This window comes from Micromonospora sp. RTGN7, assembly GCF_033804645.1.
In the GTDB taxonomy this organism is placed as follows: domain Bacteria; phylum Actinomycetota; class Actinomycetes; order Mycobacteriales; family Micromonosporaceae; genus Micromonospora.
The window spans coordinates 57672-115342 of record NZ_JAPZLF010000017.1; the positions used below are offsets into that span (position 1 = coordinate 57672).

48 protein-coding genes, 6 pseudogenes and 1 riboswitch (2 of these 55 cut by a window edge) are annotated in these 57671 nt (G+C 72.4%); of the genes and pseudogenes, 33 read left to right on the forward strand and 21 right to left on the reverse strand.

Annotation, left to right across the window (positions count from 1 at the left end):
- On the reverse strand, positions 1-657 hold the 5' portion of the coding sequence (locus SNR22_RS22400) for a hypothetical protein (RefSeq protein ID WP_320068604.1). It extends 600 nt beyond the left edge of the window; only the first 657 of its 1257 coding nucleotides appear in the window; it begins with the start codon at positions 655-657; its stop codon lies off the left edge, out of view.
- 221 nt (positions 658-878) lie between these two features.
- Here SNR22_RS22400 and SNR22_RS29440 point away from each other — a divergent pair.
- The 4 genes and pseudogenes from SNR22_RS29440 to SNR22_RS22410 form a co-directional block, all read left to right on the forward strand.
- Positions 879-2339 (forward strand): annotated as a pseudogene (locus SNR22_RS29440) (ATP-binding protein); the annotation flags it as partial.
- A pseudogene (locus tag SNR22_RS29445) lies at positions 2313-2768 on the forward strand (Hint domain-containing protein); the annotation flags it as partial. The pseudogenes SNR22_RS29440 and SNR22_RS29445, both read left to right, overlap by 27 nt.
- Before the next feature lie 6 nt (positions 2769-2774).
- Positions 2775-3413: pseudogene (locus SNR22_RS29450) on the forward strand (toprim domain-containing protein); the annotation flags it as partial.
- Between the two features lie 80 nt (positions 3414-3493).
- Positions 3494-5983: a DNA topoisomerase (ATP-hydrolyzing) gene (locus tag SNR22_RS22410; RefSeq protein ID WP_320068606.1), complete on the forward strand. Its 2490-nt coding sequence runs from the start codon at positions 3494-3496 to the stop codon at positions 5981-5983.
- 93 nt (positions 5984-6076) lie between these two features.
- On the opposite strand, the gene SNR22_RS22415 is transcribed toward SNR22_RS22410, so the two are convergent.
- The 3 genes from SNR22_RS22415 to SNR22_RS22425 form a co-directional block, all read right to left on the reverse strand.
- Positions 6077-6712, reverse strand: a complete 636-nt coding sequence (locus tag SNR22_RS22415) for an alpha-ketoglutarate-dependent dioxygenase AlkB (protein WP_320068607.1) — start codon at positions 6710-6712, stop codon at positions 6077-6079.
- Positions 6713-6828: 116 nt separating this feature from the next.
- Positions 6829-7884, reverse strand: coding sequence for a spore coat protein (locus SNR22_RS22420; RefSeq protein ID WP_320068655.1), 1056 nt, complete (start codon positions 7882-7884; stop codon positions 6829-6831).
- A gap of 185 nt (positions 7885-8069) precedes the next feature.
- Entirely contained in the window at positions 8070-9395 is a 1326-nt protein-coding gene (locus SNR22_RS22425) for a polysaccharide pyruvyl transferase family protein (protein WP_320068608.1), read from the reverse strand.
- 308 nt (positions 9396-9703) lie between these two features.
- On the opposite strand from SNR22_RS22425, the gene SNR22_RS22430 reads away from it, so the two are divergent.
- From SNR22_RS22430 to SNR22_RS22445, 4 genes are all read left to right on the forward strand, one after another.
- Complete coding sequence (locus SNR22_RS22430) at positions 9704-10915, forward strand: acyltransferase (protein ID WP_320068609.1); 1212 nt, start codon at positions 9704-9706, stop codon at positions 10913-10915.
- Between the two features lie 206 nt (positions 10916-11121).
- Positions 11122-11526: a hypothetical protein gene (locus SNR22_RS22435; protein ID WP_320068610.1), complete on the forward strand. Its 405-nt coding sequence runs from the start codon at positions 11122-11124 to the stop codon at positions 11524-11526.
- Positions 11527-11668: 142 nt separating this feature from the next.
- Positions 11669-12433, forward strand: coding sequence for a hypothetical protein (locus SNR22_RS22440; RefSeq protein ID WP_320068611.1), 765 nt, complete (start codon positions 11669-11671; stop codon positions 12431-12433).
- Between the two features lie 360 nt (positions 12434-12793).
- A riboswitch (cyclic di-AMP (ydaO/yuaA leader) is annotated at positions 12794-12935 on the forward strand.
- A 222-nt stretch (positions 12936-13157) separates the two neighbouring features.
- Positions 13158-14021 (forward strand): C39 family peptidase, encoded by an 864-nt coding sequence (locus SNR22_RS22445; protein ID WP_320068656.1) that lies wholly within the window; start codon positions 13158-13160, stop codon positions 14019-14021.
- Between the two features lie 108 nt (positions 14022-14129).
- Here the strand turns inward: SNR22_RS22445 and SNR22_RS22450 are convergent, their stop codons facing one another.
- The 4 genes from SNR22_RS22450 to SNR22_RS22465 are packed head-to-tail and all read right to left on the reverse strand — an operon-like array spanning position 14130 to position 19127.
- Positions 14130-15827 carry a CDP-glycerol glycerophosphotransferase family protein gene (locus tag SNR22_RS22450; protein ID WP_320068612.1) on the reverse strand — a complete coding sequence of 566 codons (1698 nt, stop codon included), beginning with the start codon at positions 15825-15827 and terminating at the stop codon, positions 14130-14132.
- A gap of 43 nt (positions 15828-15870) precedes the next feature.
- Positions 15871-17370, reverse strand: coding sequence for a bifunctional cytidylyltransferase/SDR family oxidoreductase (locus SNR22_RS22455; RefSeq protein ID WP_320068613.1), 1500 nt, complete (start codon positions 17368-17370; stop codon positions 15871-15873).
- 49 nt (positions 17371-17419) lie between these two features.
- Positions 17420-18238, reverse strand: a complete 819-nt coding sequence (locus tag SNR22_RS22460; protein ID WP_320068614.1) for an ABC transporter ATP-binding protein — start codon at positions 18236-18238, stop codon at positions 17420-17422.
- The gene (locus tag SNR22_RS22465; RefSeq protein ID WP_320068615.1) at positions 18231-19127 is read right to left on the reverse strand and encodes an ABC transporter permease; all 897 of its coding nucleotides are present in this window, start codon (positions 19125-19127) and stop codon (positions 18231-18233) included. Before SNR22_RS22465 ends, SNR22_RS22460 begins: the two co-directional genes overlap by 8 nt.
- Positions 19128-19402: 275 nt before the next feature.
- Between SNR22_RS22465 and SNR22_RS22470 the strand changes: the two genes are divergently transcribed.
- Positions 19403-20011, forward strand: a complete 609-nt coding sequence (locus tag SNR22_RS22470) for a TetR/AcrR family transcriptional regulator (protein WP_320068657.1) — start codon at positions 19403-19405, stop codon at positions 20009-20011.
- A 126-nt stretch (positions 20012-20137) separates the two neighbouring features.
- Here the strand turns inward: SNR22_RS22470 and lhgO are convergent, their stop codons facing one another.
- Positions 20138-21334: an L-2-hydroxyglutarate oxidase gene (lhgO, locus tag SNR22_RS22475; RefSeq protein ID WP_320068616.1), complete on the reverse strand. Its 1197-nt coding sequence runs from the start codon at positions 21332-21334 to the stop codon at positions 20138-20140.
- 120 nt (positions 21335-21454) lie between these two features.
- Between lhgO and SNR22_RS22480 the strand changes: the two genes are divergently transcribed.
- From SNR22_RS22480 to SNR22_RS22520, 9 genes are all read left to right on the forward strand, one after another.
- Complete coding sequence (locus SNR22_RS22480; protein WP_320068617.1) at positions 21455-22594, forward strand: DegT/DnrJ/EryC1/StrS family aminotransferase; 1140 nt, start codon at positions 21455-21457, stop codon at positions 22592-22594.
- Between the two features lie 25 nt (positions 22595-22619).
- Positions 22620-23552 carry an NAD-dependent epimerase/dehydratase family protein gene (locus SNR22_RS22485; protein ID WP_320068618.1) on the forward strand — a complete coding sequence of 311 codons (933 nt, stop codon included), beginning with the start codon at positions 22620-22622 and terminating at the stop codon, positions 23550-23552.
- Between the two features lie 318 nt (positions 23553-23870).
- A complete protein-coding gene (locus SNR22_RS22490) occupies positions 23871-25061 on the forward strand; it encodes a glycosyltransferase family 4 protein (protein ID WP_320068619.1) in 1191 nt (396 codons plus the stop codon).
- A gap of 2 nt (positions 25062-25063) precedes the next feature.
- Positions 25064-25690, forward strand: coding sequence for an acyltransferase (locus SNR22_RS22495; RefSeq protein ID WP_320068658.1), 627 nt, complete (start codon positions 25064-25066; stop codon positions 25688-25690).
- Positions 25691-25727: 37 nt separating this feature from the next.
- Positions 25728-25967 (forward strand): acyl carrier protein, encoded by a 240-nt coding sequence (locus SNR22_RS22500; RefSeq protein ID WP_320068620.1) that lies wholly within the window; start codon positions 25728-25730, stop codon positions 25965-25967.
- A complete protein-coding gene (locus tag SNR22_RS22505) occupies positions 25960-26715 on the forward strand; it encodes an SDR family NAD(P)-dependent oxidoreductase (RefSeq protein ID WP_320068621.1) in 756 nt (251 codons plus the stop codon). The genes SNR22_RS22500 and SNR22_RS22505 overlap by 8 nt, the downstream gene beginning before the upstream one ends.
- Entirely contained in the window at positions 26712-28133 is a 1422-nt protein-coding gene (locus SNR22_RS22510) for an AMP-binding protein (RefSeq protein ID WP_320068622.1), read from the forward strand. Before SNR22_RS22505 ends, SNR22_RS22510 begins: the two co-directional genes overlap by 4 nt.
- Positions 28130-29176 carry an acyl-protein synthetase gene (locus SNR22_RS22515; RefSeq protein WP_320068623.1) on the forward strand — a complete coding sequence of 349 codons (1047 nt, stop codon included), beginning with the start codon at positions 28130-28132 and terminating at the stop codon, positions 29174-29176. Before SNR22_RS22510 ends, SNR22_RS22515 begins: the two co-directional genes overlap by 4 nt.
- Positions 29173-30411 (forward strand): acyl-CoA reductase, encoded by a 1239-nt coding sequence (locus SNR22_RS22520; RefSeq protein ID WP_320068624.1) that lies wholly within the window; start codon positions 29173-29175, stop codon positions 30409-30411. Before SNR22_RS22515 ends, SNR22_RS22520 begins: the two co-directional genes overlap by 4 nt.
- Before the next feature lie 68 nt (positions 30412-30479).
- Here SNR22_RS22520 and SNR22_RS22525 read toward each other — a convergent pair whose 3' ends face one another.
- Positions 30480-31538, reverse strand: a complete 1059-nt coding sequence (locus SNR22_RS22525; protein ID WP_320068625.1) for a lysylphosphatidylglycerol synthase domain-containing protein — start codon at positions 31536-31538, stop codon at positions 30480-30482.
- 201 nt (positions 31539-31739) lie between these two features.
- On the opposite strand from SNR22_RS22525, the gene SNR22_RS22530 reads away from it, so the two are divergent.
- Together SNR22_RS22530 and SNR22_RS22535 are read left to right on the forward strand one after the other, a co-directional pair.
- Positions 31740-32840, forward strand: a complete 1101-nt coding sequence (locus SNR22_RS22530; protein ID WP_320068626.1) for a DegT/DnrJ/EryC1/StrS family aminotransferase — start codon at positions 31740-31742, stop codon at positions 32838-32840.
- Complete coding sequence (locus SNR22_RS22535; RefSeq protein ID WP_320068627.1) at positions 32837-33802, forward strand: Gfo/Idh/MocA family oxidoreductase; 966 nt, start codon at positions 32837-32839, stop codon at positions 33800-33802. The genes SNR22_RS22530 and SNR22_RS22535 overlap by 4 nt, the downstream gene beginning before the upstream one ends.
- Before the next feature lie 61 nt (positions 33803-33863).
- Here SNR22_RS22535 and SNR22_RS22540 read toward each other — a convergent pair whose 3' ends face one another.
- Positions 33864-35894 carry a DUF6541 family protein gene (locus SNR22_RS22540; RefSeq protein WP_320068628.1) on the reverse strand — a complete coding sequence of 677 codons (2031 nt, stop codon included), beginning with the start codon at positions 35892-35894 and terminating at the stop codon, positions 33864-33866.
- A 510-nt stretch (positions 35895-36404) separates the two neighbouring features.
- Here SNR22_RS22540 and SNR22_RS22545 point away from each other — a divergent pair.
- The gene (locus SNR22_RS22545; protein ID WP_320068629.1) at positions 36405-38162 is read left to right on the forward strand and encodes a CDP-glycerol glycerophosphotransferase family protein; all 1758 of its coding nucleotides are present in this window, start codon (positions 36405-36407) and stop codon (positions 38160-38162) included.
- A 64-nt stretch (positions 38163-38226) separates the two neighbouring features.
- On the opposite strand, the gene SNR22_RS22550 is transcribed toward SNR22_RS22545, so the two are convergent.
- Positions 38227-38766, reverse strand: coding sequence for an acyltransferase (locus SNR22_RS22550; RefSeq protein WP_320068630.1), 540 nt, complete (start codon positions 38764-38766; stop codon positions 38227-38229).
- A gap of 330 nt (positions 38767-39096) precedes the next feature.
- Here SNR22_RS22550 and SNR22_RS22555 point away from each other — a divergent pair, with 330 nt between their 5' ends.
- Positions 39097-39753: a response regulator transcription factor gene (locus SNR22_RS22555; protein ID WP_320068631.1), complete on the forward strand. Its 657-nt coding sequence runs from the start codon at positions 39097-39099 to the stop codon at positions 39751-39753.
- A 6-nt stretch (positions 39754-39759) separates the two neighbouring features.
- On the forward strand, positions 39760-41169 hold the full coding sequence (locus tag SNR22_RS22560) for a sensor histidine kinase (RefSeq protein ID WP_320068632.1): 1410 nt from the start codon (positions 39760-39762) through the stop codon (positions 41167-41169).
- Between the two features lie 4 nt (positions 41170-41173).
- On the opposite strand, the gene SNR22_RS22565 is transcribed toward SNR22_RS22560, so the two are convergent.
- Complete coding sequence (locus tag SNR22_RS22565) at positions 41174-42130, reverse strand: TAXI family TRAP transporter solute-binding subunit (protein WP_413775687.1); 957 nt, start codon at positions 42128-42130, stop codon at positions 41174-41176.
- 17 nt (positions 42131-42147) lie between these two features.
- On the opposite strand from SNR22_RS22565, the gene SNR22_RS22570 reads away from it, so the two are divergent.
- Entirely contained in the window at positions 42148-42276 is a 129-nt protein-coding gene (locus SNR22_RS22570; RefSeq protein ID WP_320068633.1) for a hypothetical protein, read from the forward strand.
- Between the two features lie 19 nt (positions 42277-42295).
- Here the strand turns inward: SNR22_RS22570 and SNR22_RS22575 are convergent, their stop codons facing one another.
- The 3 genes from SNR22_RS22575 to SNR22_RS22585 all read right to left on the reverse strand — a co-directional run bounded on the left by SNR22_RS22575 (position 42296) and on the right by SNR22_RS22585 (position 45606).
- Entirely contained in the window at positions 42296-42988 is a 693-nt protein-coding gene (locus SNR22_RS22575) for a hypothetical protein (RefSeq protein WP_320068634.1), read from the reverse strand.
- A 130-nt stretch (positions 42989-43118) separates the two neighbouring features.
- Positions 43119-43916 carry a peroxide stress protein YaaA gene (gene yaaA, locus SNR22_RS22580; RefSeq protein ID WP_320068635.1) on the reverse strand — a complete coding sequence of 266 codons (798 nt, stop codon included), beginning with the start codon at positions 43914-43916 and terminating at the stop codon, positions 43119-43121.
- A gap of 67 nt (positions 43917-43983) precedes the next feature.
- Positions 43984-45606, reverse strand: a complete 1623-nt coding sequence (locus SNR22_RS22585; RefSeq protein WP_320068636.1) for a hypothetical protein — start codon at positions 45604-45606, stop codon at positions 43984-43986.
- A gap of 124 nt (positions 45607-45730) precedes the next feature.
- Between SNR22_RS22585 and SNR22_RS22590 the strand changes: the two genes are divergently transcribed.
- Positions 45731-46771 carry an App1 family protein gene (locus SNR22_RS22590; protein WP_320068637.1) on the forward strand — a complete coding sequence of 347 codons (1041 nt, stop codon included), beginning with the start codon at positions 45731-45733 and terminating at the stop codon, positions 46769-46771.
- A gap of 35 nt (positions 46772-46806) precedes the next feature.
- Complete coding sequence (locus SNR22_RS22595) at positions 46807-47442, forward strand: DUF6518 family protein (protein ID WP_320068638.1); 636 nt, start codon at positions 46807-46809, stop codon at positions 47440-47442.
- Positions 47443-47497: 55 nt separating this feature from the next.
- On the opposite strand, the gene SNR22_RS22600 is transcribed toward SNR22_RS22595, so the two are convergent.
- Both SNR22_RS22600 and SNR22_RS22605 read right to left on the reverse strand, forming a co-directional pair.
- Positions 47498-48505 carry an aminoglycoside phosphotransferase family protein gene (locus SNR22_RS22600; protein WP_320068660.1) on the reverse strand — a complete coding sequence of 336 codons (1008 nt, stop codon included), beginning with the start codon at positions 48503-48505 and terminating at the stop codon, positions 47498-47500.
- Positions 48502-49788 carry a helix-turn-helix transcriptional regulator gene (locus tag SNR22_RS22605; protein ID WP_320068639.1) on the reverse strand — a complete coding sequence of 429 codons (1287 nt, stop codon included), beginning with the start codon at positions 49786-49788 and terminating at the stop codon, positions 48502-48504. The genes SNR22_RS22600 and SNR22_RS22605 overlap by 4 nt, the downstream gene beginning before the upstream one ends.
- 420 nt (positions 49789-50208) lie before the next feature.
- Between SNR22_RS22605 and SNR22_RS22610 the strand changes: the two genes are divergently transcribed.
- Complete coding sequence (locus SNR22_RS22610; protein WP_320068640.1) at positions 50209-52233, forward strand: family 10 glycosylhydrolase; 2025 nt, start codon at positions 50209-50211, stop codon at positions 52231-52233.
- Positions 52234-52315: 82 nt separating this feature from the next.
- Here the strand turns inward: SNR22_RS22610 and SNR22_RS22615 are convergent, their stop codons facing one another.
- Together SNR22_RS22615 and SNR22_RS22620 are read right to left on the reverse strand one after the other, a co-directional pair.
- Positions 52316-52537: a hypothetical protein gene (locus SNR22_RS22615; protein WP_320068641.1), complete on the reverse strand. Its 222-nt coding sequence runs from the start codon at positions 52535-52537 to the stop codon at positions 52316-52318.
- A gap of 205 nt (positions 52538-52742) precedes the next feature.
- Positions 52743-53219: pseudogene (locus tag SNR22_RS22620) on the reverse strand (DUF6069 family protein).
- Between the two features lie 132 nt (positions 53220-53351).
- On the opposite strand from SNR22_RS22620, the gene SNR22_RS22625 reads away from it, so the two are divergent.
- From SNR22_RS22625 to SNR22_RS29455, 4 genes and pseudogenes are all read left to right on the forward strand, one after another.
- Entirely contained in the window at positions 53352-53762 is a 411-nt protein-coding gene (locus tag SNR22_RS22625) for a hypothetical protein (RefSeq protein ID WP_320068642.1), read from the forward strand.
- Positions 53681-54520, forward strand: coding sequence for a sensor histidine kinase (locus SNR22_RS22630; RefSeq protein ID WP_320068643.1), 840 nt, complete (start codon positions 53681-53683; stop codon positions 54518-54520). Before SNR22_RS22625 ends, SNR22_RS22630 begins: the two co-directional genes overlap by 82 nt.
- On the forward strand, positions 54508-55173 hold the full coding sequence (locus SNR22_RS22635; protein WP_320068644.1) for a response regulator transcription factor: 666 nt from the start codon (positions 54508-54510) through the stop codon (positions 55171-55173). Before SNR22_RS22630 ends, SNR22_RS22635 begins: the two co-directional genes overlap by 13 nt.
- A 153-nt stretch (positions 55174-55326) precedes the next feature.
- A pseudogene (locus SNR22_RS29455) lies at positions 55327-55794 on the forward strand (DUF6346 domain-containing protein); the annotation flags it as partial.
- A gap of 161 nt (positions 55795-55955) precedes the next feature.
- On the opposite strand, the pseudogene SNR22_RS29460 reads toward SNR22_RS29455, so the two are convergent.
- Positions 55956-56132: pseudogene (locus tag SNR22_RS29460) on the reverse strand (alpha amylase C-terminal domain-containing protein); the annotation flags it as partial.
- Between the two features lie 366 nt (positions 56133-56498).
- Between SNR22_RS29460 and SNR22_RS22645 the strand changes: the two are divergent.
- On the forward strand, positions 56499-57356 hold the full coding sequence (locus SNR22_RS22645; RefSeq protein ID WP_320068646.1) for a hypothetical protein: 858 nt from the start codon (positions 56499-56501) through the stop codon (positions 57354-57356).
- A gap of 33 nt (positions 57357-57389) precedes the next feature.
- Positions 57390-57671, forward strand: partial view of a hypothetical protein gene (locus SNR22_RS22650; protein ID WP_320068647.1) — the 5' portion only. Its footprint extends 108 nt past the window's final position; 282 of the gene's 390 nt are visible here — the first part of the coding sequence; the start codon lies at positions 57390-57392; its stop codon lies off the right edge, out of view.

A 57671-nucleotide genomic window follows, 5' to 3' on the forward strand; every position in this document is an offset into this window, starting at 1 on the left:
GGTGAGGATCTGGCGTACGGCCGCAGTGGTCTCCGCGGTGGCGGCGCTGAACTGCGCCGCGGTGGCCAGGTCGGCGTCGGAGCACGGTTCCTGCGGCACCGGCCCACCCAGGTACGCCCAGAACTCCCACCATCCGGTCCACGCGTCGGCGATGAACCGGTTGGCGCACTTCTCCGCCACGCTGCCGAAGGTGAACGAGCTGTTGTTCGAGCCCAGGCCCACGAGCACCACGTCGATGTCGTGGGTCTGCCCGACCGCGCGGAGCTGGTCGAGCTGGGAGGCGACCGAGCGACCCTTGGTCCGGTTGGCCGAGGCGTTGGCGATGTCCTGCGGCTGCCCGCCCGAGCAGGCCAGGTTGAACCGGGCCTGGATGCCCGGAAGGTTGGCCTGGAACAGCGAGGCGTTGGGGGAGCGGTGGCAGAAGTAGGCGTTGCCGTTCGCTGCACTCCAGCCGGGGAAGCCCTGGCTGACGCCGTTGTTGTCGACGACCGGGGAATACGAACCCGCCCCCTCGCCGCTGATGAAGCTGTCACCGAGGGCCACGGCAGCGGTGGGGAGAGCGGCTACCGCCGGGGCTGGCAGCGCGACGGCGGTCGACAGCGCCGCCGCCGCGATGGTCAGCGCTGCCGCGAGCGTGGTACGACGGAACACGGACATGCGCGTCCTCCAGAAATCCATAAATGCGAAAGTCTTTTTGAGATGGTGATCACATCACGGGTGAGTGATGGGCGTCAACGTCCCGACCCGATTCGGGGTTCGGGTAGGGAAGCAGCAGCCGCAGCAGCGGCGGCGGCACCGCCCGTACTGCGGGGTGCCGACGTCCTGTCCCACCTCCCGGTTAGGCTCCCTGCGGCGCGCCGCGCGAGGTGATCGAGCCGGTGAGCGGCACCACCACCGCCGAGACCTGGGAGTACGACCAGTTGACCGCACAGCCTGAGACGCTCTACGGGGCCGACGACCTGACGCACCTCGAGGGCCTGGACGCCGTCCGCAAGCGCCCCGGCATGTACATCGGCTCGACCGACAGCCGTGGCGTGGGTCACCTCGTCAACGAGATCCTCGACAACTCCACCGACGAGGGTGTCGCGGGTCATGCCACCCGGGTCGCGGTGATCCTGCACGCCGACGGCTCCGTGCAGGTCGACGACGACGGCCGGGGCATCCCGACCGACGTGCACGCCAAGTCCGGCATCTCGGGCGTCGAGCTGGTGCTCACCCGGCTGCACGCCGGCGGCAAGTTCGGCGGCTCGGGCTACAAGACCTCCGGCGGCCTGCACGGCGTCGGCGCCTCCGCCGTCAACGCCCTGTCCCAGCGCTTCGACGTCACCGTCCGGCGCAGCGGCAAGGTGCACGCCATGTCGTTCCGGCACGGCGTGCCCGGCGTCTTCGACGGCCCCGGCCCCGAGGACCCCTTCACCCCCGGCCCCGGCCTCCAGATCGTCGGGGCGATGAAGCGCGGTGAGCACACCGGCACCTCGATCCGCTACTGGCACGACGCCCGATACTTCGAGACCGGTGCCGTCCTGGACGCCGACGCCGTCCGCCTCAAGCTGCGCAACACCGCGTTCCTCGTCCCCGGCGTGAGCTACCTGCTGCGCGATGCCACCGGCGAGGAGCCGGTCGAGGAGACCTTCCACTTCCCCGACGGCCTCACCGACATGGTGGAGTTCCTCGCCCCGAGCGGCGACCGGCCGGTCTCCGGCACCCTGCTGGTCACCGGCGAGGGCACTTACCGGGAGAACGCCGCCGACGCCAACGGCGTCATGCAGTCCAACGTGCAGCGACGCGCCGAGGTCGAGGTGGCGTTCCGCTGGGGCACCGGATACGAGCGCACCGTCGAGTGCTTCACCAACACCATCCGCAACGCCCATGGCGGCACCCACCGCAAGGGCTTCGAGCGCGCCATGGCCCGCACCCTGGCCGAGGCCGCCCGTAACGCCCGGGGCCTGCTGCGGCCCAAGGAGGACGCCCCCACCCTGGACGACGTCCTGGAGGGCATGACCGCCGTGGTGCACGTGCGGATCCCCGAGCCGCAGTTCACCTCCCAGACCAAGGACGAGCTCTCCACCGCCGGGATCACCAAGGTGCTCCAGGGGCTGATCGAGGCGCACCTCAAGGCGTGGCTGGAGGATCGCCGCACCAAGGCCGAGGCCCGTACGGTGCTCCAGAAGATCGTCGACGCGGCCCGGGTCCGGCTGACCCAGAAGCAGCAGAAGGACGCCGCCCGGCGCAAGACCGCCCTGGAGGGCGCGTCCATGCCGCCCAAACTGGTCGACTGTCGCGCGACCGGGGTGGAGCGTAGTGAGCTGTTCATCGTCGAGGGGGACAGCGCACTCGGCTGCTTCACCGGCGACACGATGGTCGCGCTGGCGTCCGGTCGGAGCCGGTCGTTCGCCGATCTGGCCATCGACTGGGAGCAGGGCGTCAGCCACGTCGGCTACACGACCGACACGGCCGGCGGGGTGCTCGTCGCTCCGCTGGTGCAGCCGCGGCTCACCAGGCGCGACGCCCCGCTGGTGCGGGTCACCATCGACGGCGGTGAGTCGGTGCGCTGCACTCCCGACCATCTGTTCCGGCTGGGCGACGGCTCCTACCGGCGTGCCGACGCGCTGCTGCCCGGCGACTCCCTGATGTCTCGCGTGCGCGAGGAGGCCTTCGCGGTGAACCACCGGGTGGTGTCGGTCGAGCCTCTCGACGAGACGGCGGACGTCTACGATCTGACGGTCGAGGGCCACCACAACTTCGCTCTCGAAGCCGGGGTGTTCGTCCACAACAGCGCCCGGGTGGCACGGACAGCCGAGTATCAGGCGCTGCTGCCGATTCGCGGCAAGATCCTCAACGTGCAGAAGGCCAACCTCCAGCAGGTGCTGGACAATGTCGAGTGCGCCGCGATCGTCCAGGTGCTCGGTGCCGGCTCCGGCCGCACCTTCGACCTCTCGGCGCTGCGGTACGGCCGGGTGCTGATCATGGCCGACGCCGACGTGGACGGCGCGCACATCCGTACCCTGCTGATCACCCTCTTCGCCCGGTACATGCGCCCGCTGATCGAGGCCGGCCGGCTCTACGCCGCGATGCCGCCCCTACACAAGATCACCACGAAGGGGCGCAGCCCGAAGACCACCTACACCTACACCCAGGCGGAGATGGAGGCGACGGTCCGCAAGCTGGAGAAGTCCGGCAAGCAGATCGTCACCCCGATCCCCCGGTTCAAGGGTCTCGGCGAGATGGACGCCGACGAGCTGTGGGACACCACGATGAACCCGGCCACCCGGGCGGTCCGCCGGATCACCCTCGACGACGTCGACGCCGCCGAGCGGATCCTGGAGCTGCTGATGGGGGAGAAGGTCGAGCCGCGCCGCAACTGGCTGATCGACTCCGCCGGCCGGGTCGACCGCGGCGCGATCGACGCATGAGGTCCGCCCGCCGACACCCGACCGCCGCCCGCCGGGGAGAGGGCCGCCCGACCGTGGCCCGCCGAGGAGAGAGCTGAACCATGGCACGCCGTAAGAACACCGGTCCCCGGGCGGACCTGGCCGCCTTCGACCAGGCAGGCGCGCGGGTCTACGACAACCCGCTGGTCACCGAGGTCTCGGACTCCTACCTGGAGTACGCCTTCTCGGTCATCCACTCCCGCGCCCTGCCGGACGCCCGGGACGGCCTCAAGCCGGTGCACCGGCGCATCCTCTACTCGATGCACGAGGCGGGACACCGTCCCGACCGGGCGCACGTGAAGTCGGCCCGGGTGGTCGGCGACGTGATGGGCCGGTACCACCCGCACGGCGACACCGCGATCTACGACGCGATGGTCCGGCTGGCCCAGGACTTCTCGCTCAACGCCCCACTCATCGACGGGCATGGAAACTTCGGCAGCCCGGACGACGGCCCGGCCGCCGCGCGCTACACCGAAGCCCGGATGTCCCGGGAGGCGATGCTGCTCGTCGGTGAGCTGGGCGAGGACACCGTCGACGTCGAGCCCAACTACGACGGCTCGCTGACCCAGCCCACCGTGCTGCCGGCCGCGTTCCCCAACCTGCTCGTCAACGGCGCCTCCGGGATCGCCGTCGGGATGGCGACCAACATGATCCCGCACAACCTGGGCGAGGTCGTCTCCGCCGCCCGGTGGCTGATCAACCACCCGGACGCCGATCTCGACAAGCTGATGGAGTTCATCCCGGGGCCGGACCTGCCGACCGGCGGCGTGCTGCTCGGCCTGGACGAGGTGCGCCGGGCGTACGAGACCGGGCGCGGGGTGGTCCGGATGCGTGGCCGGATCGAGATCGGCCCGCTGGAGGGCAGCCGGGGCCGGCAGGCGATCACCGTCGTCGAGCTGCCCTATGGCGTGGGCGCGGAGAAGGTCATCGCCGCGATCACCAACGAGGTCAACAAGACCAAACGGCTCACCGGTATCGCCGACGTCAAGGACCTCACCGACCGGGAGAACGGCACCCGACTGGTCGTCGAGTGCAAGGTCGGGGTCAACCCGCAGGCATTGCTGGCCGACCTCTACCGGCTCACCCCGCTGGAGCAGTCCTTCGGTGTGAACAATCTGGTGCTGGTCGACGGGCAGCCGCGGACGCTCGGGCTGAAGGCGCTGCTGGAGGTCTTCCTGCGGCACCGCTACGAGGTGGTGACCCGGCGCAGCGCGTACCGCCGGCGCCGGCGGGAGGAGCGGCTGCACCTGGTCGACGGCCTGCTGATCGCCCTGCTCGACATCGACAAGGTGGTCCGGCTGATCCGGGGCAGCGACGACGCCCAGGCCGCGAAGGACGGCCTGATGCGCCAGTTCGCGCTCTCGGAGATCCAGGCCAGCTACATCCTGGACACTCCGCTGCGCCGGCTGACGAGGTTCGACCGGATCGAGCTGGAGGCCGAGCAGGAGCAGCTCCGTAAGGAGATCGCCGAGCTCTCTACCATCCTGGACGACGAGAAGGTGCTGCGGAAGCTCGTCTCCGACGAGCTGGCCGTCGTGGTGAAGCAGTTCGGCGCCGAGCGGCGCACCACCCTGGTCGACGGTGACCTCAAGGAGGTCCTGGCCGCGTCCGCGCCGGCCGGCCCCCTCGAGGTGGCCGACGACCCGTGCCAGGTGATCCTCTCCGCCAGCGGCCTGGTCGCCCGGACCGCAGCCGAGTCGGAGGAAGCCTCCGAGGGGCGTCGTCGCAGCGGCCGGGTCAAGCACGACGCGGTACGCGCCGTCGCGCACTCCACGGCCCGGGGGCGGGTGCTGCTGGTGACCAGCGCGGGCCGGGCGTTCAAGATCGACGTGCTGCCGCTGCCGGTGCTGCCCGAGCAGGCGGGCACGGTGTCGCTGCGTGGTGGCATGTCCGCCACCGAGTTGGCGCCGTTGGAGCCCGGCGAGACGGTGGTCGGCCTGGCCCCGCTCGGCCCGGCGGCCGACGGTTCGCCGGGGCTGGCCCTGGGCACCCGGCAGGGCGTGGTGAAGGTGTGCGCCCCGGACTGGCCGGTCCGCTCCGACGAGTTCGAGGTGATCGGCCTGCGCGAGGGGGACGAGGTGGTCGGGGCGAGCTGGCTCACCGACGGCAGTGAGACCCTCGCGTTCGTCTCGTCCGAGGCGTCGCTGCTGCGCTTCTCCGCGTCGCTGGTGCGCCCGCAGGGGCCGAAGGGCGGCGGCATGGCCGGCATCAGCCTGCCGGCCGGATCGCGGGTGGTCTTCTTCGGGGCGATCCGCACCGACGACCCGGGGCACGGCGAGCCGATGGTGGTCACCTCCAGCGGTGCGACGGTGAAGGTGACGCCGTTCGAGGCGTACCCGCCGAAGGGCCGGGCGACCGGCGGGGTGCGTGCGCAGCGGTTCCTCAAGGGCGAAACGGACCTGGTGGTGGCCTGGATCGGTTCGCGCCCGGTGGGCGCGACGGGAACCGGCGACCCGGTGGAGTTGCCGCCGGCAGACCCCCGCCGGGACGGCAGCGGTTTCGCCGTCATGCTCGGCCCGTCGGTCATCGGCCACCAGATCGAACGCGACTGATCCACAGGCGGGCGGGGCCCGGCGATCTCAGGCCGCCGGGTTCCGCCCGTTTCCGGGCCCGCCGCCGGTGCGCGCCGACGCGCCGCAGGGCCCTCAGGCGACGCCGACGGGACGGAACTGGACGCTGACCCGGGGCCCGACCGGCCGGGCGGTCTTCGGGATCGCGTGCTCCCAGGTGCGCTGGCAGGAGCCGCCCATCACCACCAGGTCGCCGTGCCCGAGGGGGAAGCGTAGGCTCGCCCCGCCCCCGCGGGGGCGCAGCACCAGCGGTCGGGGCGAGCCGAACGAGACGATGGCCACCATGGTGTCGGTGTGTGCCGAGCGGCCCCGGGTGTCGCCGTGCCAGGCGACGCTGTCCCGCCCATCCCGGTAGAGGCACATTCCGGCCGTCACGAACGGCTCGCCCAGCTCCGGCGCGTAGTGCGCGGTGAGGGCCGCCCGCGCCGCGGCGAGCACCGGGTGGGGCAGCGGCCGGTCAGCGGCGTACCAGCAGAGCAGCCGGGGCACGGCGATCTCGGCGTCGTACATCGTGCGGCGTTCGGCCCGCCACGGCACCTCGGCGAGCAGGGTGTCGAGCACCCGGTCGGAGCCGAGGACCCAGCCGGGCAGGTGGTCCACCCAGGCGCCCCGGTCGAGGGAGCGCCGGCGCAGCCGCCCGGCCAGCGGCCCCAGCGAGGGCCCGTCGGGGGCGAGGTCGAGCATCGACGGCTGGTAGGCGGCACCGGACATGGGCCCATCCTAACCGGCTTTCGTACACCCGTACGAGTGGGCGGGTCGGGTGGCCCGGCCGCCGTGGGGGACCATCGCGGGCCGCTCGCCCCCGCCCCGACCAACCGCGGGCGGGATCACCCCGGAGACGCCGCGCCGACCAGCGCGAGCACCGCGTCGGCCACCCGTACCCGACCCTTGCCATCCACCGTGGACCAGGCGCGGGCGGCGAGCACGGCCCGGCGCTCGGGGGCGGTCAGCAGGGCGCGCAGCGTCCGGGTGGCGTGCGCCCGGGCCGTCCGCCCGGGCAGGCCGGCGGCGGTCAGCGGGGGCAGCTCGCCCAGGCCGGCCACGATCCGGTCGGCCACCACCCGGTGGTACGACTCGCGCTGGTTGTCGACCACGCAGACCAGGGCCGCGGGCGCACCCAGGCAACACAGCTCCCAGGTCGATGTGCCCGCCGCGCTGACCACCAGGTCGGCGGCGGTGACCAGGGCGGGCAGGTCGTCGGTGGGCGGGACGGGGCGCAGCGCCTGCCCCCGTCCCGGGGTCAGCGCCGCCAGCTCCGCCTCGACGTCGGCCCGGCCGACGACCACCGTCAGGTCCATCGGGTTGCCGGTGCCGAGCAGCACCCGGGCCAGCACCGGCGCGGCGCCGAACGCGTCGGTGCCGCCGAAGAAGGCGAGCACCCGGGGCCGGCCGGCCGGCGTCGGCGGGCGCGGCGCCACCGGCCGCGCGGCCACCACGCAGTCGCGCAGCAGGGAGTACGCCGTCCCGGCGAGCAGCCGGCCGGGCAGCGGCCCGTACGCGGCGTCCAGGTTCTGGTCCAGGTACACGTCGGCGTCCTGCCCCCGGGTGTCACCGTCGACGACGGCGAGGGTGATCACCCCCGCCGCCCGCAGCGCCCCCGCCCCGGCCGGATCCAGCTCGTACGAGTCGAGCACCATCACGTCCAGGCCGTGCCGGCGGGCCGCCGCGACAAGATCGTCGGGGCGTTCCGGCCCGGGGTGCAGCGCGACGCCCCGGTCGGCGAGCTGCCGGGCCGCCCAGCCGACCCCGCCGACGGTGCCGAAGAACTCCACCCGCACGCCCCGGGCGAGGAACTCCTCGGCCAGGGCGAGGCAGCGCACCAGGTGCCCGACCCCGCGGGTCGGGCCGGCGTCGCAGCGTACCCCGACGCGTACCGTGCTCAGGACTCCTCCAGCCGCTTCCGCTGTGCCCGGGCGTTGGGGGCGCGCAGCGCCGCCGAACAGCTCCGGGGTGGGTGTACGCATCCGAGGTTACGCCGCGCCCGGTGGCGCCCGGGGCGATCCGGCACAGCGTGGTAGGCGTGGATGGCGTGTCGGGCGGGGGATCGCTCAGCAGCCCGGACGGGGCGTCAACGGTTGAGTATCTTCCGCATCCGTCCGCCCACCGCCGCCCGGACCCGGGTCCGCAGCCGCTGGGTGTGGAGTTCCTCGACCTTCTCCCCGAGTTCCTGGTTACGGTCGCGCAGCCACTGGATCCGGGCGATCAACTCGGCCGGATCGGTGGCCGTCTGGGCGCGGACCGCCGGGGGGTACGTCGTCTCGGCGACCTGCCGGTCGAACCGGGCGGTGCTGTCGCCGTCGGCGAAGGCGTGCCCGAGGTCGTGCTTGGCCAGGAACGCCATGAACGTGTCGAACCGGGCCTGGTGCCCGTTGTTGAGCGCGGTGTAGTCGGCCTCGTCGTAGAGCGCGATGGCGTCCACGTCGGCCGGGACGTCCTTCATGATCCGGTGCGGGATGTCGAAGTACCGGGCCAGCTCCAGGGTGCGGGAGTCGTGCGCGAAGAGGTAGCCCGGCGTCCCGGCGACCAGCGCGGTGATGGTGCCGTGGATGCGGGTGCCGAAGTTGAAGTCGAACCCGGACAGGTAGTCCATCCAGGTCCACGGGTCGACGAACATCCGCACCTTGTCCTCGACGAAGAGCGGGTGCGAGGTGTGGATCGGGATGGCGGCCTTCTTGCCGCGCTCCTCGGGCAGGTCGCCGTAGAGCAGGGTGCCGAGGGTCTTGAGGTCCTGTGGGAGGTAGCGCAGGTTCGGGTAACGCTGGTGGTGCGAGGTGATCACCTTCGCCATCGACTTGACGTACGGGGAGACGGTCAGCGCCACCCGGTCCTCGACGGTGAGCGTCGCCTTGCGCTTCTCCACCCGCAGGCCGTCGCCGTGCAGGAACATCGACGGGCAGCCGATCACGTCGACCGCGGAGAAGCCGAGGCTGCGCAGGTAACCCTCGGTGATCTCGCCGCGTACGCCGATGCTGTGCGACCGGTCGAGCACCGCCTTCACGAATGCCTTCACGGCGTCGTCGATCGGCCGCAGGTACTCCCGGTCGCCCTTGACGTCGGTCTGCGCGCCGACACCCAGCACCACCACCGGGATCTTCAGCCGCTCGATGAGCTGGGTCAGGTGGCCCAGCCGTTGGGCGTAGCTGCGCCGGAACGCGTTTGCCAGCGGCACCACGAAGACGTCGTACCGCTCGTTGATCTCGTCCGCGTCGCGCGGGTTGGCCCGGAACTCCGACGAGGTGATCTGCGCCGTCGAGGTCCGCAGGATCTTGTGCGCCGCGTGGCTGAACACGAGGTTGCCGGTGTTGTCGCCGATCCAGTTGCGCTCGAACGTCTCCTCCGGGGAGTAGACGTCGAACGGCCCCTTCTTGGCCCGCAGCAGGATCCGCTGGTGCATCGGTATTTCCCTCTCGTCGTGTCCGCCCGGTGCCGGTGGGCCGGCGGGGCGTCGACCGGACGCGGCCCGACCGAGGTCGGAGCGGGCGTGCCCGTTGGCTGGAGACCGCGATATTAAGCCATCGGGCGTCCGCGGTCCGCACGCATGTCGCCGCACGGCCGGCCCGGGGGCCCGGGAGGGCACAGCAGGTAGGGTGCCCGGCGGACGACACCAGCCGGCCCCGTCACCCCGCGGCGGCGGCGGCCGTCCGGCACGACGAGACGAGGAGGCGCGGTGCTGGTTACCCTGCGGACGGACGGGCCGCCGGCATGACCAACCCACCGACCGTGGTACGACCTGGGCAGCCGGCCCACCGGGCGAGTCGCCTGCCCTCGCTGACCGGGCTGCGCTGGATCGCCGCACTGCTGGTTTTCGGCTACCACGTCGGCACCATGCGGATCGTCGCCGAGCCCGACTACCAGGCCGTCATCGACTGGTTGTTCACCCTCGGACTCTCCGGGGTGGAGTTCTTCTTCATCCTCAGTGGATTCGTGCTGGTCTGGTCGGCCCGCGACGGGGAGCGCCGCCGCGACTTCTGGCGCCGGCGGCTCGCCAAGATCTACCCCAACCACCTGCTGATGTGGGCCGTGGTGCTGCTGACCGGTGTCTGGGTCTTCGCCGACCCGGTCAACGTCCGCGCCGCGGTGGAGAACCTGTTCCTGCTCCAGGCCTGGGACCCGACGCCCGGCTACTTCTACAGCGTCAACTCGGTGAGCTGGTCGCTCTCCTGCGAACTGTTCTTCTACCTCTGCCTGCCGCTCGCGCTGCCGCTGGTCCGCCGGGCGCGGCCCGCGGTGCTGTGGGCGGTGGTGGCCGCCGTGCCGCTGCTGATCGTGGCGCTCTGGCCCGGGCAGCGCCTGGTGCCGCAGGAGAGCAACTGGTGGTTCACCCAGGTCTTCCCGGTCGTGCGGTCGCTGGAGTTCTGGATGGGCGTGGCCGCGGCCGAACTGCTGCGTCGGGGACGCTGGCGGGGCCCCGGCCTCACCGCCGCCAGCATCATCTTCGCGCTAACCTGGATCGCCGCCGCGCAGTGGATCCGCGCCGAGCTGTGGGCGGCTCTGCTCGCCGCGGCGTACCTGCTGGTCATCGTCGCCGCAGCCGACGCGGACGTGCGCGGCGTGCGGACGCCGTGGCGGTCCCGGCCGATGGTCTGGCTCGGCGAGGTCTCCTTCGCCTTCTACCTGGTGCACGTCTTCGTCATGGTCACCGTCCTGCGGCTGTCTGACCGGCTCGGGGTGGGGCTGCCCGGCTGGTGGGGGCCGCTGGCCGTGGTCGGCTTCCTGGCGGTGAACCTTGGGCTGGCCGCGCTGTTGCACCGGTGGGTCGAGATGCCGCTGACCCGCCGGCTCGGGGCGTCCCGCCGCCCCCGACCCCCGGCCGCCGAGACCGGTGCCGGCGCAACACCCTCTGCCGGTGACCCACCGGCGGTCCCCGTGCCGGAGCCCACCGGCGAGTACGTCACCCTCTCCGAACGACGCTGACGCCCCCGCGTCCCTCCCCGATGGCCTCCCGGCCCCCTCCCGGTGGCTTCTGGCCGCCCGCGACCGGGTGCCGTCCGGCCCGGAGGGCGGCCATCCCGGGCGTTCCGGGCGGTCGGCCCACCTTTCCGGTGAAGACCGGGCGATCGGGACGTCACGACACGCCCGGCGGTGGTGCGTCGTGCGGTCGGTTTCGGTAGCGTGACCGTGTGCTGCCCGTCGCGCTGACCTGTCCCCTCTGGTGGGTCGCGCGCTGGACCGCCCGGATGCTGACCAGCCTTGCCGTCGCGGTCGCCTTCTCGCTGGGTGCCGGGCCGCTGCCCATCGATGCGGCGCTGCCCGTCGGCGCCGCCCCCGACGCCGCAGCCCCGGCCTGGTCTCCCGCCGGCGCACTTCCCGCCAGCGGGGTGCCCACGGTCGGCTCCGCCCCGGCCGTCAGAGTGTTCCCGCTCGGCTCCGGCCGGGCCGCCGCCGCCCCGGCCGGCTGGATCCCCGTCGGCGCGGTCCCGGTCGGCCCGGCGGGTCGGCCCGTGCTCCGCCCGGCCACGCCACGGCGGGCGCCGGCCGGCCTCGCCCCGGCCACCGTCGGCTCCCGCGCGCCACCGCGCGGCTGACCCGCCCGCGGGCCGCGCCCGCGACGCCGTCGTCTCCGCACCTCACCACCGCACCGATCCGCCCGGCCCCGGCGGCGCCCCGCGCCCCCACTCCGCGGCGTGCGGTCCCGCCTTCCGCAGCCTCTTTCCGTAGGTGCCGACCATGGACATCGTTCTCTACCAGTTCCTCGTCGAGGTGCCGCTGGCCGCCGCCATCTGGTCGGTGCTGCTCGTGGTGGCGCTCACCGTGCTCACCGTCCTGGTCGCCCGCCCGGAGCGGGACCGGCCGACGGACGAGCCCGCCCCGCCCGCCGTCGATCTGGCCGCGCAGGAGGCCGTCGACCTGCGCCGGTACGCCGAGGAGGTGGCGGTGGCCGCCGCCGGGGCGGCCCAGACGGCCCGGCGACGCCGCGACGCGTGGCTCGCGGCCCAGGACACGGTCGAGCGGGCCTGGCAGGCGTACGACGAGGCGGAGGCCGCCGCCCGGCGTCTCCGTGGCGCGCATGCCCTGCCGCCGCCGCGCACCCCGCGTACCCCCGCCGAGTACGCCGCCCGCGAGCGCTGGCTGCACCACGCCGCCACCGCCGCCCACCTGCGCGGCGAGCTGTCCATCCGAGAGCTCTGCGACGTCTTCGCGCACCGGGGCGGCTGGGATCCCCGGCTGCACCCGGTGGAACAGGAGGTCGTGCTGGCCCGTGCGGTGCGGGACGGAAAGCAGTCCGGGTACCGGGCGGCGGCGGCCCGGGAGCGAACGGCGTGGCGGGACGCCGACCTGGCCGCCGAGGCCGCTGTGGCGCTCTCCGCCGAGGCGTACGCCGCCGCGCAGCGGGCCCGCCCGGTCGTGGCGCCCGCCGCGCGGGCGGCCACGGCGCCAGCCCGACCGGCCGTTCCGGCCGCCGCCCGCTGGCGTCCGGCCCGCATCGGCTGACCCCACCGCCCCGGCCCTCGGTCGTGCCGGCCCTCGCCCCGGTTGCCCGGTTTTTGGTCGTGCCCGGCCCCGCCTGTGTGCCCTGATCCCGTGAGCCCGGTCACATCGACGCGGAAACGGGCACCGGCGCCGTGCCGGCCCAAAGCCGACGCAATTCGCCGACGATCACGACCGGTTGTCCGATTGTTCGCCCTCCGCGCCGGATAGGGCCCTCATCCTATTGAGCCGCGTCAGTTCATCTGTCCACCGAAAGAAAGCTGAATGGCGCATGTTTAAGCAGGTGGCGGTGGGTTGGCAGGCTTCCGGCCGGCCAGTAATGTCGGGCCGTCTGGTGCGGTAACCGATCGCAAGAGGCGACGCCGCGCCGACCCGCTCAATCGTGAAATTTACGAACCGGGGAACCAGTGCACGTTGGGGTGAATCCGCGGGCTTCGGCCCATGGTAGGGCGATCTTCCCGCCCGAATCCGTCAGCTAACCCGGTAGGCGGTCTCGGAAGGAGTGCCATCCTCGTGCAGCACGATTCCACCCCTCGGTTGTTCCTCCCACACGGTGCCGTGGTGCCCGCGTCCGTCGCCCCAGGGCTGACGAGCTGACCGTCGCATCCGCCCCGCGCCCGCCTGACCGGGCGTCTGTTCAGAGCGGTCCCCACCGGCCTACGGGCGTGTCGTCCGCGCCGTCATACGGCGACGTACGCCCGGGTGCCTCCGCTCTCCACCCCCGTCCCTGGAGGAACACGTGAACGATCACCTCAAGCGGCAGTTGCGGCGGCTCGCCGGCGAGCGCCCGTACCAGGTCGTCGCCGGTTCGGCCGTGGCGCTGGTGCTGGCCTCCGGCACCAGCGCGCTGCTGGCCGGCTCCGATGACGCCCCCGCCCCCCGACACACCACGGCGGCCGCAGCCGAGATCGCGCCCCGCCTCGACGGCACCGTCAGCCGCGCCCAGGCCCGGGCCACCGCGAGTGCGTCGCCGAGCGCCACGCCGTCGCCGAGCGCCACCTCGGCGACCCCGGATCCCGATCTGACCACCAAGGCCGCCCCGCGCAAGACCACGGCGAAGCCGGCCGCCTCGAAGTCGCCGTCGTCGAAGGTCCTCGACTACGACTACGCGGCCCAGACCACCTACTACTACTGCGGCCCCGCGGCGGTGCGTAACGCGCTCTCCGCCACTGGCGTCAAGAGCACCCAGGACGCGCTGGCAGCCGACCTCGGCACCACCGAGATGGGCACGAACTCGGCCGCTGACACCACCCGGGTGCTCAATGAGATGGTCGAGGGCGACAACCCGTACCGCACCCGGATGATCTCGGGTGGCTCCGCTACCTCGGCCCAGATCGACCGGCTCCAGGCCGACGTGGTGAAGGCGGTCGCCGCCGGCCGGGGGGTCGTGGCGAACATCGCCGGGGACGCCACCGACGTCAACGGCGGCTGGCACTCCTTCCCCGGTGGTCACTACATCGCCGTCGTCGGCTACCGCAACGACGGCCGCACCGTACGCATCGCCGACTCGGCTGACCCGTCCCTCCCGTCGTACTGGGTCAGCACCATCACCCTGGCCCACTGGACGGCCACCAGAGGCTACTCGGCCTAACACCCACCCCACCCCGGTATCGGCCCGGGCCAGGACAGCCTGGCCCGGGCCGATCCCTGCCTTGGCCCCGGCCCGGTCCGGGCCGGCCTTGTCCGGGCCGGACCGCGGTCAGGGGGTGGGGGTGAGGGGGGAGCGGGGGGCGCGGGGAAGCGGTGGGGTTGCGGTGGGGGTCAGTTCCTGGCGGGCCGCTGACAGGAACGCCTCGGCATACTCCTGCGCAGGGAAGTCGCCCAGGTAGCGGGCGCGGGTGGTCCAGCGAGTCGCCGCCCGGGAGTCGCTGTCCAGCAGGTCGACCAGCACCTCGTCGAGGTTGGCCGCGTCGCGCCGCAGCACGTAGCCCGAGCCGGCCAGCGGGAACCGCTCGACGAACCGGTCGCCGTCGCCGCCCATGTCCGTCACCGCGTACGGCTTGCCGGAGTAGAGGTAGTCGGAGATGACCCCGGATACGTCCGACACCAGCGCGTCGGAGCGGTTCACGCACTCGACCAGGGACAGCTCCCGGCTGGCCGCCGCGCCCCAGACGTGCTGCCGCCCGGTGCGGGCCCGGTCCGCGGCCAGCAGCTCCGTGAGCCGGGCGAGCTGCCGCGCCGACGCCGGGTTCTGCGCGGTGTACGGGTGGGCGCGAAGGATCACCGTCGCGCCCCGGGCCAGCAGCCCGCGCAGGATCGTCCCGGCTACCGGCAGGGAGCAGTAGTTCGCGTCGGCGTGGTGCCCGGTCCAGGTCGGGGTGTAGAGCACCGTCGGGTTGCCCAGGCCGGTGACCGGCTCCCGGCGTACCTCGATCGACTCGACCTGCGGGCGGCCGACCACGACGAACTTCTCCGCCGGGATGTCCACCCCGGCGCGGGCGTACCGGTCGATCGCGGCCGGACCGGCCACGAAGATCCGGTCGAAGATCGCCGAGACCGGGTTGGCGCTGGGCGCCTTGTCGCTGTCGCCGTGGTGGATCTGCACGTGGGTGAGCTGGGGGAACCGGATGCAGTGGCTGTTCTTCGCCCCGTGGTTGACGTAGAACGCCACCCTCAGGCTCGGCACCAGCGCCTCGTCCATCGTCTTCAGGGTGGGGCAGTAGACCACCGGCGCGGTGGTGGCCGCGGCGATCGGGGCGAGGAACTCCGGCTCCCGCACCATCACGAGGAACGGCCGGCCGATCCGCTCCAGGTACGGCAGCCACATGGTGACCTGGTACTCCGATCCCGGCGGGGCGGAGAAGTGCAGCAGGAACTCCGGCTGGTGCGCCCGCAGCGCGCGGGTCACCGCCCCGCCCCCGGCCCCGGGCCGCAAGCGCCGACGGGCCAGGTCCAGGGCCACCGCCGCGGCGCCCGCACCGGCCACCAGGGCCAGCAGCAGGGCGACCGGCGCCGGCAGCACCAGGGCGGCGGCCGCTGCCACTGCGGCGAGTAGCACCAGCAGGGCATCGCCCAGCCGGGCGGCCACCAGCGGGGTCCACGACCGGACCGGGAGGTTGGCGGCCCGGATCTCCAGGTCGCCCGCCTGGCGCAGCGGCCCCACCAGCAGCACCAGCCCCAGCAGGACCAGGGCTGTGGCGGCCAGCGCCGGGTCGAAGCCGGCGTCGAGCCGGCGCGCGTACCCGACCAGGATGCCGGCCGCGAGCAGTACCGACTCGGCGGTGCTGTCGGCGGCCGGCCGCACCCGGCGCTCCCAGGCGGCGGCGGCCAGCGCCGTCACCGCGAGCGCCAGGCCCCAGCCGGTCGCCCCGGTCAGGGCGAGGACGAGGAACGCCAGCACCGCCAGACCGGTGGTCGCCGCTCGGGCGGTCAGCTTCCTGACCAGGTCACCACGCATGTCGCTTCCGCTTCTCCCGCCCCGTCGCGGTGGCCGTCGTCGCTCAGCCGGCCGCGGCCGGGGCGGTCGCCGGGCCGCCCTGGGCGGGAACGTTCGTGGTGGGTGCCTCGCCCGGCGCCCGCCGGACGTCGATGACCTGCCCGGTCAGGTCGGAGATCAGCACGTCCAGCGAGGACTGGGCGACGGCCTCCGCGGCGAGCAGGGTGTGCTCCGGCTCCTCGCCGAACGCCTTGGTGCGCATCGGGGTGGCGGTGCGCTCCGGGTTGATGCAGTTGACCCGTACGCCGAACTCGGCCCACTCGTCGGAGAGCGCCTGGGTCAGGTTGACCAGCGCGGCCTTGGTGGCCGAGTAGAGCGCGTAGCGGGCCCGGCCCCGGGTGTACGAGCTGGAGGTGTAGAGCAGCAGCTGGCCCTTGGTCTGCTGCAGGTACGGCAGGGACTGTCGGGCGATGGTGACCGGGCCGACGAAGTTGACCTGCAGGACCCGGTCCATGGTCTCCTGGTCCATCTCCGCCAGCTCGCCCTTCTCCAGGATGCCGGCGGTGACGACCACGTGGTCGATCCGGCCGGTGGCCTCGAAGGCGGTCTTCAGCGCGGCCTCGACGTCGGCGGCGCGCTCGACGTGGGTGCCGGTGGTGGAGCGGCTGAACGGGAAGACCTGCGCGCCGTGGCTGCGGGCCAGCTCGGTCAGCTCGTGGCCGATGCCGTAGCTGCCGCCGAACACGACGATGGTCCGGCCGGTCAGCTCCTCGGCGTAGCCGTGGCCGGTGAGCCGGGGCGCCTGCGCGGCGGCGAGCTGGAAGAGCTTGTCCGCGAGGTGCACGTCGACCGGGTGGGTGACCTTGATGTTGTCGTCCGAGCCGTCGATCACCTTGATCGGGGTGTCGGGCAGGTAGCGCAGCACGACGCCGCAGTCGTCGGTGGCGGCGAAGTTCGGGTCGCCCTCGGCGATCCGGTACGCCTCACGGATGGTGCCGGAGCGGAACGCCTGCGGGGTCTGGCCCCGGCGCAGGGTGGCGCGGACCGGGATGTCGGTGATGCAGTCGTCGGAGTCGACCTGGATGATCGTGTCGGCCGAGGGGATGGCCACGTCGACCGCCGAGTAGGTCCAGAGCGCGTTCACGCACTCCCGGACGATCCGGCCGCTGAGCAGCGGGCGTACCGCGTCGTGGAAGAGGATGTTGACGTCGCCCTCGCCGACGGCGTCCAGGGCGATCCGGGTGGTCGCGTTGCGGGTGACGCCACCGGCGATGACCTTGCTGACCTTCCGGAAGCCGGCCTTGTCGACGATCTGCTGGGCGTCGGGGACGTGCCCGACGGCCATCAGCACGATGATCTCGTCGATCTCGGGGGCCGCCTCGAAGACCGCCAGGGTGTGCTCGATGATCGGCTTGCCGGCGATCTTCAGCAGCTGCTTCGGGATGCCCAGGCCCAGTCGGGTCCCGGTACCACCGGCCAGTACCACCGCCACCGTCCGCGAGGGCCGCCACGGCACCGGGGTCTCCGGTGCGGCGTCCGGGCCAGTGGTGTGGTCCTGCGTCATTGCCGATCCTCACTCTCAGGGAATGTCACAACGATGGGATGCCGGAACTCTACTTGCCGTTGGAGAAGTCCTCGTATGCGCGCAGCACCTCGTCGGTCGGCCCGTCCATCCGCAGCTCGCCCGATTCCAGCCAGATCGTCCGTTCGCACGTGTCCCGGACCGAGGAGAGCTGGTGGCTGACCAGGAACACCGTGCCGGCGCCCTCCCGCAGCTCACGGACCCGCTGCTCGCTGCGCTTGCGGAAGCCCTTGTCGCCGGTCGCGAGCGCCTCGTCGATCAGCAGCACGTCGTGCTTCTTCGCCGCGGCGATGGAGAAGCGCAACCGGGCCGCCATGCCGGAGGAGTACGTCCGCATCGGCAGCGAGGCGAAGTCGCCACGCTGGTTGATCCCGGAGAACTCGATGATCTCGGGGGCCAACCGCTGCACGTCGTCCGGGTGCATGCCCATGGCCAGGCAGCCCAGGGTCACGTTGCGCTCCCCGGAGAGGTCGTTGAGCAGGGCGGCGTTGACGCCCAGCAGGGACGGCTGACCCTGGGTGTAGACCGCGCCCCGGTTGACCGGCAGCAGGCCGGCGATGGCCCGCAGCAGGGTGGACTTGCCGGAGCCGTTGCTGCCGATCAGGCCGATCGCCTCGCCCCGGTACGCGGTGAAGCTGACCCCCTTGACGGCGTGCACCTCCCGGACGTTCGGCGCGGAGGTGCGGGACACGATCCGCTTCAGCGCGGCCACCGGGCTGGTGCCGCCCGCGGCGCCCTTGTGCACCCGGTAGATCACGTGCGCGTCGTCGACCACCACGGTCGGGATGCGCTCGATGATCCTGGGCAGTGTCACGGTGACGTCGTTGGACGTCTCGATGTGCTCAACCACGGCCGTACTCCTGTTCGCCCCGCCAGAAGTAGATGAAACCACCCACGCCCATCACGACCGCCCAGCCCACCGCGTACAGCCAGAGCTGCAGCAGCGAGGTGTTGAGCAGCGGAGCCTGCTCCAGCAGCGCGTGCCGGGCCAGCTCGATGAAGACCAGCATCGGGTTCGCCTCGACCAGCTTGGTCGCCCAACCCGGCAGCTCCTCCTCGAACAGCGCCACGCTGTAGAGCACACCGGAGCCGTACATCCAGGTGCGCAGCAGGAACGGCATCACCTGCTTGAGGTCGGCGATCTTCGCACCCGCCCGGGCCACCGCCAGGGTGAGCCCGGCGTTGAAGACCGCCTGGAGCAGCACCGCCGGCACCAGCATCAGCCACTCCGCGGTGAGCGGCTCGCCGGTGACCAGAACGATGCCGGCGAGCACCACCAGGGAGGCCATCAGCTGCTGGAACTGGGTGAGCATGACGGCCAGCGGCAGACAGGCCCGGGGGAAGTGCAGCGCCCGGATCAGCCCCAGGTTGCTGGTGATCGACTGGGTGCCGTTCTGCACCGTGGTCTGGGTGAAGTTGAAGATGAACAGCCCGGCGGTGAGGTACGCGATGAAGTTCGGAATGCTGTCCTGCTTCAGCACCAGGCCGAAGATCAGGTAGTAGACCGCCGCGTTGGTCAGCGGGGTGAGCACCTGCCAGAGCTGCCCGAGCCGGGCGTTGCTGAACGAGGCGACCAGCTTGGCGTTGGAGTACGCGGCAATGAAGTGCCGGTACGTCCACAGGCGGCGGGTGTAGTGCGCCAGGGACGGCCGCTCGCCGGCGACCCGCAGCCCGTGCCGGGCGGCCAGTTGCGCCTGGGTCAGGCCGGCGTCGGGGTCGGCCAGCGCGGTGTTGGCCATGGGATGGGCGCTCCGATCTTTCGTACCAACGAGATGCGCGCGACGACGGTTCTTTCGTACCAACGAGATGCGCGCGACGACGGTGTAGAGCGTGGCCGGTGCCGGGAGCGCGGCCTCGTCGCTGCGTGGAAAGGTAGTCCATCAACACGTCGGGACGCAACCGTACCGTCGTTGCGGTACATTGTCCCACGTGACAGCCGAGAAGATCCTTCCGTGACACCCGTAAAAGGCCTGCCGTGACCACCGCGAAGAGGCGGGCGCCGGCCGGCGCGGCGGTGCTCCGGGGCGAGATCACCACGGCCATCCGGCGCGCGCTCATGCAGGAGCTCGCCGCGGTCGGCTACGGCAGGCTCTCCATCGAGGCGGTCGCCCGGCGGGCCGGGGTCAGCAAGACCGCGATCTACCGGCGGTGGAGCTCGAAGCTGGAGCTGGTCCTGGAGATCGTCGTCGCGGCGGCCGGCAGCAAGCTGCCCTCGCTGGACACCGGCACCCTGCGCGGCGACCTCACCCTGCTGTGCCAGCTGGTGGCGCACGCCCTGAGCCACCCGCTGGCCTCGCAGATCATCCCGGACCTGCTGGCCGAGGCGGCCCGCAACCCCGAGATCGACGAGGCGCTCCAGGCGGTGCTGCGCGCCAAGCAGCAGGAGATCGGGGGGTCGCTGGTCGCCCGGGCCGTCCAACGTGGGGAGCTGTCCCCCGGCCCCGATGCCGGCACCGCCGTGGACCTGATCGTCGGGCCGCTCTACTGGCGGCTGGCGATCGCCCGCGCCGCCCCCACCGAGGCGTACCTCGACGTGCTCGTCGAGGCCGTGGCGACCGGCCTCGGTGCGGCCCCGGCCGTGCCCCGGCAACGGGACGCGGCCCTGCCGGCCACACCCGTCTGAACCACCCCGCCCCGCCGCCGTCTCGTCCGCCACCACCCCGCCCACCGTCGGTCCGCCCGGTGCTACCCCGTCCGGCGTCGGCCCGTCCGGCGTCGGGCGGCGCCGGCCTCGGCCGCCCGGGTGCCGTCAGCGGCCGGCGTCGACCGGGAGCCGGGACACGATGTGCCGGGCGATCTCCAGCGAGCTGGTCGCGGCGGGGGAGGGGGCGTTGAGCACGTGCACCTGACGGTCCGCCTCGACGATCAGGAAGTCGTCGACGAGGCCGCCGTCGGGCAGGATCGCCTGGGCGCGCACCCCGGCGCCGGCCCGGACGATGTCCGCCGGGGTCAGCTCCGGCACCAGCCGGGCCAGGCTCGCGGCGAACTTCTTCTTCGACAGCGACCGGGCCGCCTCGGTCAGGCCGTACCGGTAGTGCCGGCGGGCCAGCGCCCACAGCCCGCGGTAGGAGAGCTCGTCCCAGACGTCGCGCGGGCTGACCCGGCCCCACGAGTAGCCCTCCCGGGCGGTGGCCAGCACGGCGTTCGGCCCGGCGTGCACGCTGCCGTCGATCATCTTGGTCAGGTGCACCCCGAGGAACGGGAACTGCGGGTCCGGCACCGGGTAGATCAGCCCCCGCACCAGGTCGCGCCGCTGCGGGGTCAGCTCGTAGTACTCGCCCCGGAACGGCACGATCCGTACGGGCGTGGGCACCCCGGCCAGCCGGGAGATCCGATCGGCGTGCAGCCCGGCACAGTTGATCAGCACGTCGCCGATCACCTCGCCGTTGGTGGTGGTGATCACCACGCCGTCGGGCCGGTTGGCCACCCCGGTCACCTCGGTGCGGGTGCGCAGGTCCGCCCCGGCGGCGGCGAGCAGCTCGGCCAGCTTGCGGCAGACCGCGCCGAAGTCGACGATGCCGGTCGAGGAGACGTGCAGCGCGGCGACGGCCGCCACGTGCGGCTCGTACTCGGCGGCCTCGGCCGCCTCGATCAGCCGCGCCGGCAGGCCGTTGGCGCTTGCCCGCGCGTGCAGGGCGCGCAGCCGGGGCAGCTCCGCCGGGTCGGTGGCGACGATCAGCTTGCCGCAGATGTCGTACGACAGCCCGTGCTCGTCGCAGAACTCGACCATGGACGCGCTGCCGGCCTTGCACATGGTGGCCTTCATGCTGCCCGGCTTGTAGTAGACCCCGGCGTGGATGACCCCCGAGTTGTGCCCGGTCTGGTGCGCCGCCCAGCCGGCTTCCTTCTCCAGCACGGTCACCGAGTCGCCGGGGCGGTCGGTCACCAGCCGGTGCGCCACCGCCAGGCCGACGATGCCGCCACCCACGACCACGAACCTAGTCATCTCATCTCCCCTGCCCGGCGCTGGCCACAGATGGTAACGAAGTCGCCCGGCGCGTCCGATTCGCGTCCGACCCGCACAGGTGGCCTAGACTGCTGCGGGTCCAATTTCTCGGGGAGTCACATGTCTGAGGTCATCGCGCTCGGTCAACCTACGGTCGGCGAGGCCGAACTCGCCGCCATCGCGGAGGTCTTCGCCTCCGGCTGGCTCGCGGGCTCCGGCCCCACCAGCCGTCGGTTCGAGGAGCGCTTCGCCGCCGCCGTCGGCACCCGGCACGCGCTCACCACCAGCAACTGCGGTTCGGCGCTGCACCTGGCGCTGCTCACCCTCGGGGTCAAGCCCGGCGACGAGGTGATCGTCGGCGACTACACCTTCCCCGCCACCGGCCACTCGGTGATGTGGGCCGGCGCGAAGCCGGTCTTCGCCGACGTCCGGCCCGACATCTGGACGGTCGATCCGGCCGCGGTCGAGGCGGCGATCACCCCGCGCACCGTCGGGATCATCGCCGTCGACGCGTTCGGTCAGCCCGCCGACTACGACGAGCTGCGCGCCATCGCCGACCGGCACGGGCTGTTCCTGGTCGAGGACGCCGCCTGCTCGGCCGGGGCCACCTACAAGGGTCGCCCCGCGGGCAGCCTGGCCGACGTGGCCACCTTCAGCTTCCACGGCCGCAAGGGCATCACCGCCGGCGAGGGCGGCGCGTACGTCACCGATCGCGAGGACCTCGCCGCGCACGCCCGCAAGCTGCACACCTACGGTGTGGAGGGCGCGCTCACCCGCGCCGAGCTGTCCCACCTGCCGATCCCGACCTTCACCGAGCTCGGCTACAACTACCGGCTCTCCGACGTGGCCGCGGCGATCATGATCGCCCAGCTCGACCGGCTGCCGGACCTGCTCGCCGCGAAGCGGCGCACCGCCGCCCGCTACGGTGAGCTGCTCAAGGACCACGACCTGATCACCACGCCGTTCGAGGCCCCGGACCGCGAGCACCCGTGGCAGTCCTACGTGGTCACCCTCGACCCCGCGGTGAACCGGGGCGCGGTCGCCCTCCAGCTGCGTCAGCGTGGCGTGCAGTGCACCTTCGGCACGTACGCCTCACACACCCAGCCGCTCTACGGCCAGACCGCGCCGTGCCCCGTGTCGGCGGACCTGTTCGCCCGGCACCTGGCGATCCCGATGCACGCCAACCTCACCGACACCCAGGTAGAGACCGTCGCCGCCAGCCTGGTCGACGTCGTCACCACCACGGCCTCCGGCCGCTGATCCCCCAGGAAGGACACTGTCCGCCATGTCGAAGCAGACCGTCTTCATCACCGGAGGTGCGGGCTTCATCGGCCTGCACGTGGTGCCGTTGTTGTTGGAGAAGGGCTACCGGGTCCGCCTCTTCGACAACATGTTCCGGGGGGACCGGGACCGCGTCGCGGAGCTGGTGGCCACCGGCGACGTCGAGCTGATCGACCAGGACGTCCGCTACGGCGGCGCCGTACACGCGGCCATGAAGGGCTGCGACTACGTCATCCACCTGGCCGCGGTTTCGATCAACAAGAGCCAGGCCGACCCGTACGAGTCGATCGACATCAACATGGTCGGCAACCACAACGTCTTCGCCGCCGCTGCCGACCACGGCGTGAAGCGGCTCGTGTTCGCCTCCTCCGCCTCGGTGTACGGCGACCCGCAGAAGTTGCCGATGCACGAGGACGACCGGCTCGACCCGCTCACCCCGTACTGCATCTCCAAGCGGGCCGGCGAGGACCTGCTCGGCTTCTACCAGCGCAGCAAGGGCCTCAACTGGATCGCCCTGCGCTTCTTCAACGTGTACGGCCCCGGCCAGAAGCCGACCGCGTACTACACCTCGGTGATCAACCACTTCGTCAAGCGGCTCAAGAACGGCGCGCCGCCGGTCATCGACGGCAAGGGTGAGCAGTCGATGGACTTCATCCACGTCCACGACATCGCCCGCTCGGTGGTCGCCGCGATGGAGGCTGAGCAGGGCAACGTGCCGGTCAACATCGGCACCGGCATCGACACCTCCGTCGCCACCCTCGCCGAGATCCTGATCAAGGCGGTCGGCGTGGACGTGGAGCCGCAGTTCAACCCGCGTGAGGTGCTGGTCAGCCGCCGGGCGGCGGACATCACCCGGGCCCGTGAGGTGCTCGGCTGGGAGCCGACCATCGCCGTGGGCGACGGCATGACCGACCTGATCAAGACCGAGGTGGCGTGACTTAACCGCCGTCCGCCGGGGGCCCGTCGTCGCACGGGCTCCCGGCCCACCCGTTTCGCGGCGGCGTTCGACGCCCGTGAGATCGGCGCGTCCACGGGGCACGTGTCGACCGCCGGGCCGGCCTGGGGCGCACGCCGTACCCGCGCCGCCGCCGTGTCCCATGTCGATCAACCGCGGCCGGAGCCCGTCGCCGATCCCTGTAGCGCTGCGGTAGCGTAGGCCGGCGTCGCCTCCCGGCAGACCCCCCGGCCCGCCCGTACCATCCACCCGGTGGGCCCGGTCCCCGCCCCCACACCGTCCTCGACAGGAGTTACCGCTGTGCGGATCGCGGTCGTCAACAACTTCTTCCCCCCGCGACCGGGCGGGAGTTCCCATCTCGCCGCGGCGCTGGCACAACGCTACGCCGCCGCCGGGCACGAGGTGCTCGTCCTGACGGCCGCCTACCGGGACGCGCCAGCCGAGGAGGTGCGCGACGGCTACCGGGTCGTCCGGCTGCCGGCGAGGGCGATGCCGAAGCTTGGTCTGTCCATCGACTTCGACATGGCCTTCGCCCTGGCCCGTCCCGGCAACCTGCGCCGGGTGTCCCGCCTGCTGGCCGAGTTCAAGCCGGACGTGATCCACCAGCACGGGCAGTTCTTCGACCTGAGCTGGATCTCCGGCCGGTACGCGCGCCGCCACCGGGTGCCGGTGCTGTTGTCGATCCACACCCGCCTGGAGAGCCCGGACCCGAAGTACGCGGCGCTGTTCCGGATGCTGGACCGGTTCCTGGTCAAGCCGATCATCCGCCGCTTCCAGCCCCGCTACGTCATCATGGACGAGTTGGCCGCCCGCTACTGTGCGGAGCGTTACGGCGCGACCACGGCTGACTTCGACTACATCCCGGTCGCGGTGGAGCCGAGCCGCTTCGACACCAGCCAGGAGACCGACGTACGGGCCCGGCACGGCGTCGGCGACGTGCCGCTGATCGTCTCGTTGGGGCACGTGATTCCGCTGCGGGACCGGCTGGCCCTGGTGGAGGCGCTGCCGGCCGTCCTGGCGAAGCACCCGGACACCAAGGTCATGATCGTCGGGCAGGTCTACTTCGACGCGTTCGCGAAACGGGCGGCGCAGCTGGGTGTCAGCGACGCGATCATCACCACCGGCGCGGTGCCGTCGGCAGATGTGCCGGCGTACTTCGCTGCCGCCGACGTGGTGGCCCACGACCTGCAGGGCGGTGGCTTCGGCACCGCCAGCCTGGAGGCGATGGCGTCGGGTCGGGCGACGATCGGCACGGTGACCGAGACCAACTTCCCGGCCGTTCACCTGCGCAACTGGGAGAACTTCGTGCTGGTCCGCCCGAACGACCCGGCCGACCTCGCGAACGCCGTGATCCGGCTGCTCGACGAGCCGGAGGAGCGGGAGTGGATCGCCAAGCGCCAGCGGGACCTGGTGTACTCGCACTTCACCCTCGAAGTGGTCACCCGCAAGCACCTGGACGTGTTCGAGCGGATGGTGGGTGAGCGCGGGTGACGATGTTCTCCGACGACGAGCGCAGCAACCGCCTGCGTACGGGCATCCTGAACGACTTCGTCGGCGGCCTGCTCAACGACGTGGAGCGGGCCCGCCACCTCGGCCTGCCCGACACCACCCGGATCCGCGAGCGCACGAAGATCGTCAGCCCGGAGAACCTGGTCATGGGGGAGCACTGCTGGATCGGGGAGAACACGGTCCTGGACGCCAGCGGCGGTCTGGAGATCGGCGACCACACCAGCATCGGGCTGAACTGCCTGGTGTTCACCCACTCCAGCTGGTTGGCCAACATGATGCTGGAGAACCACTCCGGCAGCGACCTCATCGAACGCAAGCCCGTGCGGATCGGCAAGGGTTGCTTCATCGGCGGTAACAGCGTGATCATGATGGGCGTCACCATCGGTGACTGCGCCACGGTCAGCCCGCTGTCGGTGGTGACCAAGGATGTTCCGGCCTACAGTCTGGTATCGGGCAACCCGGCCCGGGTCTTCCAGCGGTACGACGAGAAGCACATCCAGGCCGAGGCGGAACGGGTCCGCGCCGAGAACGCCGCCCGTCGAGCGGAGGCGCAGGCGTGCGGGGAGGCCCCGGTCTGGGGCTCGCCCGCGAAGCGCCGCGACGGGCAGTGACGAACACCCCCAATTGATTCAACGGAGAAATGCGATCATGACTCTCAACGACCGCCTGCGAACCGTCTTCCAGGACGCTCTGGAACTGCCCGAGGGCACCGACGTGGAGAACCTCAACTACCGCGGCATCGAGCAGTGGGACTCCCTCGGCCACATGACCCTGATCGCCGCGATCGAGGACGAGTTCGACGTGCAGCTCGAGACCGAGCAGGTCATCGACATGAGCAGCTTCAAGGTCGCCCTCGACATGCTGCGGGGTCTCGGCGTCGATGAGTGAGCTGACCGGCCGGGTGGCCCTGGTCACCGGCGGCACCCGCGGTATCGGCCTGGCCACCGCCCGGGCACTGGCCGAGGCGGGTGCCACGGTCGTCATCACCGGCCGCGACGCCGCTCGGGCCGAGCAGGTGGGCAAGGAATTCGGCGGGCACGGTCTCGGGCTGGACGTCGCGGACTTCGACGCGGTCGGTGCCACCGTCAAGCAGGTCACCGCGGAGCACGGCGGGCTGGACGTGCTGGTCGCCAACGCCGGGATCATGGAGAGCGGCCTGCTCGGCATGATGCGCGCCGAGGACGTACGCCGAACCCTCGACGTCAACGTGGCGGGGACGGTCGCGGCGGTCCAGGCGGCCGGTCGGGCGATGGCGCGCAAACGCAGGGCCGATGACGGCACCGAGCGGCGGGGCGGCTCTATCGTGCTGCTCGCCTCGGTCGTCGGCACGTACGGCGCGGCCGGTCAGTCGGTCTACGCGGCGTCGAAGGCCGCCGTGGCCGCGCTGGCCCGCTCCGCCGCGCGGGAGTTGGGCAGCCGAGGGATCCGGGTCAACGCCGTCGCGCCCGGGGTCATCCGCACCGACCTCACCGCGTCGCTGCCGACGGAGGTGCTGGACAGGCAGGCGTCGGCTGCCGCGCTGGGTCGCCTCGGCAGCCCGGAGGAGGTGGCGGACGTCATCCGGTTCCTCGCCGGCGACGCGGCCCGATACGTGACGGGTCAGGTGCTCGGCGTCGACGGAGGGCTCGTGCCGTGAACCTGGTCGCCCCGACCGCCCGGCTGATCGACGCCGCCACCGGAGACATCCTCGGTGGCGCCGACCTCGCCGCCCAGGTGGAGCGGCACGCCGCCGCGTACGCCGGCTTCGCCCCCGGGGTGGTCTTCGCCCGCAGCGGCACCTCGGTGGCCGCGGTGCTGCGGTACGCCGGCGCGCTGCGCGCCGACCGCCCGGTGGCACCGCTGGACCCGGCACTGGACCCGGCCGTGCTGGCCGATTTCGTCCGGCGCTTCGAGCCGGTCCTGGTCGTCGGCCTGGCCGAGGGGGGTGCCGGCGCAGCCCCTGGCGAACTGCCCAAGCAGTACCGCCACGTCGACGACCCCACCCTCGGGCCGGTCTGGGTCCGTGAGCGCCCGTCGACCGACCAGCCCCACCCCGACCTCGCGGTGCTGCTGGCGACCTCGGGCTCGACCGGGGACCCGAAGTTCGTCCGGCTCTCCCGGGGCGCGGTGGAGTCCAACGCCGCCGCGATCGGGCGGGCGCTGGCCATCGGCCCGGCCGAGATCGCCCCGACCAGCCTGCCGCTGTACTACAGCTTCGGCATGTCCGTGTTGAACAGCCACCTGTCGGCCGGCGCGACGGTGCTGGTGGTCGACGGCGGGGTGCTGGCCCGCGAGTTCTGGCAGGCCGTGCAGGCCCACGGGGCGACGTCGCTGGCCGGGGTGCCCTACAACTACGAGATGCTGCACCGGATCCGGTGGAGCCCGGCGAAGTACCCGTCGCTGCGCACTCTCACCCAGGCCGGCGGCAAGCTGCGCGACGAGATGATCCTCGCCTTCGCCGAGAAGATCGCCGCGGTCGGCGGCCGGTTCCATGTGATGTGGGGCTGCACCGAGGCCGCGCCGCGGATGAGCACACTGCCGGCGGACGCGTTGCCCGACCGGGTCGGCTCGGTCGGCCCGGCGCTCGACGGCGGATCGTTCACCGTGCTCGGCGAGGACGGCGTGGAGACCGACCGCCCCGGCGTGCTCGGCGAGCTGGTCTACCGCGGCCCGAACGTGATGATGGGTTACGCCGAGAGCGCGGCCGACCTCACCCGGGGCGACGAGCAGGGCGGGACGCTGCGCACCGGTGATCTCGGTTACCTCGACGACGACGGGTTCGTCTGGCTGCGCGGTCGCCTCAAGCGGTTCGGCAAGATCTTCGGCATCCGGGTCAACCTGCACGACATCGAGGAGATGGCCCGCGAGCAGGGGCCGGTCGTGGCGGTCTCCGGCCCCGACAAGGTCGTCGTCTTCGTCGAACAGATCACCGACGACGCGGCCAAGGCGCTGGCCGGCCGGCTCTCGGAGCGGCTCAGGCTGCACCGGTCCGGTTTCGACGTCCGTACCATCGAGCGGTTGCCGCAGCTACCCAACGGCAAGATCGATTACCGCTCCCTGGAGGCGCTGGTATGACCCTGTTCACCCTCGACCAGGCGGCGCGCGAGGCGAGGCTGTTGCCCGAGCTGGTCGAGCTGACCGAGCACCACCGGGCCAACAGCCCCGAGTACGCCCGACTGCTCGCTGCCCTGGGGCACCTGCCCGGCCGCCGGTACGACCGGATCGCCGACCTGCCCTGGCTGCCGGTGCGGCTGTTCAAGCACCACACGTTGAAGAGCATCCCCGACGACCAGGTCTTCAAGGTGCTCACCTCGTCCGGCACCACCGGGGACGTCAGCCGGATCTTCCTCGACAAGGAGGCCGCGGCGGTCCAGCAGAAGATGCTCTCCGCCACGTTGCGCACGGTGATCGGGGCCAAGCGGCTGCCGATGCTGCTGGTCGACACGCAGGCGCTGTTCAAGAACCGTAAGTCGTTCTCGGCTCGGGGCGCCGGAGTGCTCGGGCTGATGAACTTCGGCCGGGACCACACCTTCGTCCTCGACGAGCAGGAGCAGCCGGACCTCGAGGCGGTGCGCGCCTTCCTCGACAAGCACGGCGACCAGCCGTTCCTCATCTTCGGTTTCACCTTCATGACCTGGCTCTACCTCTACGAGTTGGCCCGCGACAACAAGCTCGACCTGAGCAACGGCATCCTGATCCACAGCGGCGGCTGGAAGAAGCTGGTCGACCGCGCGGTGGACAATGCCGAGTTCCGCCGCCGGTTCACCGAGGACACCGGCCTGGCCCGGATCCACAACTTCTACGGCATGGTCGAGCAGATCGGCACGACCTTCCTGGAGGGGCCGGACGGCGGCGGGCTCTACTGCCCCGAGTTCTCCGACATCATCGTTCGGGACCCGGACACCTGGGCGGAGGTGCCGGTCGGCACCCCGGGCGTGATCCAGGTGATCAGCACGATGCCCCGGTCGTACCCGGGGCACCTGCTGCTCACCGAGGACCGGGGCGTCGTGCACGGCATCGACGACGGCGCCTGGCCCGGCAAGCGCTTCTCCATCCTGGGCCGGCTACCCCGCGCCGAGGCGCGTGGTTGCAGCGACACCTTCGCGGAGGCAGCATGAGCAGCAAGGTTGTCGAGCGGTTTCCGGCGGGCGGCGCGGTCGCCGTCGACGACCTGGTCACCGCCCTGCGCGTGGCCCCGGCCGGCGGCCCGCTGACTGTCGGCGACGAGCGGGTGGTCGACTTCCTGGTGGCGTTCGCCCGGCGGCTGCTCCGCCCGGCGGTCGCCCGCCGGCACCCGGAGTTGGCCTCGCTCGGCTTCTTCCTGCGACGTGGGGAGATCGCCAAGGCACTCCAGCGGGTCGCCGACGAGCCCGGTCAGCTGCATTTCCCCCGGGGGCTGGTCTTCCACGTCCCCCCGGCCAATGTGGACACCATCTTCGTCTACTCGTGGGCGTTGTCCGCGCTGGCCGGCAACGCCAACGTCGTCCGGATCTCGTCCCGCTCCGCCGGTGCGGCCGACGCGGTGCTCGACGCGTTGAACGACACCCTCGCCGACGCTGCCGAGGTGGTCCGGCAGACCCAGCGGATGGTCAGCTACGGCCGCGACGATGCGGTGACCGCCGCGCTCTCCGCCGCCGCGGACCTGCGGGTCATCTGGGGCGGCGACCGTTCGGTCACCGAGATCCGCCGGCACCCGCTCGCCCCGCACGCCCGGGACCTGACCTTCCCGGACCGCTCCTCGTTCACGGTGATCGGTGCGGCCGGTTGGCTGGCGGCGACTGAGCAGGACCGCTCCGCCGCAGCCCTCGGCCTCTACAACGACTCCTACTGGTTCGACCAGGCGGCCTGCGCCTCCCCCCGGACGATGTACTGGGTCGGCGACCGGGCGACGGCCGACGCCGCCCGCGCGGATCTGCTGGCCCGGCTGCGGACCGTGCTGGACGGCAAACGGCCGGAGGTCGACGCCGCCATGGCGGTGGAGAAGCGGGTGGCCACCTACGGCCTGGCCGTCGAGGGGGCGGCTACGGCCATTCACTTCGACGGCAACGACCTGGCGACCGTCGACCTTGCCGAGCCGGGGGCCATTCCGCGTCGCTGGCTCGGCGTCGGGACGTTCCCGCAGGCGCGGGTGGCGGCCCTCGCGGACCTCGCGCCGGTGGTGGTCCGGCGGGACCAGACCGTCACCCACTTCGGGTTCAGCAGTGCGGAACTGACTGCCTTCGCCCGGGCCCTCGGCGGCCGCGGGGTGGACCGGATGGTCCCGGTGGGCGACGCGCTGAATTTCGCCGCCACCTGGGACGGGTACGACCTCATGCGGGAGTTCACCCGGATCACCAGCGTCGCTACCCGCTGAGCATCCGCGCAGAAGGGCCCGATCACCCCGCGAGGTGATCGGGCCCTTCCGTGCGGGCGTGGGTCGCGCTACTCGGTGGCCGGTGCCGGGGCACCGCGGCGCAGCTGACGCATTCCGGACAGGGCGGCCAGGCCAGCGGCGACGACGTCGGCGATGGTGAAGATGAGCCGGGACGCCAGCGCGATGCCCATGGCCGCGCCGACGCCGCCGCTGCCGACCAGGAACGGCGCCAGCGCGGCGACCAGCACGGCCTCCCGCACGCCGAGCCCCGAGGGGGAGAGGAAGGCGAACATGCCCACGGTCATCGCGATCGCGAAGGAGCCGACACTGCGTAGCAGGCCCTCCATCCCCGGGGCGGCCTGGGCGTTGGCCAGCAGCCACAGGTGCACCCCGAACAGGCTGTAGCCCAGGGCGCTCCAGCCGATCACGCGCAGCACCCCCGGCCAGGTGAGCCGGTTCTCCAGGGGCGGTCGGCGCAGCACCTTGAGGGCGAGTTGGACGAGCATGGTGAGCACCCGTGGCACAGCGCAGACCAGCGCGATCGGGAACAGCGCCGCCACGATCCAGAGCGCCACCCGGACCGAGTCGGCATAGCTGGCGTCGGTGGCGCCAGCGGCGCTGCGCAGCGCCGGCAGGCTCAGCAGCCCGAGGCCGAGCGCGGCGGTGACACTGAGACCGAGGGTGACCAGGGTGGCCAGGAAGGCCCGGGCCCGGGGCAGTCCGGCCCGCTTGCTCAACTCGATCTGGAGCACGTACGCCCAGACGCTGCCCGGGACATACTTGCCGAGCTGCCCGACGAGGCAGATCCGCAGCGCGGCGGGGACGGACACCCGGTGTTCCAGGTCGTCCACGGCGGCCCGCCAGGCCATCGTGTTGGCGACCATGCCCAGCAGGGCCGCCAGGACGGAGAGCACCACCGACTGCCAGGCCAGGCCGAGCCAGGTGGAGCGGACCTGGGGCCACTGGTCGACGACGCTCCAGACCATCCCGGCGGCGATGGCGGCGATGACGACCACCCGTACGCCCAGCGACAGCCACCGCCTCAGCGGGCTGGCTGGGGCCGACGGAGCGGGCGGTGTCGGCATGTCCGCGACGGCGGCGTCCTCCCGCGTGGTGGTCTCTACCATGCGTTACCTGCCTCCGTGTTGCGTTCACCCATTGCCAGGGGTGAGGGTGGTCCGAGCGGGCACTACACTAGCCCAGGCTGTGCGCCCGTAGGCACCCTGGCACGCTGGATTCGGAATCCGAAGGCGACGGACCACTCGCCCGGCCGGAGTCCGCCGCTGTTACCGTCTGCTCGCTGCCACCGACCCCCGAGGAGAGACGCTGTGATCCCCATTTCCGTCGTCAAACTGGACGAGGCGGCTGAACAGCTCGCGGTCGAGGTGATCCGCTCAGGCATGCTGGCACAGGGTCCGATGGTCGCCCGGCTGGAGCGCGATTTCGCCGACGTGGTCGGCGTGGAGCACGCGGTGGCCGTCAACAACGGCACGACCGCGCTGGTCGCAGCCCTGGAGGTGCTCGACCTCCAGCCCGGTGACGAGGTCGTCACAAGCCCGTTCACCTTCGTCGCCACCCTGAACGCGATCCTTGAGGCCGGCGCCACCGCCCGGTTCGCGGACATCCGGGAGGACGACTTCTGCCTCGACGCCGCGGCCCTCGGCGCGGCGATCGGCCCGCGGACGAAGGTCGTGATGCCGGTGCACCTGTACGGCCAGCCGGCCGACATGGGTGCGATCGTGCCCCTGGTCGAACGGCACGGGCTGGGCCTGGTCGAGGACACCGCGCAGTCACTGGGCGCCACGGTCGACGGGCGCGGGGCCGGCAGCTTCGGTCTGGGCACCTTCTCGCTCTACGCCACGAAGAACCTCACCACCGGTGAGGGCGGGATGATCACCACCAACGACGCCGCCCTCGCCGACCGGCTCCGGGTGCTGCGCAACCAGGGCATGCGGCAGCGCTACCAGTACGAGGTGGCCGGCCACAACTACCGGCTCACCGACCTGCAGGCGGCGCTGGGCATCCCGCAGCTCGCGGCGTACGGCGACAACGTCAAGCGGCGCAAGGACAACGCCGCCCGCCTCTGCGCCGGCCTTGCCGACGTCCCCGGCCTGCGGCTGCCCACCGAGTTGCCCGGCCGGTCGCACGTCTGGCACCAGTACACCGTGCTGGTCACCGACGCCGCCCCGGTGACGCGGGACGAGGTGATCACCCGGCTGACCGAGCGCGGCATCGGCTGCGGCATCTACTACCCGAAGACGGTCTACGACTACGACTGCTACCGGGAGCACCCCCGGGTGGTCGCCGACCCGGCCCCGGTGGCCGACCGGGTGGCCCGGCAGTGCCTCTCCCTGCCGGTGCATCACCACCTCTCCGACAGCGACCTCGACCAGGTGATCGAGGGCGTCCGCGCGGCGGTGGGCGCGTGACCGCCCCGCTGCGCGTTGCCCTGGTCGGCACCGGGGTGATGGGCTCCCTGCACGCCCGCGTGATCGCCCAGTCCGAGCGCTGCGAGCTGGCCCGCGTGGTCGAGCCCCGCCGTTCGGTCGGCCTCCAGGCCGCCGAGCGGTACGGCGCCGACTGGGCCCCGGACGTCGACGACCTCAGCGGGATCGACGCGGTGGTCATCGCGGCCCCCACCGAGTTCCACCACGACCTGGCCGGGCAGGTGCTGGCGGCGGAGAAGCCGCTGCTGGTGGAGAAGCCGGTCTGCGGCAGCCTCAGCGAGACCGAGGACATCGTCGCCATGTCGGAGAAGCGCGGTATCCCGCTGCTCTGCGGCCTGCTGGAGCGGTTCAACCCGGCCGTGCTGACCGCGCTCGCGCTGATCGACCGCCCGGTCCACCTGACCGCCACCCGGCACTCCCCGTACGCGCCGCGGATCCGCACCGGGGTGGCGTGGGACTTGCTGGTCCACGACGTCGACCTGGCCATCCAGGCGTTCGGCGGGGAGGAGCCGATGGGTGTGCAGGGCACGTTCGGTCACTTCCACCCGGACTCGCTGGCCGGGGCCGAGGACGTGGCGGAGACGGTGCTCAACTTCGGCAGCGGGGCGCTGGCCAACGTCTCGGCCAGCCGGATCGGTCAGCGCAAGGTCCGCACGTTGGTGATCAGCGAGGTCGACCGGCTGATCGAGGCCGACCTGCTCCGTAAGGACGTGACGATCTACCGACACGTCTCCTCGGACGCCGCCACGCCGGACGGCCGGGGCTACCGGCAGCAGAGCGTCATCGAGGTGCCCGAGCTGATCACCAACCGGGAGCCGCTCGCCGCCCAGCTTGACCACTTCCTGGACATCCTCACCGGCGTTGTCGACGCCGATGTGGAGCGGCAGCGGATCCTCCCCGCGCACCGGGTGGTCGGCCAGCTCTTCGCCGACAGCGGGCGCTGACCAGCGCCCACCCGCACGACGACGGGCGGGGCGAGCACGTGGCTCGCCCCGCCCGTCTCGTTCAGCTCGCGGTCGGGCAGGCCCGTCCGGCGTCGGTGACCCGGTAGATCTCGACCCCGCCGAACTTCTGCGCCAGGGCCAGCCTGTCGCTCTCGACCAGCTGCTTACGCTCGTAGTGCTTGCTCCACACCCCGGCAAGCTTGCGGGAACCGATGACCACGTAGCTGATGTTGAAGCGGCGCACCTCGCAACCGGCCGGGACAACACCCTTGTTGGCGACCAGCCAGTTCCAGGCGGCCCACCGTTGGTCGTAGTTCTCCGTCGGTAGCCCGGGAAGCGGCGGGATGCCGAACAGCAGCGGCACCCCGTAGTCGGCGTACGACCAGCTCATGAACTCCCGGTGCCGGTCGTAGCCGACCGTGGTGCCGGGCGGGGTGTTCTCCGCAAGCCATTCGAACGCCTGCACGTAGGACTGCCCCACCGGGGCCCGATTCTTGAACTCCCCGCGCAGCGGCTGCCAGCTCGCGGGCATCGCGCCGAGCCCGAGCAGCGTCAGCACCAGCACGGACGCGGCGACGGCCGCCGGGACTCCGGAGCCGCGCAGCGCGGTGGCCCGGGAGACGAGCCGGCTGACCAGCCACCGCACCGCGAGACCGATCACCACCGCGCCGGCCACCGCGAGCAGCCCGTAGACCGGGAAGATCATCGATCGGACCCGTTCCCGCACGCCGTACCAGAGGCTGGACAGGGTCATCGCGGCCCCGGAGTCCGAGGCGGTGGTCCAGAACCCGATCGCGGTGAACACGAGCCCCGCCACCAGCCACGGCCGGGCCCAGCGCAGCGGCCGCAGCACCAGGCAGAACACGGACAGCAGCAGGCAGGGGATGGTGAGCCAGAGCCCGATCTGGATCGCCGGTACGTCGAGCTGGAAGTCCCGGCCGCCGACGGCGGGGTAGCCGAAGAGCACGTATCGCTGCGGGTCGCTGACCCAGTACTCGAACGACTCGTTCCACTTGCCGAGCAGCGCCGGCGGGTTGGACACCCGTTCACCGTTGGCACCAAACAGCACGCCGAGCAGCGGGACCAGTGGGACCAGTCCGGCGACCACTATCGCGCCGGCCGCCGCAGCGGTGTGCCGCAGCCGCAGCCGCCCGCGCAGCCACACCAGCATGCCGATGGCAAGCACTCCGATGAAGAGCACGTCGTAGGTGTGCGTCATGACGATGCCGGCGCCGGCCAGGCCGGCCAGTAACCCCAGTCGCACCGGGTGGGCGCCGCGCACCGCGAGGGCGATGAGCAGCGCGATCGCGGCGGCCAGGCAGGGTGCGGTCTGTTCGGTGATCCGGCCGGTGACGGCCGACAGCCACATCGGGCCCAGCACGGCCGGAGCGGCCGCCGCGCAGGCCGCCACCACCGGGCGCCCGCCGAACGCGCGGACGGCGGCGTAGACGCCGGCCACCAGCGCCAGCGGGCCGACCAGGATCGACCAGGCGGTCATTACCGTGCTCAGCTTTCCGCCGGACAGTTCGGCGGCCTGCGCCCAGGAGACATTCGCGGCGAGGGGGTAGAACGAGCAGGACAGGCTGACCTCGGTGGCGCCGCTGGTGCAGGCAGAGGAGACCAGCACGCTGCCGGTGTCCATGATCCGCCGGGACATGAAGCCGTGGTTCATCGCGTCCCAGCCGGGCGGCGCGATCAGCCGGCCGAGCAGCAGCCAGCCGAACGACACGCTGATCACCGCGGGCACCCCGACGCCCAGCATGTCCCGCCAGTTCGGCCAGGTCGGCGCCAGCCGGAGCCGCGCCCGCAGCGGTGGCCGGAGCCCATTGTCGTCGGCGTCGACCAGACCGCGGGCGACCAACCGGGACACCAGCACTGCCAGCCCGGCGAGGAGCACCTCGGCGGCCAGCACCGCCGTCGCGCTGTGCGGCAGGCCGAGTTTCGGCAGCCAGGTCATGGCCAGGGTGGTGAGGCCGAGGGACAGGGCCGGCGCGGTCGCCCACACCGCCCATCGGTAGCGGCCCGGCGGCAGCACGAAGCCGAGCAGCGCGCCGGGCACGAAGACTACGGCGAAGGTGATCAGGGTGGTCAAACCGTGGGTCCTTTCAGAAGGGCGCAGGCCTCGCCGGCGGCCGGCCTGCTCGTCGCGGCACCCGAACGTGCGGCGACGCCCCTGGCAACAGCGGCCGAACCAGTATAGGAACGCCGGCCGAGGACGGTCGCCCCGCGCGGCGGGCGCGTCGCCGGTCTCCACGCCGGTGACCGCCCTGTCACGAATCGCGTGGGATGAGCGTGGCCACGCCAATCGGATGGGGGCGGACACTCGGGAGGAACCGTCCCGGGGCGGTGGCACCCGAGCGATACCGGCGCGTTCCCTCGCGTTAAGGTCACACGCAGCGCGGGACGGGACTCCACCCGTGAAGCCGGCGCCGCCGGTGGGTGGCGTCCCGGTGCCGCACGGGCCCGACCCGTCTGCCGCGTCCCCGGCAGGAGCAGAGGAAGAACAACCCGGCCTGACCGCTCCACCCGGCACGGTTGATGTCGGGGCCGCGCCGGTAGCCGCCGGTGGAGCCAGTTGTTGATCTTGTAGGGAGCGTACTCGTTGTTCGGCAAGTTGATGGGACCGCCGGGAACCGCGGCCCGAGGCGCGCTGCTCCTCCTGTTCTATTTCGTCCTGCTCGTGGCCGGGGTGTTCGGCCAGGTCGCGGTGTTCGCGGTGGCCGGCCTCGTCGTGGTGGTCGGCGAGTACGCCGTGGGGCGCTGGTGGACATCCACCGAGACACTGCTGGAAAAGGTCGGGCTCGGGCTTGGCTACCGGCAGCTCACCCGGGACCTCTCGGCCGTGCTGCTGGTGGTCACCACGATCGCGCTCACCGCCGGGCAGCTCACCATGGTCCTGCTGCTGCCGGCGGTGGTCTGGGTCATCTCGATCTTCGCCGGGGCGTTCAACAAGATGATCGACCGGCGTAACCCGTTCTCCGCGCTGGTGCGCAACATCGACCTCGGCCCGATGCGCTCGGCCCCGCGCCCCCCGGAGTGGGTATCCGGGGTCGCCGGTGAGCGGCTCGCCGTGGTCAACGTGCTGCTGGTGCCGGCGGCGGTGCTCACCGCGGTGTGGGACGACGCCACGCCGATGCTGGCGGCCGGCGGTCTGGCCGTGCTGGCCGCGGCGCTGGCCGGCGGCATCATCGCGCTGACCTGGCTGCGGGGCCGGGGCGCCGGCCAGAGCTCGCTGCTGCCCGCCGTGCAGCGGTGGCTGGACACCCACCGCCCGGAGGTGGCCCTCTACTTCGCGGGCCCCGCCAAGGACGTCTACCAGGCCAACATGTGGCTCGCCCCGACCGAGGCCCTCGAACGGCCGGCGGTGGTGCTGATGCGCAGCCGGGAGGCTTTCTACGAGCTGGTCGACACCCGGCTGCCGGTGATCTGCGTGCCGGCCGGCGTCGACTTCATGAACCTGGAGCTGGGCAGCGTCCGGGCGACGCTGTACGCGGCCAACGTCGGCGCCAACATCCACATGCTCCGCGAGCCGGGCATGAAGCACGTCTTCGTCGGCCACGGCGACAGCGACAAGCAGGCCAGCGTCAATCCGTACAGCAAGGTGTACGACGAGGTGTGGGTGGCCGGCCTCGCCGGGCGGGAGCGGTACGCCCGGGCCGGCGTCGGAGTGCTCGACGCCGACATTGTGGAGGTCGGCCGACCCCAGCTCGCCGGCGTACACACCTTCGGCGCCGAGTTCGTCGACCGGCCCTTCACCGTGCTCTACGCCCCGACCTGGGAGGGGTGGCTCGACGACGACCCGTACCACACCTCGCTGATGCTGATGGGGGAGCGGATCGTCAAGGGGCTGCTGGCGGCCCGGCCGGCGGTGCGGCTGATCTACAAGCCGCACCCGCTGACCGGTAGCCGGGCCAAGGAGGCCCGCGCCGTGCACGACCGGGTGGTGGAGGCGATCGGCGCGGCCGGCGGCGACACCGACGCCACCTCGCTGGACGGCACCGCCCACCTCGTGGTCACCGGCCGCACCCCGGCGCTGTTCGACTGTTTCAACCAGACCGACCTGCTGATCAGCGACATCTCCAGTGTGGTCTCGGACTTCGTGCAGAGCCAGCGTCCGTACGTGGTGGCGAACCCGAGCGGGCTGCCCGAGGACGAGTTCCGGCGCAACTTCCCCACCTCGCGGGGGGCGTACCTACTCTCGGCGGACTGCGGCGAGCTGGAGAAGATCGTCGCCGTCACGCGGGCTGGCGACGACCCGATGACCGAGGCGCGCCGCGAGCTGAAGATCTACCTGCTCGGCCCCGACAAGCCGAACTCGATGGAGCGGTTCCGGCAGGAGATCGGCCGGCTATGCGGCTGATCTCCTGAACGACGGCGAAAAAGGGGGACGGCGCCAGCCGTCCCCCTTTTTCGTGCCGGTCCCGTCAGGCGCGGTGCGGCGGGCTGTCCACGTCACGGGAGACGACCTCGCCCTTGGCGTCCACCCAGCCCTTCGGGCGGGCGGGGTTGCCGGCGACCAGCTGGTACGGCGCCACGTCCCGGGTGACCACCGAACCGGCGGCGATCATCGCGTACTCGCCGACCTCGATCCCACAGACCAGAGTAGCGTTCGCCCCGATCGACGCGCCCCGGCGCACGAGCGTCGGGGTGATGGTCCAGTCCGGGTTCTGCGCCCGGGGCCGGAAGTCGTTGGTGAACACGACACACGGGCCGACGAAGACCTCGTCCTCGATGGTCACGCCCTGGTAGACCGAGACGTTGTTCTGGATCTTCACCAGGTCGCCGACGGTGACGCCGGCGTCGACGTACACGTTGCGACCGATCACGCAGCCGGCGCCGACCTGCGCGCTGGACCGGATGTGGGCCAGGTGCCAGACCTTGGTGCCGTCGCCCACCCGGGCACCCTCCTCCACGTCGGCGCTCGGGTGGACGAAGACGTCGGCTCGGTCGGTGGTGTCAGTCATCGGTCAACTCGCATTGCTCGGGGCGCCTCGCGCCGGCGGGTGGACGCGTCGGGACGACGCCGGATGCCGGCCGCCGCCCGCGCGGATCGGAACTGCCGCGTCCGCTGGCGGCTCCGGTGGGCCGGCCGGCGCGCGGACTCGGGTGAGCATAGCGAGCCCGCAGGGGAGCAGTTCCGCCACCGCGTCGGCGGCCGGGACATCCACCGGGCTCGGGACCGGCCACCGGGTGCCCGGCGTAACGACGGAAAGGGTCTGGCCGGGCGGCCCTCCCGCCCGGGCGACGCTTCTGCGACCATTCCACCGTCCAGAAACGAGAAGCGGGGGTTCGGGGTGCGCATCCTGCTGGTCGAGGACGACCGACGGGTCGCCGGCGCCCTGTTGTCCGCCCTGACCCGCCGCGGCTACGAGGTGGAGCACGCCGCCACCGTCGCGGCGGCGCTGTCCGCCGCCCCCTGCGACCTCGTGCTGCTCGACCTGACCCTGCCCGACGGCGACGGCACCGACCTGTGCCGGGCGCTGCGCAGGCGCAGCGCGCAGCTTGGCATCATCGCGGTCACCGCCCGCGGCGAGGAGCGCGACCGGGTCCTCGGCCTGCGGCTGGGCGCCGACGACTACGTGGTGAAGCCGTTCTCGATGGTCGAGCTGCAGGCCCGGATCGAGGCGGTGCTGCGCCGGGCGTCGCACGCGGCCCCGGAGCGGGACGTGATCGAGGCCGGCCCGGTCCGCGTCGACGTCGCGGCGCGGACGGTGACCGTTGACGGCCGGGAGGTCACCCTCACCCGCAAGGAGTTCGACATCCTGCTCTCGCTGGCCCGGCAGCTCGGGGTGGCGGTGCCCCGGGACCGGATTCTGCTCGACGTCTGGGGCACCACCTGGGCGGACCGGCACACCGTCGAGGTGCACGTCGGGTCGCTGCGCGGGAAGTTGGGCGACTCCCGGCTGGTGGAGACGATCCGCGGGGTCGGCTACCGGCTGCGCGGGGAATGAGGGACCGTGCGGCGTCGGCTGGTCATCAGCTATCTGCTGCTGATGGTGCTGGTGCTCATGGCGCTGGAGACCCCGCTCGCGGCGACCCTGGCCAGCCGGGAGACCGGTGACGTACGCGCCGACCGGCTCGCCGACGCCACCCGGTTCGCCTCGCTGGCCGGGCCGGCGTTGCGCGGCGGCGTCCCCGGCCCGATCGGCGGCGAGCTGAGCAGCTACGACGAGCTGTACGGCATCGGCGCGGCCGTGGTCGACCGGGACGGGCACACGGTGGTGGCCTCGGGTAGCTGGCGCAGCGGCCCGGGCACCGAGGCAGCGCTGGACAACGCGCTGTCCGGGCAGCAGTTCAGCGCCCCGGACTCGGTGTGGCCCTGGACGGAGGGGTCGATCGTGGTGGCGGTGCCGATCAACGACGGCGGCGAGGTGCTCGGGGCGGTGCTCATCGCCACCCCGGCGGACGGGGTCCGGCGGACCGTCACCGCGTGGTGGCTGCTGCTCGTGGCGATCGGCATCTTCGCGGTGCTGGCCTGCTTCCTGACCGCGTTCGGGTTGGCCGGCTGGGTGCTGCGCCCGGTCACCGAGCTGGACGCGGTCACCCACGAGATCGCCGAGGGAGACCGGGGTGCCCGGGTGCAGCACCGGCTGGGCCCGCCGGAGCTGCGCCGCCTGGCGGCCAGCTTCAACAACATGGCCGACGTGGTGTCGGACGTGATGGACCGGCAGCGGGCCTTCGTCGCGCACGCGAGCCACCAACTGCGCAACCCGCTGACCGCGCTGCGGCTGCGGGTGGAGGAGCTGGGGCCGAGTCTCACCGACCCGCAGGGGCGGGCCGAGCATCAGTTGGCGCTGGAGGAGACCGACCGGCTGGCCCTGCTGCTGGATGCCCTGCTCACCCTGGCCCGCGCGGAACGCGAGGAGAACCAGCGGGTCACCGTGGACGCCGCGGCGGTCGCCGCGTCCCGGGTCACCGCCTGGCAGCCGTTGGCCCGGCGCCGATCGGTCGCCCTCCGCCTGGCTCCGGCCGAGGGCCCGGTGTACGCCCGGACCGTGCCGACCGCGGTGGACCAGGCGCTGGACGCGCTGATCGACAACGCGGTGAAGTTCAGCGGCGCGGGCGGGGAGGTGACGGTGAGCGTCCGACCGGCCGACGGCGGGGTGGCCCTGGAGGTGCGGGACACCGGCCCCGGCATGACCCTCGATCAGCTCGACCGGGCGACCGAGCGGTTCTGGCGGGCCCCCGAGGTGCAGAACGTCGACGGCGCCGGGCTCGGACTGACCATCGTCGCGGTCCTCGTCGATGCCTCCGACGGCCGGCTCACCATGCGTCCGGCGCAGCCGCGAGGCCTGGCCGCTGGCCTCTGGTTCCCGGGCGTCGACGCGGTGCCGGGCGGCGGGCCGGTGGCGGCGGCGGCCGGCTGACCGGTCATGACTTGTTCGACCGGTACCAGTCGGCGGCCCCGGGATGCAGCGGCAGCGGGGCGGTGACGATCGCCGAACGGGGACTCATCCGGCCGGCCGCGGGATGCGCCGCGGCCAGCTCGGTGCGGCGTTCCATCAGCAGCCGGGTCACCTCCCGGACCAGCGGTTCCGACAGGTCGGCCCGGACGATCAGGTAGTTCGGGTTCGCCACGGTGGTCACCGGTTCGACCCCGTACACCGAGCGCGGGATGTCCCGGGACACGTAGACCTCCCGGTAACTGCGGCGCAGCGGCTCCGTCCACTCGCCCAGGTCGACGATCCGGCTGGTGCCGGCGGAGGTGAGCTCCTGCACGCCGCGCACCGGGAGGCCGCCGGAGAAGAAGAAGGCGTCGATCCGCCCGGCACGCAGCGCGGCGACCGAGTCGTCCAGCCCCAGCCGCTGCCGGCGTACCGCGGTGCCGCCGAGCTGGGCGACCTCCAGCAGCCGGGTGGCGGTGACCTCGGTGCCGGAGCCGGGCGCGCCGACGGAGACGCGCCGGCCGCGCAGATCGGCCACCGAGCGGATCGGGCCGTCGGTCGCGGTGACCAGGTGCAGCAAATCGTCGTAGACGCGGGCCACCGCCAGCACGCGCGGGTGCTCATCCCGGACGGTGGGGAGGACGTCGGCCTGGGTGAAGCCCAGCTCGGCCTCGGCCGTGCCGACCAGCCGCATGTTCTCCGCCGAGGCGGCGGTGACCTCCACGCTCGCCCGAACCCCGGGCAGCTCCCGGTTGAGGATGGCGGCCAGGGACTGGCCGAAGGCGTGGTAGACGGCGGTGGGGCTGCCGGTGGCGATCCGGATCGGGATCGGCTCGGCCGGCGAGTCCCGGCAGCCGGCGAGTCCGGACCCCGCCGTCACCAGAACCATCAGCAGCACCGCCACGCCGGCGGCGCGCGGAGGCACAGACCAGCTACGGTTCACCCGGTGCACTCTGCGCGGTGGACCGCTTCCGGCGCAAGCCCATCGGCCGGGCGGTGGACCGCTTCCGGCGTAAGCCCATCGGCCGGGCGGTGGACCGCTTCCGGCGTAAGCCCATCGGCCGGGCGGTGGACCGCTTCCGGCGCTAGCCCATCGGCCGGGCGGGGGTCAGCCGAGCACCGTCACCCCCGGGCCGGTCGCGGCGTCCAGGGTGACGCGGTGCAGGATGCGGTCCCGGTCCGGGCCGCCGGCCACGCTCACGACGAAACAGCCCGCGCCGGGCCGGAGCAGGGCGGGCACCTCCAGCAGGGCCGCGCCGCGGACGAGCACGGCGGCCAGCTCCCGATCGGTCAGCCGGATCCCGAGGATGTGCCGGCGCACGTGCCGTCCGCCGGCCAGCAGGGCCGCCCGCCAGGCCGCGGCGGCCAGCCGGGGACGCCACACCCGACGGGCCGTGGTGGCGCCCGGGACGAGCCCGCCGAGCAGCTCCCGGCGGCCCTGCCGCCAGCCCGCCTCCACCAGGGTCGCGTACGTCGCCCGGTACTCGCGGGGCACCTGGAGCCGGTGCAGCTCGTAGCGGCGGCGCAGGCCGCCGGTGGTGACCTCGTGGACGACCGGGATCTCCAGCCGGGCGAGGATCTGGCGCATCCGGTGCGCGGCGTCCTCCCGGTTGAACTCGGCGGCCGGGCCGATGTGAGCGGGGGCCACGGTGTGGCGGCCGGCCCCGGCCGGTCCGGCGGGCGCGCTGGTGCAGCGCAGCAGGCAGGCCACCTCGAACGCGTCGGTGAGGGTCAGCCAGTCCAGCGGGGGCGGGGCCGCGGGCAGGCGAGGCCGGTCGAGCAGCGTGGGTTCGGGGGCCACCACAGTCTCCTTGTCGGCGTCGGGTCCCCATACCGTGGCCCGCCGGGCGGCCCCGTGGTACCCGTGGCCACCAGCCTTGAGGAAATCTTGCGACAACCGCGGTCAGTCGGGCCCTCCCGTGCGCTCTGTGCTACAGCTGCGTCACCACGATGTCCACCGATCGAGGGCGGCCGGCCGTCGCCGGGTGCTCCACGACGGGGTACTTCAGGTCCCGCAGCGCGGTCACCAGCTCGCCGGCGCGGCGCGGAAGAGCGCCGGCGGTGAGCAGTTCGCGCACCAGCCGCCCCTTGGTCGCCTTGTTGAAGTGGCTGACCACCGAGCGGACCGGCCCGTCCGGGGTGTCCCGCTCGTGCAGCACCCGCACCGTCACCGTGCGTTCGGCCAGCTCCCCGCGTGGCGCCCAGGTCGCCGCGTACGCGCCCGAGCGCAGGTCCAGCACCGCGCCGCCGCCGGCCGCCGACTCCATCGCCGGGGCCAATGCCCGCCGCCAGTACGCCGACAGTGCACCCACCCCGGGCAGCCGGGCCCCGATCGGGCAGCGGTACGGCGGGATGCGGTCGGTGAGCCGCACCGCTCCCCACAGCCCGGAGCTGACCAGCACCGACCGGCGGGCCGCCCGTTGCGCCGCCGGCGGGAGTGTCACCAGGTCCAGGGCCTCGTAAAGCACGCCGGTGTAGACCCGGCCCGCCTCGGTGGTGGCCGCCCGCTCCAGCCGGGCGTTGCGGCGCAGCTCGCCGGCCAACCCCGGGGTCAGCCCCAGCGCGGCCAGGGCCACCGCCTCGTCCGGCCCGGCGCAGAGCCCGACCAGCGCCGCCAGCACCTCCGCGCGGGCGGGGGTCAGCTCGGGCAGGGAGAGCCGGGCCAGGTCCAGCCGCCGGCCCGTGCCGGCGTCGGCCTTCCCCTCCGAGGGCGGCAACAGGATCAGCATCTCGGTACGACTCCTCGGTACGCCGGCGTGCCGGCGCGAGCCGGTCCGGTCAGCGTACGACCTCAGCTCAGCGCCACGGCCGCACGGCTGTCTCCGGGTGGTACACGCGATAGCCGCCGACCTCGGCGATCAGGGCCGGGCCGGCGCGCGCGCCCAGCAGCTCCCGCATCCGCCGGTCGGGGGGGCCGTCGGCCACCAGCACGTACCCGGGCCGCTCGGCCTGCTCCACCTGCCGCCAGTACGGCCGGTACCGGTTCTGCCCCGGCGTCAGCTCGCCGTCGAGCACCCCGCAGGCCACCGCCTCGGCGGTGTTGAAGACCAGCCGGTTGCAGGTCCAGTACTCGCCGTACACCGCCCGCAGCCCCGCCCGACGGACCGTGTCGGCCAGGTCCCGGGCCCGCCGCTCCTCGGCGCGCACCGGGCCGAGGCCGGCGACGAAGAGGTCGGTGGCGATCATCGCGGTGGCGGCCAGCCCGGCCAGCACGGCGCTGGCGGACGCGCCGGCCAGCCTGCCGGCCACCCCCACGGAGCCCCGCCGGACGCGGACCGCCGCCAGCCACAGCGGCCAGAGCACCACCGGCAGTGAGAGCTGGAGCACCGACAGGTAGCGGGCGTTGTTCAGCGGGTCGGTGGCGGCCAGCGGGCTGCGGACGTACGCCGCCAGGGTCAGGGCGGCACCCGCGACCAGGGCGAGCTGCGCGGCCGGCCCGACCCGGTCGGCGGTCGGCGCGGCGGCGGCCCGCCGGTACGCGACCAGCGCGAGCGCTGCGACGGCGGCCAGCAGCACCGGGTAGAGCAGCCCGAACAGTTGCTGCCAGCGGGCGCAGCCGCCGGCCGGGCAGAGCCCGGTGGCCAGCGGCACCCCCTCCAGCAGCGCACCGCGCAGCCGGTCGACCAGGGGCGGGGTCGCGCCGGTCGCCCCGTTGACCTGCCGCAGCACCGACAGCGAGTCCTGCCCGGGCGGCGCGCGCAGATTGTCGGCGATCAACGGCGCCGCCCCGACGACGAACCCGACGACCAGCAGCGCCCCGGACCAGCCGAGCAGTTCCCGGCGCAGGACCCAGACCAGCAGCAGCCCGGCCACGGCGAGGTACGGCACGATCAGCCAGTCCGACCAGACGGCCAGCCCGGCCAGCAGCCCGGCCGCCCCCACCGCGAGCCGTCGGGCCCGGATCCGCCCGTCGGCCAGCCCCACGGCGACCAGCAGGATCAGCACCACCGCCGGTTTCACCTCGGGTCGCCCGCCCACCGCCATCAACTGGTCCCGGAGCACCCGCTCGGGGCCCAGCGCGAGCAGCCCCACGACCAGCACGGCGTGCCACGGCGCGCAGATCCGGCGGGTCAGCCGGTAGATCAGCCAGACGAAGAGCGCCCAGAGCGCCAGCACCGGCAGCCGCAGCACCGGCCAGCTCGGCCCGGTGACGGCCACCAGGGGGGCCGCGAGGTATGACTCGGCCATCCCCATGTAGCGCTGCCCGTACAGGAAGATGGGGTGTTCCCGGCCGGCGGCGACGTGCAGCGCCGCCAGCCCGAAGGTCGCCTCGTCGCTGTTCGACGTGGGCACGGTGAGCAGCGTGAGGACCAGCCGGTAGCCGAACCCGGCCAGCCCGAGCAGCAGCGCGGCCAGCGCCGGCCGGTCGAGCGCCGGTTGCCACCGCCGATGGAGCCGCACACGTGTCGACACGACCAACGCCTCCGTCGTCGTTCCGACCGGAGTGTGTCACGGGCGCGGTACCGGTCGTGGCGAATCGGGGAAGCCGGCCCCGGCTCCGCCTCGCGTGGCCGTTGTCGCCGACGTGTGGCAGGGTTGCAGCGTGCCACCGACACCCGCCGGCGAACTGGCCGTTCCGCAGTTGCACCGCGCCGCGCGGATCGAGGACGCGCTGCACAAGCTCGCGGAGCGCCGGCTACGACGCACCGGCTGGCAGACCAACATCATCGCGTACGCCGGGTACGGCGCCCCGGGCTGGGCGCGGGTGCTCTGCCGGGTGCTCCTCGGCCGCCCCGACACCCGCGCCGGGCAGCGCCTGGACAAGGTGCGCGGCTGGCGCAGCTTCGCCACCCTGCCGGCCAAGCATGTGACGGTCACCATCGAGGCCGGCGGGGTGACGCACGAGGCGAAGGCCGACCGCAGCGGCTTCGTCGACACCGTGGTCGAGGCCGATCTGACGCCCGGTTGGGCGTCGGTGCGGCTGAGCGTCGCCGACGCCGAGCCGGTGCAGGCGCTGATCCGGGTTCTCGACCCGAACGTCCGGTTCGGCATCCTCTCCGACATCGACGACACGGTCATGGTGACCGCCCTGCCCCGGCCGCTGCTGGCCGCGTGGAACACCTTCGTCCTCGACGAGCACGCCCGCAACGCCGTGCCCGGGATGGCGGTGCTCTACGAGCGGCTGGTCACCGCCCACCCAGGTGCCCCGGTCTTCTACCTTTCCACCGGCGCGTGGAACGTCGCGCCGACGCTGACCCGGTTCCTGTCCCGGCACCTCTACCCGGCCGGGCCGCTGCTGCTCACCGACTGGGGGCCGACGGCCGACCGGTGGTTCCGCAGCGGGCGGGAGCACAAGCGGGCCACCCTGGAACGGCTGTCCCGGGAGTTCCCCGACGTGCGCTGGCTGCTGATCGGTGACGACGGCCAGCACGACCCGGAGATCTACCGGGAGTTCGCCGCCGGCCACCCGGACAACGTGGCCGGGGTAGCGATCCGCCGCCTCTCGCCCACCCAGTCGGTGCTGGCCGGCAGCCTGCCCGCCCCGGCGGGCTCGTCGTCGTCCGGGCCGGTGGGGCAGAAGTGGCTCTCCGCCCCCGACGGCGCGGGGCTGTGGAAGCTGCTGCGCGACGCCGGCCTGGTCTGACGGTACAGCTGGCTGGTCCGTCACAATCATCGCCCATGACGCCGAGGCTTGATCGTATGTGGCGGGTGGTGGCCGGGCCGCTCATGGGGTTGGCGCTGGGGGCCATCGACTCGATTGTGAATCATGTGCCGGTCTGGCTCGGCGAGGTCGGCACTGCGCGCGCGGAGCGTGGTGGCTGGTCGCAGGCCGCAGAGTTCGCCAGTTTGATTCTCGACGCCGGATGGGCGTGGGCCGCAGTGGCTGTGCTTGCGGGCTGGCTGTCGGGCCGGGACTCACGCCCTGCCACGGGCATGCTGCGTGGCGCGGTTGCCGGAGGGCTTGCCCTGGTGTTCGCCACCGCCGCCTACTACGGCGCGGACGCAGTCATCGACGGCGACGTGTGGTGGGGCATGGCGACCCAGTACTGGCTGATCGGCAGCGTTCTGCTCGGCCCTGCGCTCGGGGCCGCAGGCGCCTTGACTCGCCCACCCTGTCTGGCCGGGATACTTGCAGCCCTCCTGGTTCCTGCCGGCGCCGCACTGCAGATGGTGATCCTGCCTCCGCCGACGGAAAGCCTGATGGCGCAGCCGGTTCGGCTGACCGTGTGGATATCGGCGGTGGTGTCCACCGTGTTGATCCTTTGCAAGATGGGTCGTGGAGGGAATCCCGCGCCATCGGTCACGTCGAGTTGAGGCGGGCTGGGGCGGCGGGCACACGCTCTGCGGCGGCCAGGACAACCGGGCCGTCTCAGCCTCTCGTCGGGCGTTGATCGGGCAGCTCGACCGAGAGAAGCGCTTTGCTGCTGACCGCCGATCGGGCCCGTGCCGGTGACGGCAGTTTTCCACTGATCAGCTTGGCGAACGGCGTCCAGCGTGCCTGGTGATCGCCTTCCATCACGGACTGAAGCCGGGTGGTGAACTCGTGGACGATGTTGGCGGAACTCGCGAGGAGCGGAACGGCCGCCGCGATCATCTTCAGCTCGCGAGTCTCCCGCAGCAGGGACCAGTTCGGGTCGGTGGTGACGTCGCATCCATAGCTGTCCACCAACGATCGGTACGAGCCGTCGCCACCGAACCGGGCCTCGCCGACAGCGACTGCTACCAGGTCGACCTGCCGAGGTCCGACGCACGTCGCATCGAAGTCACACAGCACAACCCGACCTGACGGCTCGCGGAGCAGGTTGCCGACGTGGGCGTCCCCGTGGATCAGTTGTCCCTCCGTGGCGCAGCGCAGCGCAGCCAGCCGGGGTTCCAGCCGGTCGCACCAGCCCACCAGGAAGCCGCGAGCGTGATCTCCGAGTCCTTCGGCCTCGTCCAGCCGCCGGCGCGCGTCGCCGACCGGATCCCATACCGGCAGCGGAAAGGGCGGAACGCTGGGCGTGTGGAACTCCCGTAGGGCTCGACCGAGGTCTTCGGCTGTCGGTGCTGGCGAGGTCGGCGGGACGTACTTCCAGACGGAGGCCAGCAGGCGGCCGACCTGTACTGGCTGTTCGACATCCGCCGCCAGCCGGATGGCCGGCGCGTCGACGTGAGCGAACCACTGCGCGAGCCGGACAACCTTGCTCACCCGGTCATGCAGCCGGTGGGTGCGGGCGATACGGATGACGATCGCGGCGCTGGGCAGCGCGAAGACGGCGTTGTTCGTCAGGTGTAGCAGTCGCGCATCCCCGGCGGACACTCCCAGACCGGCGGCAACCTGGTGCATGGCCGCTGTCATTGTCTGCTCGGTGAACCGCCCTGCGTCAGCCACGCTCAGCCCGCTGTCGGGTGGATCGTCGCCAGGCTCAGGCTGTGCTCGAACTCGGCGACTGCGGGCAGCTTGCGGTGCCGCGCCAGATCGCGTCGCAGGTTGCCGACCCGGTCGATCACCCGCCGTGAATTCATGGCTCGGGCCTGGTGCAGGACGCGGGTGCCGACCGTCAGCGCCTGCTCGGGCTGATCGGCGAGGAACAGCGCACTGCACAGGCCGACCTCGTTGAGCAGCGTGCTGCGGACGTTGCCCGGGCCGAAGGCAGCGATGGCACTTTCCACCCAGCGCACTGCCTCAGGCGCGTGCTTCTCGTCCCGGCGTGCCAGGTCTCGGTAGACGCGGCCGTACTGGGCGAGCAACTCGCCACGGTCGTAGAAGCTCATCCACTCGGGTTCGTGGGCACCGTCGATGCGGTCGAACTCGTCGCTGGCCCTGCCGAGGGTGCTCACCGCCTCCCGGTGATCGCCGAGCGCGGCGAGCGAGGCGGCCTCCGCGCCCAGAAGCAGAGCGTTGACCGCCGGTGTGGCCTGTATCCCGACGTGGGCGCGGGCAAGCTGCAACGTCGTCAGCGCGTCCCGGTTGTGGCGGAGATGCTGTAGCTGCTTGGCCTGGGAATAGCGGATCCTGGCGGCCAGCGGGGCGTCGTCCGCAGCGAGGGCGGCTCGTTCGGCTGCGGCGAAGTGACGGTGGGCGTCGCTGTGCTTGCCCGCGTCGAGAGCCGTCCAACCGGCCAGTTGCCGGGCTGCCGCCACCGACGAGACGAGGCTGGCGGTCAACGCTTGCGTGTGCGACCAGTCGAGCATCCCGTACACCGACTCCGCGAAGTGAGCCACCTCCCGATACAGCAGGCCGCCTCCGCTCTCGTAGTCCACTGACCGGTACAGCTCCAGAACGGCGTTGAGGCGAGCGAGATCCCTGGTGCCGATGCGACGAGGTGGGGTGACGCCCGTCGCCGCGATCAGCCCGGCCCCCGCGGCTACGGCCGCGATGCCGGCAAGCAGCGCCCGCCGGCCCGCATCGGGAGACTCCGAGAAAGGCTGATCCTGAGCAGGTACGGGCGGCAGGCCGCTTCTTGCCCTGCTGTTCGTCCCAGGAAGCGCGAACCACAGGTGCTCGCCGGGGATGCGGAGCACCTGCGCCCAGTGAGTGAGGCGGTCCAGGTGGACGATCGGTGAGCCATTCTCGATTCGGCTGAGCTGGGCCTGGGTGATACCCAGCCATGCCGCGACCGTGCTCTGGGGCAACGGGTTGCGCCCGTGGTAGGGGTGGCAGCGGTATGCCCGGATCACCCGCCCGAGGTGTCGCTCGGCCAGGGCCCGTCGTACCGGCTGGTGTTCCCAGAAGGTGGCTGGAACCGCCGGTGGTCGGCTCAGTCGGTCCCGCTCGGCGGCTTGGCAGGGGGCACACCGTCCACTGTTGTTGTCGCGGGCCAGCTGGCCGCCGCATCGGGGGCAGTTGGGGTGTGGCACGGGAAACCTCGCCATTCGCGGGTGGCTGCGTCCGTCTCGGCTTGTCGAGCCTACCCATTCAAATCCGCTCCGTGCGGGGCCGGTATACGCACCGCGCATATCGAAGCCGCGTTCGCGGACGCCTCCGTGGGTCACCCCGGTCTGGGTCGGGCCGGGCAGCAGAGTGCCGGAGCGACCCCGATCGGTGAAAGTTGTGAAGGATACTTGCGCGATGGCCCGGCAACATCGAACATTCTCTTCGTGCGTAGAGACTATGGTCGATTCCTTTCCGGTGCGGCGCTGACGGTGGCGCTGGCGCTCGGCGTGGCCGTCCCCACCGGCGCCACCGCCTCCCCGCCCGCCACGCCGGACACCGTGCCGGTGGCCGCCCAGGTGGCCTGCGTGACCGATCCGGCCACCCCGAAACGGCAGTTCCGGGGCATGTGGATCGCCAGCGTGGCCAACATCGACTGGCCCAGCCGCACCGGGCTCACCGCGGCCGCCCAGCAGGCGGAGTACCGGGGCTGGCTCGACCTGGCCCAGCAGCGGCGGATGAACGCCGTCGTGGTGCAGATCCGCCCCACCGCCGACGCGTTCTGGCCGTCGACCTACGAGCCCTGGTCGCAGTGGCTCACCGGCACCCAGGGCGGCAACCCCGGTTACGACCCGCTGGCCTTCATGGTGGCCGAGGCGCACGCCCGTAACCTGGAGTTCCACGCCTGGTTCAACCCGTACCGGGTCGCCAACCACACCGACCTCACCAAGCTGACGGCCAGCCACCCGGCCCGCAAGAACCCGGGCTGGGCCGTCGCCTACAACGGCCAGCTCTACTACAACCCTGGCATTCCCGCCGTCCGCGCCTTCGTGCAGGACGCCATGATGGACGCCGTCAGCCGCTACGACCTCGACGCCGTGCACTGGGACGACTACTTCTACCCGTACCCGGGCAGCGGTGGGGGATTCCCCGACCAGGCTACCTTCGCCCAGTACGGTGCCGGCTTCAGCAACATCGGTGACTGGCGGCGCAACAACGTCAACCTGCTGGTCCAGGAGATGCACAACCGGATCCAGGCGGTCAAGCCGTGGGTGAAGCTCGGCGTGAGCCCGTTCGGCATCTGGCGTAACGCCGGCACCGACCCGCTCGGCTCGCGCACCACCGGCCTCCAGGCGTACGACGCGATCTACGCCGACACCCGCCGCTGGGTCAAGCAGGGCTGGATCGACTACATCGCCCCGCAGATCTACTGGCACATCGGCCACCCCTCGGCCGACTACGCGGAGCTGATCCGCTGGTGGTCGGAGACCGTCACCGGCACCAACGTGCAGCTCCTCGTCGGGCAGGCCACCTACCGGGCCGGCGCGTCCGGGCAGGACGCGGCCTGGCAGGACACCGCCGAGCTGAGCGACCACCTGACGGCCAACCGGGCCTACCCTCAGATCGCCGGCGACATCCACTTCAGCGCCAAGGACGTGCGCGCCGATCGGATCGGTGCGGTCACCCGGGTCGCGAACGACCACTACCGCCGTCCGGCCCTCGCGCCGGCCGGGGTGGGCGGCGTCGCGCCGGCCGCGCCGAGCCTCACCTCGGCGGTACGCGGCACCGGCGGCGTCACCCTGACCTGGCAGCGTGGCACCTCCGGGAGCACCGCCCAGTACGCGGTCTACCGGCTGTCCGGTGACGGCGCGGTCGACCCCTGCGACCTGGCCGACGCCCGCAACCTGCTCGGCACGGTCCGCGCCTCGGGCAGCACCGGCACGTTCACCGACGCCACCGCCGCGGCCGGCTCGACCTACCGCTACCTGGTGACCGGCCTGGACCGGCTGCACGCCGAGAGCGCGGCCAGCAACGCGCGGCTGGTCACCGGCACCGGCGGCGCGTTCAGCGTGATCGTGGACAACGCCACCGCCGGCGGCTTCACCGCCGCCGCCACCTGGGGCACGTCGTCGTACCTCACCACCCGGTACGGGGCCAACTACCGCTTCGCCGAGCCGCAGGCGGTCAGCGACCCGGCCTGGTTCACCGCGACGCTCCCCGCCGCCGGCTCGTACCGGGTCGAGGTCTGGTACCCGGCCGACGCCGGCTACAACAGCGCCGCGCCGCACCTGGTGGTGACGGCCAACGGCACCGTGACGACCAAGGTCGACCAGCGCACCGGCGGCGGCCAGTGGCGGGTGCTGGGCACCTACGACCTCGCCGCCGGCACCCGCCAGGTCGTCGGGGTCAGCCGCTGGACCAGCACAACGGGGTACGTCGTCGCCGACGCCGTACGGATCACCCGCCTCTGAGCCGAGCTGCGCCGGGACCGGGACGCGTCATCGCGCTCCCGGGCCCGTCCGGCCGTGGCCACGCAACGCCCGTCATCCCTGGTCAGAGCTCGAACGAACCCGGGGCGACCCAGGAGGAGTGGATCAGCTCCCGCTCGGTGGCGGCGAGGTGGGCGGTCGTGGCGAGCCAGGCCCAGGCGTACCGGTCCGGGTCGGGGTCGGCACGGCGACCCCCGGAGACGGCCAGCTCCACCAGCCGGCGGACCCGCCACAACGGGGACTCCGCGACCACGTCGGCGCCCAGGCCGAGGACCGGCTCGGCCATTCCCGTTGCTTCACGAGGCGGGAGGTGCCCGCCCTGGATCTTGTCGTACCCGAGGTCCGCCCGGCCGTGCCATTGCGTCGGCAGCCGGAGCGTCGCGCCGACGCGTGGAACGGCCGAATTCGATCAACGCGAGGGGACGCTTACAGCACCGACCGACAAGACGGGAACGCGGCGGCCCGGGGGAGAAGAGTCGGTCCTACCGGTACTACCGGCAGCGTCGCCGGCCGGGCAGTCCGATGATCAGCGCCGCGCCGACGGTCAGGTGCATGCCGAGCAGCACCAGCCGGCTGCTCGTGCCGACGCCGCTGCCCAGCGGGCCGGCCAGCGAGAGCACCAGCACGATCAGCGCGATGATCCGGAACGTCCGGGCCGGGCGGCGGACCGTCCGCTCCAGCAGCGCGAGCAGGGCCTAGGCGGCCAGGCCAGCGGCGAGCGCGGCCCCCACCACGGCGACCGGGCCGACGTGCCGGGTGGCGTCGCCCTGGCGGACGGTCAGGTCGATGCCGGCCCAGGGGTCGTTGACGGCCCAGAGCAGCAGGGCGCAGGCCGCCCCCGCAGCGACGGTGACCGCGCGACGGGTACGCCGTACGGTGGTCGGGGTCGGGGTCGGGGTCGGGGTCGGATCGGGCTGGCGGCTGTCGGTGGTCGTGGTCGGGTCGGGCTGGCGCTTGTCGTTGGTCATGCCGACGAGCGTCGCGGTTCGGGGTCGGCGCGCACATCCGGCCGCCGGCCGCGCCGACGCCCACCGAAGAGGAACCCCATCACCATCTTTGGTAGGTCTCGGTGAGCGGCGTCCGACGGTTAGCCTCGCCGGGTGAACGGCTTCTCCCTCGGGTCGGACGACTGCGACCGCCGCCCCCGCCTCGTCGCCCTGGCGACGCTGCTGGGCTCGTCCGGCGTGCTCGTCGCGGTGACGCTTGTGGGCTGGTGGGGCAGCCGCCCGGCCGGCCCGCTGCTCGCGCTCGACCTGGTGGCCGGCGCGCTGAGCCTGCTGTCGATGCCGCTGATGCTGTGGCGGCCGGTCGCGGCCACGGCCGTGCTCACCGTGCTGGCGGCGGTGTCGCCGGCGGCCACCCCACCGGCCACGATCGGCGCGCTGCAGGTGGCCCGGCGCAGGCGCGTCCCGGTGGCGGTCGGGTGGCGGTGGCCGGGATCGCCGGGCACCCCGTCCGGGGCGTCTGGCGGTCCAACGACGGCATCTCGTACGGCTGGTGGCTGGCGCTGATCGCCGTCGGTTACGGCGCGCTGCTCGGCTGGGGGGCGTGGGCGCAGGCCCGCGAGGCGCTGATCCGCTCGCTGCGCGACCGGGCCCGTCGCGCCGAGGCCGAGCAGGGCCGCCGGGTCGCCGAGGCGCGCATGCTGGAACGCCGCAAGATCGCCCGGGAGATGCACGATGTCCTCGCCCACCGCCTGTCGCTGCTGGCCACCTTCGCCGGGGCGATGGAGTACCGGCCGGACTCCTCGCCCGAGCGGTTGTCCAAGGCCGCCGGGGTGGTCCGGGACGGCGCGCACCAGGCCCTCGACGAGCTGCGCGAGGTGATCTCGCTGCTGCGCGACGACGACCCGGGCGACGGGGAGGGCAGCCGACCGCAGCCGGTGCTGGCCGACGTGCCGCGCCTGGTCGAGGAGTCCCGCGACGCCGGCACGGAGGTGCTGCTGCGCGAGGCGGTCAACGAGCCGGCCGAGGCGCCGCCGGTGGTGGCCCGCACCGCGTACCGGGTGATCCAAGAAGGGCTGACCAACGCCCGCCGGCACGCCGCCGGTCAGCCGGTCCAGGTCGCCCTGCGCGGCGGGCCCGGTGTGGGGCTGGAGATCGACGTCCGCAACGCGCTGCCGCCGCCGCGCGCGACGCCGCCCGGCGGGTCAGACGGCGCCGGGCTGGTCGGGCTCACCGAGCGGGTGCAGCTGGCCGGCGGGCGGCTCGACCACCAGGTGATCGGCGGCGAGTTCCGGTTGCACGCCTCGATACCATGGCCGGCGTGACCCCGCCGCCGGTGCGCGTGCTCGTCGTCGACGACGACGCCCTCGTCCGCGCCGGGCTGACCATGATGCTCGACGGCGCACCGGGCATCGCGGTGGTCGGCGAGGCCGCCGACGGTGACCAGGTGTCGGCCGCCGCCGACGCGCACGCCCCCGACGTGGTGCTGATGGACCTGCGCATGCCCCGCGTCGACGGGATCACCGCCACCCGCCGGCTGCGGGCCCGCCCACGGCCGCCCGAGGTCATCGTGCTGACCACCTTCGACACCGACGAGAACATCCTGCACGCGCTGCGGGCCGGGGCCAGCGGCTTCCTGCTCAAGGACACCCCGCCGGCCCGGATCGCCGAGGCGGTCCGACAGGTCGCGGCCGGCGAGCCGATCCTCTCCCCGCGCGTCACCCGCCGGCTGATGGACCGCGTCGCCGTCCAGGCCGGCGCGTACGGGCGGGCGAAGGCCACCCTCGCCGCGCTCAGCCCGCGCGAGCGCGACGTCGTGGCGGCGATCGGTCAGGGCCGCAGCAACGCCGAGACGGCGGCCGCGCTCGACCTGACCCTGGCCACCGTGAAGACCCACGTCTCGCACATCCTGACCAAGCTCGACCTCGACAACCGCACCCAGTTGGCGCTCCTCGCCCACGACGCCGGCCTCGGCTGACCGCCGGCCGGTGTCCCCGTCGAGGTTGACCACGCGCAGGTCACCGGTGTCGGTGACGTCCCGCAGGAAGCCCGGCGCTCGCGCCGGCCAACTGATCCCGACGAGGCACGAAGGGGGAAGTGCGTCCAGTTGAGTGGTGCGGGGCCGGACGAAATGACGGAGATTCAGCGCGCGCAGATCGCCACCTACGAGCGACGCGGGCCGTTCTGGGGCAGGCTGACGCACTTCGCAACGGCTGTCGCCGCCGTCGCCGTCATCGTCGTCACCACACTGGTGGTCGACACGGTGGCGAGCTTCTATCCCGGCACCGGGGACGGGAAGTCCACCCCGGCCGAGGCCACGGTGCGGGACTGCCAGCGTGCCGGTCCGGTGGGCGGCGACGGCCTGGGCTACTGGTGGCACTGCGAGGTGACGATCCGGACCCACGACGGCCGCGAGGTCGACACCGTGTTGGCGCACTCGATCGTCACCCCGGCCGATCGCGGCAAGCCCGTCGAGCTCCGGGAGGCGTGCTACGGGAAGAACAATTCCGACTGCCGATACGGGCGTCCCGCGTGGCGCGTCTGGCCCCTTGCCCTCCAGATGTTGTACCTGGTGCGGAACGCCCTGGTCCTGTTCCTGCTCTGCCTGATCTGGTACGCGCTGCTGCGGACCGTGCTGGGTGTGCCGCGGTACTACGCCCGGCTGCGCCGCCAGGAGGCGAAGAAGCCCGTGAGCCGCGCGGAGGAACGTCTGCGAGGGCTGATGGAAGGTGTGAACCGGCCCGCAGCTGAATCCCCGGCTCAGCTCCTGCGCAGCCAGAGCACGCCCAGCGGGGGCACCCGCAGCGCCACCGACGCCGCCATCCCGTGCCACGGCACGTCCTGCGCGTGCACCTCACCCAGGTTCTCCACCCCCGACCCGCCGTAGTGGTGGGCGTCGATGTTGAGCACCTCCGTCCACGTCCCGGCGGCGGCCAGAGGCGATCATCACCGCACCGAGCGGGGGAGGGGACTATTGCAGCTCGTCGCCGATTTGGGCGAGTACGTCCGACCGGCCGTCCCCGGTGTAGTCGATCACGCGCTTGTCAGCGGCGGTGGCGAAGCCGGAGGCGACCTCCATGCTGACGCCGCGGCTTCACGGTCTCGAAGACCGCCGTCACGGCGGCTACCAGACGTCGGTCACCTTCTACGACGCCCTGCTGCGCAGCCGGCAGACCCAGGCGGTCACCCCGCAGGGCGGACGGATGATCACCGACATGTTGTACGACACCCGGGGCTGGACCAGGGCGCACCACGGTCGTCCCGCCCGCCGGCGGTGCGGTCAAGGCGACTGTCACGGACCCGTTGGGCCGGAACAAGGAGCTGCACGAGTACAGCGTCCGCCCGACGGTCAGCACTCCGGCGGACACCTTCACCGGTGACTTCACCGTCACCGGCGGCACTGCCATGGTCAGCAGGTACGGCTACGACAACCGCGGCAACCAGTCGACGCTGACCGACGCGGAGAACAACGTCTGGACTTCGACGTACAACCTGCTCGGCCAGGTGGTGGCGAAGTCCGACCCCGACGCCGGCAGCAGCAGCATGGTCTACGACGCCAACGGCAAGCTCGTCCAGCCCACCGACGGCCGCAATAAGACGCTCTCGTTCACCTACGACGCCCTCGACCGCAAAACCGGTGAGTACGCTGCCACCGTGACCAATCAGTCGTCGGCGAACCAACGCGCGGCCTGGGCCTACGACAACAGCAACGCCGTCGCCGGTGTCACCAACGCCATCGGCAAACTGACCACCACCGCCTACCGGGGCGGGCAGGCATATTCCAGTCAGCAGAAGGCGTTCAACGTCTTCGGCAACAGCCTCGGGCAGACAGTCACCATCCCCGCCACCGAGGGCGCTCTCGGAGGGTCGTACCTCAACACGACCACCAACGTCATCGACGGAAACCGCTACTACAACCTGCCCGGCGGCGGCAGCGGTATTCGCTCCGGCAGCGGCACCGCCTACACATTCGCCGGCGCCGACCATCAGGGCACCCCAACGCTCTACCTCAACAACACCGCCCAAAATCCCACCTGGCGGCAGTACAGCCCTTACGGCACGGCCCGAGGAACAACTGTCGCCACCCCTGATAACCGAGGATTCCTCAACAAGCCGGTGAGTCCTGCAGGGTGCGCCATTGTTGGTGCCCGTGCCTACTAGCCTGTTTCTGGCCGGTTTCTATCTGTCGATCCATTGCAGGACGTCGGCCAACCCCAGCAGTGGAATGGGTACTCCTATGCCAACAACACCCCTGTCACTCTGAGCGATCCCACTGGCCTCATTCCCGACGACTGCAAGTATTTTGACTGCTACGGCATTGAGAAAGGGCTCAGAATGAGCACCTCAGGTGTGCCTGCCAAGAGCTGGTTGTGCAACTATTATTCGCTCGGCCTTCCTCTTGGGGAGGGACAGGGGGACGTGGCCGCGTTACTGCGCCATGTTGCTGATTCAATCGATGCGCTACGCGCTACTGGA

Bases quoted from the DNA above. Each gene is read 5' to 3' on its own strand.
- SNR22_RS22410 (WP_320068606.1), top strand. From the start codon at position 3,494: ATGGCACGCCGTAAGAACACCGGTCCCCGGGCGGACCTGGCCGCCTTC.
- SNR22_RS22415 (WP_320068607.1), bottom strand. From the start codon at position 6,712: ATGTCCGGTGCCGCCTACCAGCCGTCGATGCTCGACCTCGCCCCCGAC.
- SNR22_RS22425 (WP_320068608.1), bottom strand. From the start codon at position 9,395: ATGCACCAGCGGATCCTGCTGCGGGCCAAGAAGGGGCCGTTCGACGTC.
- SNR22_RS22430 (WP_320068609.1), top strand. From the start codon at position 9,704: ATGACCAACCCACCGACCGTGGTACGACCTGGGCAGCCGGCCCACCGG.
- SNR22_RS22440 (WP_320068611.1), top strand. From the start codon at position 11,669: ATGGACATCGTTCTCTACCAGTTCCTCGTCGAGGTGCCGCTGGCCGCC.
- SNR22_RS22450 (WP_320068612.1), bottom strand. From the start codon at position 15,827: ATGCGTGGTGACCTGGTCAGGAAGCTGACCGCCCGAGCGGCGACCACC.
- SNR22_RS22455 (WP_320068613.1), bottom strand. From the start codon at position 17,370: ATGACGCAGGACCACACCACTGGCCCGGACGCCGCACCGGAGACCCCG.
- SNR22_RS22465 (WP_320068615.1), bottom strand. From the start codon at position 19,127: ATGGCCAACACCGCGCTGGCCGACCCCGACGCCGGCCTGACCCAGGCG.
- lhgO (WP_320068616.1), bottom strand. From the start codon at position 21,334: ATGACTAGGTTCGTGGTCGTGGGTGGCGGCATCGTCGGCCTGGCGGTG.
- SNR22_RS22480 (WP_320068617.1), top strand. From the start codon at position 21,455: ATGTCTGAGGTCATCGCGCTCGGTCAACCTACGGTCGGCGAGGCCGAA.
- SNR22_RS22485 (WP_320068618.1), top strand. From the start codon at position 22,620: ATGTCGAAGCAGACCGTCTTCATCACCGGAGGTGCGGGCTTCATCGGC.
- SNR22_RS22495 (WP_320068658.1), top strand. From the start codon at position 25,064: ATGTTCTCCGACGACGAGCGCAGCAACCGCCTGCGTACGGGCATCCTG.
- SNR22_RS22500 (WP_320068620.1), top strand. From the start codon at position 25,728: ATGACTCTCAACGACCGCCTGCGAACCGTCTTCCAGGACGCTCTGGAA.
- SNR22_RS22505 (WP_320068621.1), top strand. From the start codon at position 25,960: ATGAGTGAGCTGACCGGCCGGGTGGCCCTGGTCACCGGCGGCACCCGC.
- SNR22_RS22515 (WP_320068623.1), top strand. From the start codon at position 28,130: ATGACCCTGTTCACCCTCGACCAGGCGGCGCGCGAGGCGAGGCTGTTG.
- SNR22_RS22520 (WP_320068624.1), top strand. From the start codon at position 29,173: ATGAGCAGCAAGGTTGTCGAGCGGTTTCCGGCGGGCGGCGCGGTCGCC.
- SNR22_RS22525 (WP_320068625.1), bottom strand. From the start codon at position 31,538: ATGGTAGAGACCACCACGCGGGAGGACGCCGCCGTCGCGGACATGCCG.
- SNR22_RS22550 (WP_320068630.1), bottom strand. From the start codon at position 38,766: ATGACTGACACCACCGACCGAGCCGACGTCTTCGTCCACCCGAGCGCC.
- yaaA (WP_320068635.1), bottom strand. From the start codon at position 43,916: ATGCTGATCCTGTTGCCGCCCTCGGAGGGGAAGGCCGACGCCGGCACG.
- SNR22_RS22595 (WP_320068638.1), top strand. From the start codon at position 46,807: ATGACGCCGAGGCTTGATCGTATGTGGCGGGTGGTGGCCGGGCCGCTC.
- SNR22_RS22615 (WP_320068641.1), bottom strand. From the start codon at position 52,537: ATGGCCGAGCCGGTCCTCGGCCTGGGCGCCGACGTGGTCGCGGAGTCC.
- SNR22_RS22635 (WP_320068644.1), top strand. From the start codon at position 54,508: ATGGCCGGCGTGACCCCGCCGCCGGTGCGCGTGCTCGTCGTCGACGAC.